At 66.7% G+C, this 57074-nt stretch carries 46 protein-coding genes and 1 pseudogene (2 of these 47 only partly in view); 19 read left to right on the plus strand and 28 right to left on the minus strand.

Going from position 1 to position 57074, the window contains the following annotated elements:
* The 3 genes from FSZ13_RS07155 to FSZ13_RS07165 all read left to right on the plus strand — a co-directional run.
* Positions 1–2659: the 3' portion of a TonB-dependent receptor plug domain-containing protein gene (locus FSZ13_RS07155; RefSeq protein ID WP_145478857.1), read on the plus strand. The gene continues 89 nt to the left of window position 1, outside the view; 2659 of the gene's 2748 nt are visible here — the last part of the coding sequence; its start codon lies beyond the left edge, outside the window; it ends in the stop codon at positions 2657–2659.
* Between the two features lie 378 nt (positions 2660–3037).
* Positions 3038–3508 carry a hypothetical protein gene (locus tag FSZ13_RS07160; RefSeq protein ID WP_145478859.1) on the plus strand — a complete coding sequence of 157 codons (471 nt, stop codon included), beginning with the start codon at positions 3038–3040 and terminating at the stop codon, positions 3506–3508.
* A 433-nt stretch (positions 3509–3941) separates the two neighbouring features.
* The gene (locus FSZ13_RS07165; protein WP_145478860.1) at positions 3942–4841 is read left to right on the plus strand and encodes a DUF5677 domain-containing protein; all 900 of its coding nucleotides are present in this window, start codon (positions 3942–3944) and stop codon (positions 4839–4841) included.
* 431 nt (positions 4842–5272) lie between these two features.
* Here the strand turns inward: FSZ13_RS07165 and FSZ13_RS07170 are convergent, their stop codons facing one another.
* The 5 genes and pseudogenes from FSZ13_RS07170 to ubiK all read right to left on the minus strand — a co-directional run bounded on the left by FSZ13_RS07170 (position 5273) and on the right by ubiK (position 11945).
* Positions 5273–7213: a hypothetical protein gene (locus FSZ13_RS07170; protein ID WP_145478862.1), complete on the minus strand. Its 1941-nt coding sequence runs from the start codon at positions 7211–7213 to the stop codon at positions 5273–5275.
* Between the two features lie 671 nt (positions 7214–7884).
* Positions 7885–8895: a zinc ribbon domain-containing protein gene (locus FSZ13_RS07175; RefSeq protein ID WP_145478864.1), complete on the minus strand. Its 1011-nt coding sequence runs from the start codon at positions 8893–8895 to the stop codon at positions 7885–7887.
* A 742-nt stretch (positions 8896–9637) separates the two neighbouring features.
* Positions 9638–9964 (minus strand): annotated as a pseudogene (locus FSZ13_RS07180) (magnesium chelatase domain-containing protein); the annotation flags it as partial.
* A gap of 89 nt (positions 9965–10053) precedes the next feature.
* Positions 10054–11556 (minus strand): YifB family Mg chelatase-like AAA ATPase, encoded by a 1503-nt coding sequence (locus FSZ13_RS07185; RefSeq protein WP_145478868.1) that lies wholly within the window; start codon positions 11554–11556, stop codon positions 10054–10056.
* 110 nt (positions 11557–11666) lie between these two features.
* Positions 11667–11945, minus strand: a complete 279-nt coding sequence (gene ubiK, locus FSZ13_RS07190; protein ID WP_145478870.1) for a ubiquinone biosynthesis accessory factor UbiK — start codon at positions 11943–11945, stop codon at positions 11667–11669.
* A gap of 76 nt (positions 11946–12021) precedes the next feature.
* Here ubiK and FSZ13_RS07195 point away from each other — a divergent pair, with 76 nt between their 5' ends.
* On the plus strand, positions 12022–12360 hold the full coding sequence (locus FSZ13_RS07195) for a P-II family nitrogen regulator (protein WP_145478873.1): 339 nt from the start codon (positions 12022–12024) through the stop codon (positions 12358–12360).
* A gap of 62 nt (positions 12361–12422) precedes the next feature.
* On the opposite strand, the gene FSZ13_RS07200 is transcribed toward FSZ13_RS07195, so the two are convergent.
* Positions 12423–13070, minus strand: a complete 648-nt coding sequence (locus FSZ13_RS07200; RefSeq protein ID WP_145478875.1) for an RIO1 family regulatory kinase/ATPase — start codon at positions 13068–13070, stop codon at positions 12423–12425.
* Positions 13071–13494: 424 nt separating this feature from the next.
* Here FSZ13_RS07200 and FSZ13_RS07205 point away from each other — a divergent pair, with 424 nt between their 5' ends.
* Entirely contained in the window at positions 13495–14400 is a 906-nt protein-coding gene (locus tag FSZ13_RS07205) for an aspartyl/asparaginyl beta-hydroxylase domain-containing protein (protein ID WP_186308868.1), read from the plus strand.
* Positions 14401–14679: 279 nt separating this feature from the next.
* On the opposite strand, the gene speE is transcribed toward FSZ13_RS07205, so the two are convergent.
* Positions 14680–15534, minus strand: coding sequence for a polyamine aminopropyltransferase (speE, locus tag FSZ13_RS07210; protein WP_145478877.1), 855 nt, complete (start codon positions 15532–15534; stop codon positions 14680–14682).
* 196 nt (positions 15535–15730) lie between these two features.
* On the opposite strand from speE, the gene speA reads away from it, so the two are divergent.
* Positions 15731–17620: an arginine decarboxylase gene (speA, locus tag FSZ13_RS07215; protein WP_145478878.1), complete on the plus strand. Its 1890-nt coding sequence runs from the start codon at positions 15731–15733 to the stop codon at positions 17618–17620.
* A gap of 40 nt (positions 17621–17660) precedes the next feature.
* Complete coding sequence (locus tag FSZ13_RS07220; RefSeq protein WP_145478879.1) at positions 17661–17984, plus strand: DUF6122 family protein; 324 nt, start codon at positions 17661–17663, stop codon at positions 17982–17984.
* Positions 17985–18085: 101 nt separating this feature from the next.
* Here FSZ13_RS07220 and FSZ13_RS07225 read toward each other — a convergent pair whose 3' ends face one another.
* The 3 genes from FSZ13_RS07225 to FSZ13_RS07235 are packed head-to-tail and all read right to left on the minus strand — an operon-like array spanning position 18086 to position 20369.
* The gene (locus tag FSZ13_RS07225) at positions 18086–19411 is read right to left on the minus strand and encodes an ATP-binding protein (RefSeq protein WP_145478880.1); all 1326 of its coding nucleotides are present in this window, start codon (positions 19409–19411) and stop codon (positions 18086–18088) included.
* A complete protein-coding gene (locus FSZ13_RS07230) occupies positions 19408–20070 on the minus strand; it encodes a response regulator transcription factor (protein ID WP_145478881.1) in 663 nt (220 codons plus the stop codon). Before FSZ13_RS07230 ends, FSZ13_RS07225 begins: the two co-directional genes overlap by 4 nt.
* Positions 20070–20369, minus strand: coding sequence for a PepSY domain-containing protein (locus FSZ13_RS07235; RefSeq protein WP_145478882.1), 300 nt, complete (start codon positions 20367–20369; stop codon positions 20070–20072). Before FSZ13_RS07235 ends, FSZ13_RS07230 begins: the two co-directional genes overlap by 1 nt.
* Before the next feature lie 141 nt (positions 20370–20510).
* On the opposite strand from FSZ13_RS07235, the gene FSZ13_RS07240 reads away from it, so the two are divergent.
* A complete protein-coding gene (locus FSZ13_RS07240) occupies positions 20511–20945 on the plus strand; it encodes a PepSY domain-containing protein (protein WP_145478883.1) in 435 nt (144 codons plus the stop codon).
* Between the two features lie 5 nt (positions 20946–20950).
* On the opposite strand, the gene FSZ13_RS07245 is transcribed toward FSZ13_RS07240, so the two are convergent.
* From FSZ13_RS07245 to FSZ13_RS07255, 3 genes are all read right to left on the minus strand, one after another.
* Positions 20951–21451 (minus strand): hypothetical protein, encoded by a 501-nt coding sequence (locus FSZ13_RS07245; RefSeq protein WP_145478884.1) that lies wholly within the window; start codon positions 21449–21451, stop codon positions 20951–20953.
* An 86-nt stretch (positions 21452–21537) separates the two neighbouring features.
* Positions 21538–22752: an NAD(P)/FAD-dependent oxidoreductase gene (locus tag FSZ13_RS07250; RefSeq protein ID WP_145478885.1), complete on the minus strand. Its 1215-nt coding sequence runs from the start codon at positions 22750–22752 to the stop codon at positions 21538–21540.
* A 6-nt stretch (positions 22753–22758) separates the two neighbouring features.
* Complete coding sequence (locus FSZ13_RS07255) at positions 22759–23253, minus strand: lipocalin family protein (protein ID WP_145478886.1); 495 nt, start codon at positions 23251–23253, stop codon at positions 22759–22761.
* 226 nt (positions 23254–23479) lie between these two features.
* Between FSZ13_RS07255 and FSZ13_RS07260 the strand changes: the two genes are divergently transcribed.
* Complete coding sequence (locus FSZ13_RS07260) at positions 23480–25873, plus strand: DUF3772 domain-containing protein (RefSeq protein WP_145479490.1); 2394 nt, start codon at positions 23480–23482, stop codon at positions 25871–25873.
* Between the two features lie 11 nt (positions 25874–25884).
* On the opposite strand, the gene FSZ13_RS07265 is transcribed toward FSZ13_RS07260, so the two are convergent.
* From FSZ13_RS07265 to FSZ13_RS07275, 3 genes are all read right to left on the minus strand, one after another.
* Positions 25885–31848 carry a hypothetical protein gene (locus tag FSZ13_RS07265; protein ID WP_145478887.1) on the minus strand — a complete coding sequence of 1988 codons (5964 nt, stop codon included), beginning with the start codon at positions 31846–31848 and terminating at the stop codon, positions 25885–25887.
* Between the two features lie 112 nt (positions 31849–31960).
* The gene (locus tag FSZ13_RS07270; protein WP_145478888.1) at positions 31961–34063 is read right to left on the minus strand and encodes a phosphoglycerol transferase I; all 2103 of its coding nucleotides are present in this window, start codon (positions 34061–34063) and stop codon (positions 31961–31963) included.
* Between the two features lie 246 nt (positions 34064–34309).
* Positions 34310–35950, minus strand: coding sequence for an ABC1 kinase family protein (locus FSZ13_RS07275; protein ID WP_186308895.1), 1641 nt, complete (start codon positions 35948–35950; stop codon positions 34310–34312).
* Between the two features lie 179 nt (positions 35951–36129).
* Here FSZ13_RS07275 and FSZ13_RS07280 point away from each other — a divergent pair, with 179 nt between their 5' ends.
* Complete coding sequence (locus FSZ13_RS07280) at positions 36130–37071, plus strand: DUF808 domain-containing protein (protein WP_145478890.1); 942 nt, start codon at positions 36130–36132, stop codon at positions 37069–37071.
* 42 nt (positions 37072–37113) lie between these two features.
* Here the strand turns inward: FSZ13_RS07280 and FSZ13_RS07285 are convergent, their stop codons facing one another.
* Complete coding sequence (locus FSZ13_RS07285) at positions 37114–38667, minus strand: GGDEF domain-containing protein (protein ID WP_145478891.1); 1554 nt, start codon at positions 38665–38667, stop codon at positions 37114–37116.
* A 134-nt stretch (positions 38668–38801) separates the two neighbouring features.
* Here FSZ13_RS07285 and FSZ13_RS07290 point away from each other — a divergent pair, with 134 nt between their 5' ends.
* Positions 38802–39434, plus strand: a complete 633-nt coding sequence (locus tag FSZ13_RS07290) for an NAD-dependent dehydratase (RefSeq protein ID WP_145478892.1) — start codon at positions 38802–38804, stop codon at positions 39432–39434.
* 140 nt (positions 39435–39574) lie between these two features.
* Here FSZ13_RS07290 and FSZ13_RS07295 read toward each other — a convergent pair whose 3' ends face one another.
* From FSZ13_RS07295 to pdhA, 4 genes are read right to left on the minus strand one after another with little or no spacing between them, the layout of a single operon-like run.
* On the minus strand, positions 39575–40975 hold the full coding sequence (locus tag FSZ13_RS07295; RefSeq protein WP_145478893.1) for a dihydrolipoamide acetyltransferase family protein: 1401 nt from the start codon (positions 40973–40975) through the stop codon (positions 39575–39577).
* Positions 40972–41325: an SH3 domain-containing protein gene (locus FSZ13_RS07300; RefSeq protein ID WP_145478894.1), complete on the minus strand. Its 354-nt coding sequence runs from the start codon at positions 41323–41325 to the stop codon at positions 40972–40974. Before FSZ13_RS07300 ends, FSZ13_RS07295 begins: the two co-directional genes overlap by 4 nt.
* A 1-nt stretch (position 41326) precedes the next feature.
* Complete coding sequence (locus FSZ13_RS07305) at positions 41327–42394, minus strand: alpha-ketoacid dehydrogenase subunit beta (protein WP_145478895.1); 1068 nt, start codon at positions 42392–42394, stop codon at positions 41327–41329.
* Positions 42387–43469 carry a pyruvate dehydrogenase (acetyl-transferring) E1 component subunit alpha gene (pdhA, locus tag FSZ13_RS07310; protein WP_145478896.1) on the minus strand — a complete coding sequence of 361 codons (1083 nt, stop codon included), beginning with the start codon at positions 43467–43469 and terminating at the stop codon, positions 42387–42389. The genes FSZ13_RS07305 and pdhA overlap by 8 nt, the downstream gene beginning before the upstream one ends.
* A gap of 333 nt (positions 43470–43802) precedes the next feature.
* Here pdhA and FSZ13_RS07315 point away from each other — a divergent pair, with 333 nt between their 5' ends.
* The 4 genes from FSZ13_RS07315 (at position 43803) to FSZ13_RS07330 (ending at position 48368) form a co-directional block, all read left to right on the plus strand.
* Positions 43803–44681, plus strand: coding sequence for a tryptophan 2,3-dioxygenase (locus FSZ13_RS07315; protein WP_145478897.1), 879 nt, complete (start codon positions 43803–43805; stop codon positions 44679–44681).
* Positions 44682–44924: 243 nt separating this feature from the next.
* On the plus strand, positions 44925–46427 hold the full coding sequence (locus FSZ13_RS07320) for a peptide MFS transporter (protein WP_145478898.1): 1503 nt from the start codon (positions 44925–44927) through the stop codon (positions 46425–46427).
* Between the two features lie 8 nt (positions 46428–46435).
* On the plus strand, positions 46436–47041 hold the full coding sequence (locus tag FSZ13_RS07325) for a thioredoxin family protein (protein ID WP_145478899.1): 606 nt from the start codon (positions 46436–46438) through the stop codon (positions 47039–47041).
* A 205-nt stretch (positions 47042–47246) separates the two neighbouring features.
* The gene (locus FSZ13_RS07330) at positions 47247–48368 is read left to right on the plus strand and encodes a hypothetical protein (protein ID WP_145478900.1); all 1122 of its coding nucleotides are present in this window, start codon (positions 47247–47249) and stop codon (positions 48366–48368) included.
* Between the two features lie 191 nt (positions 48369–48559).
* On the opposite strand, the gene FSZ13_RS07335 is transcribed toward FSZ13_RS07330, so the two are convergent.
* Positions 48560–49051: a MarR family winged helix-turn-helix transcriptional regulator gene (locus tag FSZ13_RS07335; protein WP_145478901.1), complete on the minus strand. Its 492-nt coding sequence runs from the start codon at positions 49049–49051 to the stop codon at positions 48560–48562.
* A 128-nt stretch (positions 49052–49179) separates the two neighbouring features.
* Between FSZ13_RS07335 and hppD the strand changes: the two genes are divergently transcribed.
* Complete coding sequence (gene hppD, locus FSZ13_RS07340; protein ID WP_186308869.1) at positions 49180–50295, plus strand: 4-hydroxyphenylpyruvate dioxygenase; 1116 nt, start codon at positions 49180–49182, stop codon at positions 50293–50295.
* A gap of 21 nt (positions 50296–50316) precedes the next feature.
* Positions 50317–51618 carry a homogentisate 1,2-dioxygenase gene (hmgA, locus tag FSZ13_RS07345; RefSeq protein ID WP_145478902.1) on the plus strand — a complete coding sequence of 434 codons (1302 nt, stop codon included), beginning with the start codon at positions 50317–50319 and terminating at the stop codon, positions 51616–51618.
* A gap of 27 nt (positions 51619–51645) precedes the next feature.
* On the opposite strand, the gene FSZ13_RS07350 is transcribed toward hmgA, so the two are convergent.
* Entirely contained in the window at positions 51646–52194 is a 549-nt protein-coding gene (locus FSZ13_RS07350) for a hypothetical protein (RefSeq protein WP_145479492.1), read from the minus strand.
* A 132-nt stretch (positions 52195–52326) separates the two neighbouring features.
* Between FSZ13_RS07350 and FSZ13_RS07355 the strand changes: the two genes are divergently transcribed.
* Positions 52327–52947 (plus strand): hypothetical protein, encoded by a 621-nt coding sequence (locus tag FSZ13_RS07355; RefSeq protein WP_145478903.1) that lies wholly within the window; start codon positions 52327–52329, stop codon positions 52945–52947.
* A 60-nt stretch (positions 52948–53007) separates the two neighbouring features.
* A complete protein-coding gene (locus FSZ13_RS07360) occupies positions 53008–53958 on the plus strand; it encodes a sodium:calcium antiporter (RefSeq protein WP_145478904.1) in 951 nt (316 codons plus the stop codon).
* A gap of 81 nt (positions 53959–54039) precedes the next feature.
* Here the strand turns inward: FSZ13_RS07360 and FSZ13_RS07365 are convergent, their stop codons facing one another.
* The 5 genes in view from FSZ13_RS07365 to FSZ13_RS07385 are tightly spaced (each overlapping or abutting the next) and all read right to left on the minus strand, a layout consistent with a single transcriptional unit that may run on beyond the window.
* Positions 54040–54480: a Na+/H+ antiporter subunit G gene (locus tag FSZ13_RS07365; protein ID WP_145478905.1), complete on the minus strand. Its 441-nt coding sequence runs from the start codon at positions 54478–54480 to the stop codon at positions 54040–54042.
* Entirely contained in the window at positions 54477–54761 is a 285-nt protein-coding gene (locus tag FSZ13_RS07370) for a K+/H+ antiporter subunit F (RefSeq protein ID WP_145478906.1), read from the minus strand. Before FSZ13_RS07370 ends, FSZ13_RS07365 begins: the two co-directional genes overlap by 4 nt.
* Positions 54758–55264, minus strand: coding sequence for a Na+/H+ antiporter subunit E (locus FSZ13_RS07375; protein ID WP_145478907.1), 507 nt, complete (start codon positions 55262–55264; stop codon positions 54758–54760). Before FSZ13_RS07375 ends, FSZ13_RS07370 begins: the two co-directional genes overlap by 4 nt.
* Positions 55261–56796, minus strand: coding sequence for a monovalent cation/H+ antiporter subunit D (locus tag FSZ13_RS07380; RefSeq protein ID WP_145478908.1), 1536 nt, complete (start codon positions 56794–56796; stop codon positions 55261–55263). Before FSZ13_RS07380 ends, FSZ13_RS07375 begins: the two co-directional genes overlap by 4 nt.
* Positions 56793–57074, minus strand: partial view of a Na+/H+ antiporter subunit C gene (locus FSZ13_RS07385; protein WP_145478909.1) — the 3' portion only. The gene runs 105 nt beyond the window's last position; only the last 282 of its 387 coding nucleotides appear in the window; its start codon lies off the right edge, out of view; the stop codon is at positions 56793–56795. Before FSZ13_RS07385 ends, FSZ13_RS07380 begins: the two co-directional genes overlap by 4 nt.

The raw sequence follows: 57074 nt of genomic DNA on the forward strand, positions 1-57074 counted from the left end.
AGGCGCTGCACCGGCCACGCGGCAGCTCGATGCAGTGAACGTCACCGGCTCGCTGATCCCCCGCGCGCAGATCGAAGGCCCCTCGCCGGTGACCACGATCACGGCAGAGCAGATTGAAGCGCAGGGGTTCACTACTGTCTTCGATGCACTGCGTTCGCTGCCGGCGGCCAATGGGTCCGTCCAGGACTCGCAGGGGACCGGCTTCTACACCCCGGGCGCGAAAACCGTCAGCCTGTTCGGGCTGGATCCCAGCTACACGCTCACCCTGCTCAATGGACGGCCGCTCAACAGCTATCCGCTGGCCTACAACGGCAACACCAGCATCGTGGATATCGCCAATATTCCGCTGGGGATGGTGGAGCGCATCGACGTGCTCACCGGTGGTCAGTCTTCGGTGTACGGCTCCTCGGCCGTGGCCGGCGTCATCAACATCGTGTTGAAGGACAAGGTGGAGGGCGCGCACTTCCGTTACCGCGCCGGCGGCTACAGCGACGGCGGCGGCTCAAGCCAACGCTTCATCTTCAGCAACGGCCACAGCTTCGGCAACCTGGACCTCAGCTACGGGCTGGAGTACACCAAGCAGAAGCCGATCTACGCCTCCGACCGAAGCTACATCGACAGCGTCAACGACAGCCCGACCGGGCCACAGGATCCCTCGCGCACCTTCCTGCGCATGCAGATGTCGCCCAATGGCTACATCGACCCCGGCCAGGCCACGTGCGCCCCGCTGTCCTACCTGTTCGGTGGCAGCACCACCTACGCGCACCGCACCGCGGCGGGCACCGGCTATTACTGTGGCAGCCCCGACAATGTTGGCACGGCTACGCTCTACAACCGCAGCGAGGACGTCAACGCCACCACCTTCCTGCGCTACCACCTCAGCGAAACCACCGAGCTGTACTCGGACATCCTTTTCAGCTTCGGCCGCCCGACCTACTCCGGTGGCAGCCCGTTCTGGAACAAGACCTTCTACAACCAGACGACCGGCAACTACGAGCAATGGCAGCGCATTTATGCGCCTGAGGAGGTGGGCATGGACGCGAAGGACCAGCGCGTCTACACCCGCTCGCTGAACATTACCGCCGGCGCGCGCGGTGGTCTGGGCGATACCGGATTCGACTACGACGTGTACGTGAACCGTTCGAGCACCGACGTCACCCGCAAGTCCACCGACTTCCTCGCCGTGAGTGGCATCGACGACTACTACCTCGGTCCGATGCTGGGCAGGGTGAATGGCTATGACGCCTACGCACCCAACCTGGACGCGCTGTACCAGCCGCTGACGCGCGGTCAGTACGACCAGTTCAGCGGCACCAATCGCGCCGAATCCAACGCCTCGCGCACCGGCGTCACCGCGCTGGTCACCAACACCTCATTGTTCACCCTGCCTGCCGGCGACGTCGGCGTTGCGATGATCCTGCAGGGCACCCGCGAGAAGTTCTTCAACCAGTCGGCCGATCCCAATGCCGCCACGCTGTTCCGTGGGCAGACCGCAGGCACCTCGGCAGAGGGACAGCGCGATCTGTACGCCATAGGCGCGGAACTGCAGGTGCCGATCTTCGACACCTTCAGTGCCAACCTGTCCGGTCGCTACGACAAGTATTCCCTGCAGGGCGGTGGCGGCAACGGCAAGGCGACATGGAAGCTGGGCCTGGAGTACCGCCCGATCGACTCGCTCCTGCTGCGTGGCAGCTATGCGACTGCGTTCCGCTCACCCGACATGTTCTACCTGTATTCGCGCGAAAGCAGTGGTTACACCACCAACGTGGATACCTTCCTGTGCCGCCAGGCAGGGTACACCTCCGAAAACTTCGACGAGTGCCCGCAGGCGTCGCTGTCGGTGCTCTCCTCCAGCACCGGCAACCGCGACCTGAAGGACATCACCGCCGAAACCTTCACGTACGGCTTCGTCTGGTCGGCGCTGGACAACGCCCTGAACCTTTCGGTGGACTACAACTCGGTGAAGATCGAGAACGAGGTCAACATTCTCGGCACCGACAGCATCCTCACCACCGAGGCCAACTGCCGGCTGGGTGCTTCGGAGAACGGCGATGTGGCCTTCGACATCAACTCGCCCACCTGCCGGCAGATCCTGGCCCAGGTGCAGCGCCTGCCGGCGAACGATCCGCTGAACCCCAACGGCGTGTCCAAGGTGTTCTCCTATCCGATCAACCTGGCCAAGCAGCGCCAGACCGGTATCCAGGCGTCGGCAGATTACAAGTGGAGCGCCGGGCGCGCGGGCGAATTCGGGGTGAACGCCGGCTACTACCGCTCGCTGAAGCACGAGCTGCAACAGCAGGAAGGCGACCCGGTCTACGACATGCTCTGCTGCGCAAACTCCAATGAGCTGCACTACCGCGCAACCTTCGGGGCGAACTGGAACATCGGCGCGTTCAGCACCAACGTCTATGGCATCCGCAACGCACCGACCTGGAACGCCATCGGCGAGGAGCGCAACATCGGCCCGTGGACGACCTGGAACGCTACGGTCAACTACCGGATCAACAAGGTGGCCAGCGTGCTGCTGACCGCCAACAACCTCACCAACGAACGCCCGCCGGTGGATCGTAGCAATGGCAATTGGCCGTATTACGACCAGGGCGTGTACAACGCCTTCGGACGGTCGATGTTCGTAGAGCTGTCACTGGACTTCCAGTAGCAGAGCGCCGGGGTGGCCATTCGAATGGTCACCCCGGTTGATGCTTCCTGCTACCGAGCCGGCGCGGCGACGGCACCGTGCACCTCGCGCAGTTTGCCGGTCAGCGCCAACTCCCCCAGCAGCTCGCGATTGCCCAGCAGGTGGGCTAGATCCGGTCGCTGCCGGGCAGAATGCCAGCGAAATGCCCAGCTCGAAGCGGCCCCGGATCCTGGTAGCGCATTGCGCACCCCGACAGGCGCCCATCCTGGCGGCAGGTCGTGCGGGCCGGCAGTGCTATGCAGTTGAACCCATCATGGCTAACATGCGCCGATCGACCCGGTGGGCACCGGCATCGAGGTTCCCCCTAGCCTGCTGCTTTGACCTTTCCGCGTGGACACCATGACGAAGAAGCTTCGTTTGTTCCTGGCAGTAGTGGTATGCCTGTTTCTTACCTCCTGCAAGATCGATTATTCCATGGTCCGCGTCGCGCCGCCGAGCGGGCCGATTGCGCACCTTGTCGGCGGGATAAACGCGCCACGCGGCGGAGGCGCTTACGTCATCGCCGTGAATGGGGTCAGCGTTGGAATGCCTACGCTAGGTCGCGAGATGCTGATCCCCGCGGGCAAGACCACGCTGAGCATGGCGTTCTGGTATGGCGTGTGGCGCGCGCGCGGCGAACATACCCAGGAGTTCGAGGAGGATGCCTATTACACGGCCGAGGTGACCCCGAACTACGAGGCTAAGCAGGCGCAGTACACGTTCACGAAGGTGTCCCGGCTTCAGTTTCAGGCGTTCCTTTGCGCGACGCAGCGCCAAGCGCAGGAAAATCTGAAGAACATCAATCCGCAGCAGGCACCTGCCTGCGGTTGATTCGCGTATGGTTTAGCGCCGTCCAGGGTCTCACGGCAGCGGTCGGGACGCCACGTTGCAGCCAGGGACTGTACGGTGAATCTCACCAACGGCAACCGGGAGCATTTGGCGTCATGAGAAGCCGGCTTGGGCGACTAACCTTTTCATCCTTGGTGGGGTACCTTCGGGACATGGAAGTCTACCCATGCCCGTCACCTATCGGCCGTTTAGGTGTTTTCTTTTGCGGGGCATCAAGGGCTTCTGCGTTGAGCAGGTTTCAGCTTCCTACTGGCCAACGGAAGAGCTTAAGGTTGGAATTGCCGAGGAACTTGTCGAGCCCGAAGAGCCTTCGTACTATGAGCCAGCGACGATGTCGTTGGTGCTCGCTAAGCGTGCTATGGACTACTTAAGAGATATTTTTCGAAGACCTGGCTAATTCGGAGTAGTGATCAGCATGGATGATTGGCATGAAATGAGGAGGGATGCTTTAGTAGAGAGCATCAGGGCCTCCGCAGTTAGCATCAATGGGGAAGCTGAAAGACTCCGGAAGATTTATCCCTATGATTTTGACCCCGCGCTAGCCAACATGTGGTGTGCGACGGCAGTAAAGGATGCCTTGGTTCGCGTAACGCTTCTCATCGAACAGAACTTTGAGGCGATCAATACACTGGGCTTAGTCGCTGTTTCGCGATATTTGTTCGAGCTGAGTGTCTGGCTAAAGCTGTTTGAAAAGGACTCGAGATACGGCCTCTTCTACTACGGGCAGCTGATCGATACCCAGCGTCGGTACTACGAAGGCACGCTCGGTCAGATGAAGCGGGAGCACAAAATTCTAAGGGACTGTGAAGCGAAGGAGCGTCGAGAACTCGATGCGCAGCTGCCTGCGCAGAGCACTCCGGAGGACCGTGCGCGCGTAAGACGTGAGATTGCTGAGGCCATTGACAAGGTGGCTGCACGCAACTTTTCGATCTATGCAGGGGAGGCTAGCCTCGACGGATACGGGCCACAGGCTAACCATATCCAGTTCCGCGCTATTCCCGAAGTTATGAATAGTCTAAATGGCCTGGCAGGCGACCAGAGTATCTTTGACCAAAGTGTGCTTCCGCACATCAAAGATCTGTGGTTTGACGCTAAAGGCAAACGGCGTCGCTGGAGGTGGAACGAGATGGCAGAGTTGGTTGGGATGGAAACGGAATATGAATACATCTACGCGTTTTCCAGCAAGCTTCTCCACGCAACGCCATCAAGCATTTCAACTGATCAAATGGATCTGCTGCCGGACGAGTACATTGTCTTCATGAGGTACGTTGAAGCGAAGTTGATGGATCTGGTTGAAGTCTCAAGGAAGTACTGACCCGTTGAGTCAGATGAGGTTGTGCCGCTTGCCTTCAGGTGGGGGAATCCAATGGCCCGTTCGAGCCGGCTTACGGCTGGACTCGACAAGGTTGACGCGGCTCCTGTCAGTGCGATCAGTATCGTATTCGAAGAGGGACCTGCGTCTACTCGCCGGAGCGGGGGGCGTGACCAACCCCGGATAGCAGGGCCATTAGCAAGAAGAGATTTCGACCTTGACCGGTAGGGGAACGCATCGGTCCGTGCAGCGCGGACGACCATCACCGTGCCCGACTCCGAGAGAGGTGCTGGGCCGTTCTGGGGAACGTCACCTGCAGACCCGCAATGGTCCAGTAGAAATCCCGGACGCAATGGCGGGCTTGGTGGCGACATGGCTCCATCGACGAGCCGGGCGGGAATAAGTGCGGTTGCGTGCCTGGCCGGCTCTACAGCTCACTTCACAGCGCTGCCAGCAATTTGCTTGCTACCGGTCACGGACTTGAAGAAGGCTATCAACCAGTCTTTGTCCCATTCCTTCTTGTGCTGTCTCTTCTTGCCGTCGTCCTGGGTAACATCCTCATCCTCATCCTCATCGTCATCCTCATTCTGTGAGACATAGCGGTGGGTGAAGCAGTACGCCTTTATGGACGCGGTGCGAAAATGGTCCTCGAGGTTGCTCCCCCTGGCGCTGAAGATGATGTTCAGCGCCCTGGAGATTTGAGCATCGGGGTCAGATCCATCGTCAATCACCAGTGGGGTCATTGCGCCCTGTCGGGTCTGGATCTCGATCCAGAAGGCCGTTCTTCCATCTGACAGCGTCACACCCACGACCAGCGCGCCTCGCTCCAGCCCTCCGGACCGCCTGCCTTCCTGATGGAGGAACGCCCATCCCTTACGAACTCGCTGGTCGTAGCTGACCGCCCGCTCCAGTCCATCTAGAAAGTTCCAGCAGATGCATGACCCAATCGGCACGCGCTGGGTCGAATCCTGAGGGTAGACCAGGCTGAAGTCAGCAATGGCACCTTCAGCCTTGACCGCCTCCAATACCTCGAGAAGCGCCACGAAGTTGCTCTCGGTCGCGCGGTTCTTCAGTCGGGCGTCGAGCGCGCTCTTGGAGTCCTTGGCACCATCGCGGTCGCCGAACGAGCCGTCCTCGGTACTGGTGTTCGGTCCCGGGGCCCTTGGCTCGGTGTACATCGAACTATGGTCCTTCACCAAGTCAAAGCGTGGAGGGGCATTCATCCACTCGAACGTATCGCTGGGCTCGTCGAACGCCTGATGGATGGTTGAACCATTGTGGCCATCGTTGTCTTGCATGCCATTCGGGCGCTTTTGGCCGCGGTCCGGCGCGCCACCATAGGGGCGAGGTCCGCCCGAGTGCTCGAGATCACCGTCCCGGCCGCCATCGTTGACCAGGATGTCGCCCATCTCTGGAAAGTCACGTGGTAGCGAAAACCCGAGCAATGAGGTGACAAGGAACGTCTTGCGCGGTCGACGGCCCCTATGTGGTGTCAGGTAGTACCCCATTACCTTGCCGCTGTAGGGGCCAAGGTCTGGATCCATGGGGATCTGCGCATTGGAGTACCACGAGTAATCACCACCGAACGCGGCGTCGTTCTGCGCTTTGAGCATCGGTGTATAGAGCGCGTTGGCCGTGGCCTTGCCGTAGGGGTAGAAGTGCAGCAGTGCAACAGATACGGCATCCGCCTTACGCATCCCTCGTTGCATCACTAGATGAAAGCAACGAGGGTCCTGCAGCTCGCGCGTCCAGTTTCCAGCGAACTCCTTGTCCAGGAAGATCACCCTGCCGACAGTTTCATCCCAAATCCCGGCGGTGAACACGGACGCCAGATAGGTAGAGCGGGCATAGAAGGTCCGAAATATCAGGCTTCGCGGAATCAAGAACTCGATCCCACTGGTGGAGTCTTCTGCCATCAACACCCCGCTGCGGAAGCGGACGCTGTGCTCGAGGTGAAGCTGGCTGGTCGGAACCGCCTTGAGAGGGAAGTCCCCGTCCTTGCCGATGACTGTGTCGAGCTGGATATTGCGCCCGTACTTGCCAGAGCCTTCTGCGTTCGACAAGGCATCGCCCAGGGACAGCTCTCGGGTGGGAAGTACACCTACGCGCCTGCCGTCACGGTAGACGTAACCAATGCGAATCGAAGGCAGGGCACCGACCAGGACCCTGGCTACAAAAGGCATCTGCTCCGAATAGCCGAAGAGCTTGGCGATCTGATCCGGCGTTGCCTTGGCCGGATCTTTGATGTCATCGGGTAGGGGTGCCAGATAGCAGCACACCGACGTCGATGTAGAGCCCTTATGGGGCTTGGTGTAGCGATCAATCCAACGGATGAAATACAGCCGCGAATCGCCGGGGTAGTCCTTGAAGTCCATCGTGTGCCAATCGATACGTAGCGACACAACAATAGCGGCACCGATGGCGGTGCCTTTAGTATCGGGCCTCGTGGAATAGGTCTGCCGCCAGCCAGCGTCTCACCAAGCAAGCTGCCGCCTCCTAAAAGGGGGGCGGCTCTCAATCTCTGCTCCGGCGAACTAGCATCGTTAACGCACGGCAGCAACAGGACGTGCCAAACCATGGCTAACGCAATGTGCAGGACGCAGAACATGTCCTACGCCGCGAGATAGATCGTTCAAGCTCCGAAGCTCACTTAACCGATGTACCAGATACATTACCCTGCGGTCCGGCGCTGCTGTCGGTCCTGGACAGCAGGTCATTTATGCGGTCAAGGTCCCCTGGCGCGACCGGATCTGCCTCCAGAAACTTTAGGATGGCCACAATTTCGGCCAACAGATCTTCAAGATCGTGCTCCTCGGAAAGCAAATTCTCCCGCGCCTTCCACTTGATAATGAGCTGTTAACTTCGTTCTTGAGAGAATGGCTGCTAGCCTTGATCTTAACGTTTGCAATAGCGTCAGCGATCCTCTTTCCCAAATCTTACATGCCAGCGCTCCTTTACCTGAGTACGACGAAAAACATCACATAGGCACTGCGGCCAGGCTACGAGCTGCGATGTACCCACGACCCTCGTTTCCCAACCGAACCTGCTACTGAGTCATGCGTTTTGCGTCAAATCCGCTGACGTCAAATTCGGCCATGACCGAGCCTTGCTGATAGACGTTGAACTCCACTCGGAGGCGCTTGGCTTTGCCCAGCTTCGTTGTGAGGGTCTTGTATCCTGGGATGAAGACCATCTCGCTGCTGTTGTCCGATGGCTCGGTTCCAGTGAAAGTCTTGGCGGGCTCGTCGTCAAATCGAACACGCACGGGGCAGGAGCTGAAGCTATTGCACAGGATCTGCCCCTTCTCGATGCTGACCATTACATCGTTGCCCCATCGAGGGTGACGCCTGATCGTGAGCTCTGCCTTCTGGCGGCCTGAGTAGGGGAAGTCAAAGTCGAAGCTGTTGGTGCTGGTTACCCGTGCCGTGCGGACGGGCTTTCCCGACATGTCATCCTGCTGGGTGGAATAGGACCACTGCAGGCCTACCGGGTTAAGCTCGTCGTGAAGTTGAGCCTCCAGCTTCGGCCGCATTGCATCAGCCTCCTTGGCTTGGGCCGAGCCGGGATGATTCTTGAGGATAAGCGTGAGGTTCGCCAATCGTTCGGAAGTTGGCCGGGCCTGGTCCTTTGCGGCAGCCAGAAGTTCGGGCGCAGACATCTCGACCGTTGTTGCCTTCGCAGCACTCTGGTCCGATGCCTGAGCAGCGGCTGCCCCACTCTGGCTGGCAGTGCCGCGGCTTGCCGATGGAGTGGCCGCTTTCTTCTCGGGCCCCATTCCGTAGCCCATGACCAACAGGACGAGAAGGCCGACGAGTCCAAACACAATGAATGTTCCACAGCCCGACTTCTTCGGTGCTGGGCGCGGTGCCGGAATGGAGGTCGCAACGGGCGCTGCTGGTACGGCTCGGTTCAGATCTGAAGACGGGCCCAGCGGTGGTGGAGTTGGGATGCCAGGAGTCGGGTCGACTCCCGCGGACATCGGGAATCCGCAATTCGGACAAGCCGAAGCTTGATCACTGATCTGCTTGCCGCATTCGCGGCAGTTCACCAAAGCCATGGCACCCCCTGTGCACACTTTGCCGTAAACGACGCTGTTCCAGGCCGAGATGTTGCCCTCGGCAGTCCAGACCTAGACGAATCGTAGCAGCGCATAGTTGATGCGGCCATAGGGCATGCAGTACAGGAATTGCTTGGGGCGACCAGATAGGGTGCCTGATGTAGGGGAAACCACTACATTCCTAGAAAGATACAAGGAGGCTCAGTAGCCTAGAATACACTTTGTTGGCAAATGAGGCATGCTTGATTCTGGTGTTGCTGATTGCGGCACGCAGGTGCTGGGGTATGCAGGCATCTGCGGATTGGCCATCATGCGTTGCGCAGCGTCACCTCCTTCATCGGAATGGGAGGTCGACGGAACTCATGGGCAAAGGCGGCCTATATGCGTGAGTTCTCGAAGGATACTTACTGGCGTGCGCCTCCAGCGCATTTCGTCAAGACCGCCGCATTCGAGACGCAGCATGATCGCGAGAATCCATTTCCCTACCTGTACCTCCATCACCTGAATCTTCCCTTCTCCTGACCGGCGTCAATTGGCTCAGGAAAGCGGACCGGTTCAATCTCGAATCGGAATTCACGTTGAGACGACGGCTAGTCCACGGCAGATCAGGTGCCATGGAAACCATCTACAACATCTACCTGTACTTCGACACCGATGATCGTTGTGACCGTGTCGGCTACGCAGCCCATGATCTGGACGGGGATGATGATCTCGGCAAGCAGTTGCTGCAGAAGAACGTGTGGGCCAACACTGCTTCTTCGCCATTGCCTGCGGCCAGCACCAGGGTGCGACCGTGCTGCGCAGCAGCGATCGCGGGTGGCAGCGCGCCGTCCACCCCGCGCAGTTCACCTGTCAGCACCAGCTCGCCCAAGAATTCGTAGTTGCCCAGCAGCTGCCGGTCGATCTGGTCGCCGGCGGCAAGGATGCCCAGCGCGATGGCCAAGTCGAAGCGCCCGCCCTCCTTGGGCAGGTCGGCCGGGGCCAGGTTGATCAGGATGCGCTGCCGCGGGTACTCGAAACGTGCGCACAGCAGCGCGGCACGCACACGGTCGCGCGATTCGCGCACGGCCTCTACGAGGAGCGTGCTCGTGCGTGGCGTCAAGTGTCAACGCCGAAGATCGCAATGGATGGTCGCCGAGCAATGGATCAGCAAGCGATTTACCCCACACCCCCACGATCCACCTGCCGGTAGCCAATCGCCTCGGCCAGGTGCGCTGTCGTAATCCGCTCCTGCGCGGCGAGGTCGGCTACCGTGCGGGCCACGCGCAGGATCCGGTGCATGGATCTCGCCGAAAGCTGCAGCTGCTCCACTGCGGTCTCCAGCAACTGCTGGTCATCCGGGTCCAGGTGGCAATGCACGTCGAGTTCGGTGGGTAACAGCTGTGCGTTGGGTTTTCCACTGCGCGCCAGCTGCACCTCGCGTGCGGCGACCACGCGTGCGCGGACCGTAAGGCTGTCCTCGCCCAACGGCGCACCGCTGCGCAGTTCGGCAGGCTCCAGGCGGGGCACCTGCACATGCAGGTCGATGCGATCCAGCAGCGGGCCGGATACGCGCCTGCGATAGCGCTGGATGGCTTCAGCGCTGCAGCGGCAGCGACCACTTCGGTCGCCTGCCCAGCCGCAGGGGCAGGGATTCATTGCCGCCACCAGCTGGAAGCGCGAGGGGAAGGCATCAGTACGCGCTGCGCGCGCCACCATCACCGTGCCGGATTCCAGGGGTTCCCGCAGCACTTCCAGGGTGTGGCGGCTCCACTCGGGAAGCTCGTCCAGGAACAGCACGCCGTTGTGAGCCAGCGAGATCTCACCCGGGCGCGGGTGCGTGCCGCCGCCGACCAGCGATACCGCGCTGGCCGTGTGGTGCGGGGCGCGATAGGGGCGATGCCGCCAACGGGCGGTGTCGATGCCGGTACCGGTGCACGAGGCAATGGTCGCCGTCTCCAGCGCCTCGGCCTCCGTGGCGTCGGGCAGGATGCCGGGCAGGCGCGAGGCCAGCAGGGTCTTGCCGCAGCCGGGGGTGCCGAGCAGCAACAGGTGGTGTCCGCCGGCGGCCGCCACTTCCAGTGCACGCCGCGCCTGCTGCTGGCCGCGCACGTCGCGCAGGTCCGCAACCGCAAGCGGCGTTACCGGCGCGGGCACGGCATGCGGCAGGGACCGGCTGGCCAGCGACGCGCACACTTCGAGCAGGGTGCGGGCCACGCGTACGTCGGCGTGTTGGGCCAGCGCTGCTTCTTCGCCATTGCCTGCGGCCAGCACCAGGGTGCGACCCTGCTGCGCAGCAGCGATCGCGGCTGGCAGCGCGCCGTCCACGCCGCGCAGTTCACCGGTCAGCGCCAGCTCGCCCAGGAATTCGTAGTTGCCCAGCAGCTGCCGGTCGATCTGGTCGCTGGCGGCAAGGATGCCCAGCGCGATGGCCAGGTCGAAGCGCCCGCCTTCCTTGGGAAGGTCGGCCGGGGCCAGGTTGATCAGGATGCGCTGCTGCGGGTACTCGAAACGTGCGCACAGCAGCGCGGCACGCACCCGGTCGCGCGATTCGCGCACGGCCGCTTCGGGCAGGCCGACCATGGTGGTATGCGGCAGGCCGCCGCTCAGCATCACTTCGATGCGCACAGCGGGGGCGGCAATGCCTACGCGCGCGCGGCTATGCACCAGCGCAAGGCTCATGCAGGTTTCCGGGTTGACTCAACGATCTGCGAGCTTGGCCGGGTACGGGGGCTTTGGCTGTCGGGCAGTGCCGTGCTGCGGAATCAGGAGAAGCCGCTTCGGCACGCGGGTCAGGGCGCGGGGCGTTCCGGCGCGGTGTTCGCGGCGTTGGCCGATGCTTCCAGCGCGGCCACGGTCTTTTCCAGCGCTTCCAGCTTCTCGCGGGTGCGCAGCAGCACGGCGCGCTGCACGTCGAATTCCTCGCGGGTGACCAGGTCCAGTTTGCCCAGGCCGGCCTGCAGGGCACTCTTGAAGGTGGCCTGCAGTTCTTCGCGCGACTGACGCAGGCCCGGCGGCACCATGTCGCTCAGGCGGCGTGCAAGGTCATCGAGCTGGTTGAGGTCGATCATGGGGATCTCTGCGGGTGGGGCTGGCCAGGCACTAGGATAGCGGTATCCTTGCGCCGCAGATCAAGGGAGCCAACAGATGAAGATGGTCATGGCGGTGGTCAAGCCGTTCAAACTCGATGATGTACGCGAAGCGCTGGCCGAACGCGGTGTCACCGGGATCACGGTGACCGAGGTGAAGGGCTTCGGCCGGCAGAAGGGTCACACCGAGCTGTACCGGGGTGCCGAGTACGTAGTGGACTTCCTGCCCAAGGTGAAGATCGAGGTGGCGGTCACCGACGACCAGGTCGAGGAGGTGGTGGAGGCCATCGTCAAGGCCGCCGGGACCGGCAAGATCGGCGACGGCAAGGTGTTCGTGTACGACCTGGGCAGCGTGGTGCGCATCCGCACCGGTGAGCTGGACGCCGACGCGCTGTAAGGGGATCGCCGGGCAGAGCCCGGCACTACGGCCGGTAGTGCCGGGCGCTGCCCGGCAGGCATTCAAGCCTTGAACCAGCGGTAGAAGCGCTTCCAGGCCACCCTCACGCCGGCCACCCAGCGCGGGTCGGCCACCTGGGCCGCTTCGGAAGCGCTGGGTCGGGCACCGGTCAGGCGCTGGCGCATCTTGAGCAGGTTCTTCATGTCGCTGCGGCGCAGCTGGCGCGAGACCGGGTGGACCGGCAGCCAGCGCGGGCTGCGCCAGGCCGAGGTGAAGTCCACCAGCACCGGCACGCCGCCATTGACCATCACGTTGGTGCCATGCAGGTCGTTGTGGGTGATGCCGGCGGCATGCAGGCGGCTGAGGGCCATCTGCAACTGCTCGAACACCTCGATGCCCACCGACTGGGCGGCGCTGAGGGTCTGGCCGGGAATGAACTCCATGCCCAGCGCCAGGCCGCCGATGGTGCCGAGCAGGGCAGGGGCGTGCTTCCAGCCGGCCAGCCGCTGCAGGATGCGCGCTTCGCGGCGCACCAGCAGGCGGGCCACCGGCGACAGCGGGGTGCCGCGGTAACGGGTGTAGTCCTTGACCACTGCGGGCTGCCCGTTGAGGCAGGTGCGGTAGACGTCGGGTTCAAGCAGGCGTTCGCCGCGCTTGAGAAGCTCGGCGGGGGCGGTGTCGTCGACACACAAGGCAACGGTCGTATTCATGACGTTCTGGGGCGACCCGGCGGTCGGCGCAAAGCGTCAGGCGTACCGGTGCTGCTGAATGGGGGAGGATCAAGATTTCGTTAATTTTAGTACTCCTCAGTACACCAAACCAGTAGTTGTCAGAAAAATGTAGTAACCGGACGTGGAACAGATCGTCGCGCAGAGCGGGAAAGCCGCACGCGGCAATTATTCGAAATGCAAATAATTCAATGAGTTAAGCAAATGCTCGCCCTCGCCTGAATGCGACGAGGGTTGACCGCGACCCGGCGCGTCCCGACCATTGGCAGGCTGTAGCAGCCTGCGCGGCAGTCCCGCACCCGTCGGCACGTCTCCGTCGCGCACGCGCTCCCCCCCGATGCGGGCCGGTTCCGGTTCCGCGTTCCCTTTGCCCTGATGGGTTCCGGCGCTGGCCGGTGGAAGCTTGATGATCAAGATTATTGTGGTGGCCATGTTCGTGGCCTGCGTGCTGTACATCCATTACCGCGGCAAGGTGCGTGCACGCTGGTCGCGGCAGCTGCTCGACCATTCGAGCTTCATGGCGCCCATCAACGTGATCATGTACCTGTTCTCCAAGGTGCCGACCACGCCGTTCCTGGACCCGGGCAGGGACTTCCCGCAGCTGGAACCGCTGCGGGCGAACTGGACGATGATCCGCGACGAAGCGCTGGCGCTGCGCGATGCCGAGAAGATCGCCGCGTCGAGCTCGTACAACGATGCCGGTTTCAATTCGTTCTTCCGCCGCGGCTGGAAGCGCTTCTACCTGAAGTGGTATGGCCCGTCGCATCCGTCGGCGCTGGCGCTGTGCCCGCAGACCACCGCGCTGCTGGAATCCATCCCCGACGTACGCGCGGCGATGTTCGCCCAGCTGCCGCCCGGCAGCGAGCTGCGCCCGCACCGCGACCCGTTTGCCGGGTCGCTGCGCCTGCACCTGGGCCTGGCCACGCCGAACGATGACCGCTGTTACATCGAGGTGGACGGCGTGCGCAAAAGCTGGCGCGACGGCGAATGGATGATGTTCGATGAGACCTACATCCACCATGCGCACAATGAAACCGAGCAGGACCGGGTGATCCTGTTCTGCGACATCGCCCGACCGCTGCGGTTCGGGTTGCCGGGCCTGTTCAACCGTGCGGTGGCCGCTACGCTGCTGGCCGGTGGTGCGTCGCCGAATTTCCCCGGCGACCCGACCGGCGGGGTGAACAAGGCGTTCGGTGGGCTGTACAAGGTGCGGCTGAAGGCCAAGGCGCTGCGCGCGAAGAGCGCGTTCGCCTACCACGCGATCAAGTGGGGCCTGGTGCTGCTGGTGATTGCGGGGATCTGGGCGCTGTAATCCGATATCGCGAGGGCCGGCCAACGGCCGGCGCTACCGGAATGAAAAAACCCGCGCTGGCGACAGCGCGGGTTTTTTTGTTGGTGCGCGTGACGACCAACGGTCGTCACCTACCGCGGACCGTGGGCCGGTACGCGAGGCCGGTAGGTACCGACCGTTGGCCGGTACGCGGGGCCGGTAGGTACCGACCGTTGGCCGGTACGCGAGGCCGGTAGGTACCGACCGTTGGTCGGTACGCGGGGCCGGTAGGTACCGACCGTTGGTCGGTACGCGTTCCGCTCAACCCTTCAGGGCGGCCTGCACGAACGGCGGGGTCACCAGCACGCCGGTGTGCAGCGCGGCGGTGTAGTACAGGGTCTCGAAGGGCTTGGCGGCCGAATCGGACTGGCGGAAGTCGAAGCTGCTCTGGCCCTTGCGCGCCAGGGTCACGCTCCACCAGCCGGTCGGGTAGCACGGCTGCGGGAACGGCAGGGTCTTGAACGACTGGAAGCCGGCCTTGCCCATCTCGGTGCGCATTTCGTTGATCAGGTCCAGCTGCATCAGCGGCGATTCGGACTGCTGCACCAGGATGCCGTCTTCCTTCAGTGCCTTGAAGCAGCTTTCGTAGAAGGCCTTGTTGAACAGGCCTTCACCCGGGCCGACCGGGTCGGTGGAGTCCACGATCACCACGTCCACGCTGCCGGCCGGGCAGTTGGCCATGTAGGCCACGCCATCGTCGAACATCAGTTCGGCGCGCGGGTCGTCGTTGGAATCGCACAGCTCCGGGAAGTGCTTCTCGGCCATGCGGGTGACCTGCTCGTCGATGTCGCACTGGGTCACGCTCTCCACGCCCGGGTGCTTGAGCACCTCGCGCAGGGTGCCGCAGTCGCCGCCACCGATGATGACCACGCGCTTGGGCGCGGCGTGGGTGAACAGCACCGGGTGGCTGATCATCTCGTGATAGAAGAAGTTGTCCTTGCTGGTCAGCATGATGGCGCCATCGATGGTCATCAGGTTGCCCCAGTCGGTGGTCGCGAAGATTTCGATCTTCTGGAACGGCGACTGCACTTCATCGAGCTTGCCCTTCAGGCGGTAGCCGATGGCCGAGCCGGTGCGCTCGAAATGCTCGATATACCAGTTGGTGTTGTCAGTCATGGTGTAACGGTCCTGTTCGGAGAAGTTGGAGCCGGGTTGGCGGCACGATGGCCGCGTGGTCTAGCCACGTCCGGACGGGGTCCGCGCCCTGTTCAGGTTCAATTCCCCGGGTCGGGCGCGGGCGCGCATGATAACGGAGCTGTCGCCAGTTAGGCGTTATCATGCACCCCCTTTTTTACCAACCAGGCCCACTGAAATGACCGATTGGTCCCTCGACCAAGCCCGCAAGACCTACTCGATTCCGCATTGGGCGGATGGCTACTTCGACGTGGATCAGGCTGGACACATGGTGGTGAGACCGACTGGCCAGGACGGCCCGGTGGTGTCGTTGCCGCAGATCGTGGACGCCGCGCGCGCGGGCGGGGCCAAGCTGCCGCTGCTGGTACGCTTCCCGGACATCCTTGGCCAGCGCCTGGGCAAGCTGCAGGCCGCGTTCGGCCGGGCCCAGGCCGACTGGGACTACCCGGGCGGCTACACAGCCGTGTACCCGATCAAGGTGAACCAGCACCGTGGCGTGGCCGGCACCCTGGCCAGCCACCACGGCGAGGGCTTCGGCCTGGAAGCGGGCAGCAAGCCGGAACTGATGGCGGTGCTGGCCCTGTCGCGACCGGGCGGGCTGATCGTCTGCAACGGCTACAAGGACCGTGAGTACATCCGCCTGGCGCTGATCGGGCGCAAGCTGGGCCTGCAGACCTTCATCGTGATCGAGAAGCCCTCCGAGCTGAAGCTGGTGCTGGAGGAAGCCAAGGCGCTGGACGTGAAGCCGGGCCTGGGCGTGCGCATGCGCCTGGCCTCGCTGGGCGCGGGCAAGTGGCAGAACAGCGGCGGCGACAAGGCCAAGTTCGGGCTGTCCCCGCGGCAGCTGCTGGACCTGTGGAAGTCGCTGCGCGACACCGAATACGCCGACTGCCTGAGCCTGCTGCATTTCCATATGGGCTCGCAGATCTCCAACGTGCGCGACATCGCCAACGGCATGCGCGAAGCCACCCGCTACTTCGTGGAGCTCTCGCGCCTGGGCGCGAAGATCACCCACGTGGACGTGGGCGGCGGGCTTGGCGTGGACTACGAAGGCACCCGCTCGCGCAGTTTCTGCTCGATCAATTACGGGCTGGATTCGTACGCCGGCAACATCGTGCAGCCGCTGGCCAACGCCTGCGAAGAGCACGGCCTGACCCCGCCGCGCATCGTCACCGAGTGCGGCCGCGCGATGACCGCGCACCACGCGGTACTGATCGCCAACGTCTCGGAAGTGGAAGAGGCGCAGGAGGGCCGCGTGCCCGACCAGCACGACGACGAGCCCGCCGCGATCCGCCACCTGCGCGAGATCCATGCCGACCTGGACCAGCGCCCGGCGGTGGAGCTGTTCCAGGAGGCGCAGCACTTCCATGCCGAAGGCCTGTCCAGCTATGCGCTGGGCCAGATCGACCTGCCGCAGCGGGCGCGCATCGATGATCTGTTCTATGCCATCGCCCATGCGGTGCGTGCACGCCTGAGCTACGACGAGAAGAGCCACCGTCCGGCGCTGGACGAGCTCAACGAGCGCCTGGTGGACAAGTACTTCGTCAACTTCAGCGTGTTCGAGTCGATCCCCGATGCCTGGGCGATCGACCAGGTGTTTCCGATCGTGCCGATCGAGCGCCTGGACGAAGCGCCGCAACGTCGCGGCATCATCGCCGACATGACCTGCGATTCGGACGGCATGGTGAAGACCTACGTCGAGAACGAAAGCCTGGACACCTCGCTGCCGCTGCACGCGGTGCGCCCGGGCGAAAGCTACCGCATCGGCTTCTTCATGGTCGGGGCGTACCAGGAGATCCTCGGCGACATCCACAACCTGTTCGGCGACACCGACGCGGTGGAAGTGCTGGCCGATGCCGATGGCTACGCGATCACCCAGCAGCGTCGTGGCGATACCACCGACGTGATGCTGGACTACGTGGGCTACAGCCTGGCCGACCTGCGTGCCAGCTATGCCGACCGCGTGGCCGCCGCCCAGCTGTCGCCGGAACGCGCGCAGGAGCTGTCCGAGGCGCTGGAAGCCGGCTTGACCGGCTACACCTACCTGTCCGACGAGCCGCTGATCTGATCGGCGGGGTGCACGGTGGCAGGCATGGCGCGGCGGCTCGATGAGCAGCCGCGCCATCTTCCATCTGTTCCTGCATGCCGCGGTGCCGGCACTGCTGGCGTGGATGTTCTGGCGCAAGCGGTTCCTGTCGGCGTGGGCATTGCTGCTGCTCGGCTGGATCATTGACCTGGACCACCTGCTGGCGGATCCGATCTATGCGCCGAACCGCTGCAGCATCGGCTTCCATCCGTTGCATACGGCGCCGGCGATCGCGGTGTACGCGGGGTTGTGTGTACCGAAGAAGACGCGGCTGTTTGGAATCGGGTTGATCATCCACATCGTGCTGGATGCCATCGACTGTTGGTGGATGCACTCAGCCCGGTAGCGCCGACTGTGAGTGGGCTGCCGCGCGAAGCGCGGGATCCGGGCGTTGGTTGTCTGTCGCCAAAGGCAGCCGACTAACAGTCGGCACTACCCGTCGGGCCGTCAACCCGCTGGCAACGTCAACATTGCCTGCAACCCCGGGGCGCCATTGCGCAGCACCAGGCTGCCGCCGTAACTCTCGGCAATGTCCGCCACGATCGCCAGGCCCAGGCCGCTGCCCGGCGCGCGCTGGTCCAGCCGGACGCCACGACCCAGCACGCGTTCGAGATCGGCTTCCGGCAGCCCGCTGCCATCGTCGCTGACCTCGATCCGTAAACCGGATCCCACCTGGATCACCGTGACCTCGACCCGCTGCGCGGCCCACTTGCCTGCGTTGTCCAGCAGGTTGCCCAGCATCTCTTCCAGGTCCTCGCGCGCGCCGGCGAACACGCCCGCCGCGTCCGCATCGCAGGCAAAGACCACGGCGCGCTCGCCATGCACGCGCTGCATCAACCCGCACAGTGCGCCCAGCACCGGGGCCACCGGTGTGCGCTGCTGGTGGTCGGCGGCCATGCCTGCGGCCAGGTAGCGGTCGATGCTGGCCTGCATGCGCGCGGTCTCGCTGCGCAGGGTCCGCCGCCAGTCGGTACCTGCGCCGGCGGCTTCGTTGCTCAGCACGCTGAGCGGTGTCTTCAGCGCGTGCGCCAGGTCGCCGGCACTGCGCCGGGCGCGCTGCACCATGCGCCCGTGATGGTCCAGCAGGGCGTTGAGCTCGGCCGCCAACGGCGCGACCTCGCGCACCAGGCCCTGCTGCGGGAAGCGTACGTCCTCGCCGTTGCGCACCTGTTCGGCAATGCGCCCCAGCTCGGCCAACGGACGCAGGCCGTAATGCACCTGGGTGACCAGTACCGCGAACCACAGCGCGATCAGAACCAGCAGGGCAAGCGCCGTGCGTTGCCGGAAGGCGGTGACCTGGGCGTCGAGCTGGCTGCGGTCGGCGGCCACCACCACCCGCAGCGGTGTGTCCGCGCGCGGCAGGGTGACCTGCTGGGCCAGGGCGCGCAGCGGCTGCTGCAACGGTCCGCTGGTGTCGAACGGCAGCGCCGGTCCGGTGCGCAGCGCGGCGGGTGCCGCCAGCGTTTCGTCCCACAGCGAACGCGACTGTGCCAGCGGTTGTCCGGTGGCATCGAGCAGCTGCCAGTACGCGCCGGAAAACACCCGGCGGTAGCGTTCGTCGCGCAGCTCGTCGCGCACCTGCACGCCACCCTGTGCGTCCACTTCGACCAGCGCCAGAACCGCGATCAGGTCGTTGCCCAGCTGCTGGTCCAGCGCGGTTCGCGCCGAGCGCTCGAACATCGCCCCGAGCCACCACGTGGCCAGCGCCGAGACCAGCACCATGCCCAGGCCACCGGCCAGCAGCAGGCGGCTGCGCAGCGAGCGGCTCTTCATGGGTGCGCCGAGAGGCGGAAGCCCTGGCCGCGGTGGGTGTGGATGAGGGTACTGCCGAGCTTGCGGCGGATGCGCCCGATCAGCACATCCAGCGTGTTGGAATCCGGGTCGAAGCCGGCTTCATACACATGCTCGCCCAGCCGCGAACGGCTGATCACCACGTCCGGATGGTGCATGAAATAGCTCAGGATGCGGTGCTCCTGCGGACTCAGCGGCAGCAGCACGCCATCCAGCTCGAAGCGCCCGGCATTGACGTCCAGGCGCAGCGGGCCGCACTGCAGGCGCGGACTGGCGTGGCCGGCGCTGCGGCGGATCAGCGCGCGCAGGCGCAGCAGCAGCTCTTCGGGCTGGAACGGCTTGGTAAGGAAATCATCGGCGCCGGCGTCGAACCCGGCCAGCTTGTCGTGCCAGCGGCTGCGCGCGGTGAGCACCAGCACCGGGAAGTCACGTCCGGCCTGGCGCCAGCGTTCGATCACGCTCAGTCCGTCCAGTCCCGGCAGGCCCAGGTCGACCACGGCCGCGGCGATGTCTTCCACCTGGCCCTGGTACTCGGCGTCCACGCCCTCGCTGCTGTGCACCACCACGTAACCGGCGTCTTCCAGCAGCAGCTGCAGCTGGCTGGCGAGCAGGGCATCGTCCTCGGCAAGCAGGAGTCGCATCAGTCCTCTTCCATCTTGAGCAGGCGGCCGCTGGTCGCATCATAGTCCAGCTCCATGACCACGCCATTGGGCCCCAGGATCTCGATCTCGTATTTGCCGTCGTCCAGCTCCACTTCCAGCAGCTGGCCGGGATAGCGGCGCAGGGCGTCGCGCACCACCGTTTCCAGCGGCACGTAGCGGCCCTGCTGCACCGCCTGGCGCACCGCCTGCTGCTGGCGCGCGCCGCCATCCAGTACCCGCATCGGGTCCTGGGCGGAGGCGGTCAGCAGCAGGGGCAGCAGCAGCGACAGGGCAGTCATGGCGGCGGGGCTCGGGAGGGGTGGATACGGTATACGGGCGGCGTTTAAACGTCGCCTAACAACCGGGCTCATGCTGTGCTTAAGGGCGCTTGCAACACTGGCGGCGCCGGGATGATCCGGTCACTTTCCAGGAACGCCCCCATGAACAAGCTGATCCTTGCCGCCGCGCTGGCGGCCACCTTCACCGCCGCCCCGGCCTTCGCCAAGTCGCTGAACGCTGCCGACGTGCAGGCCAGGCTCACTGCTGCCGGTTACACCCAGGTCCACGAGCTGGAGCGCGACGACGGCGTGTGGGAAGCCGATGTCACCCGCGCCGATGGCAGGTTCGCCGAGGTGATCATCGACCCGGGCACCGGCGAGATCTTCGACCCGTACAGCGACCGGCCGATGCTGGACGCGGGGCAGATCCTCAGCCGTGCCGGCAAGGCCGGGCTGACGAAGATCGAATCGGTGGAACGCGATGGCGCCACCTGGACGCTGGAAGCGCGCAACGCCCGCAACCAGCGCGTGGACGTGCGCATGAGCGGGCACGACGGCCGGGTGATCTCGATCCAGCGCGAAGACTGGTGGGACTGAGTCGCTTACCAGCCAACCGGCGGCGGACCGTTCCAGTAGCCGGGGCCGTACCCGCCGTAACCCCCACCATACGGTCCATAGAAGCCCGGGCCCTTGCCCTCGCTGATCTGGATGTTGAGGTTCATGTTGCGGGTCTTGCCGTCGTCGTTGGTGTAGTTCTTGTTGAGGTTCAACTCGGCGGCGTTGAAATGGGTATTGCCGAAGCCCTTGGCGTAGCCGATGCCGGTAGTGATGCTGCCATTGACCCGCAGCTTGTCATCGGTGACCCCGGCAATGCGGTTGCCGGCAGCGTCGCGCGGGAGGGCGCGGCGGCCGCTCTTGTCGCCGTAGAAGGTGCCGGGCGGGTCGCCGCGCAGGGTGGGGTAGTTCATATACTGCAGCGGCGCCTGCGGCAGCGACAGGTCCAGGTCGGTGGCCGACTGCGGCCCGGTGGCACCGGCAGCGGATTGCGCCAGCACGACGCCGGGAGCCAGCAGGCACAGCAGCAGGGAAAGCGGGCGGATCATGGTGGGCTCCGGGGCAGGCAAGGCGGCCGACAGCGCTGACGCTAGCAGCCGTTGCTTGAATGATGCCTGTCGTGACGCGGTTTGTATCACCTGTCCAGGCGTTGGAACCCGAACAGGTCCGCCAGCGGATGGCGGCGACGCTCGATACGGGCCCGCAGCAGGGCCGCGCCGACCATCGAGTAGGTGATGCCGTTGCCGCCGTAGGCCATCGCGAACAATACCCGCGGCCCCCATTGTGGGTGCGGGCCGAAGAACGGCAGGCCGTCTGCGGTCTCGGCGAAGGTGCCGCCCCACGAGAACGCCGGTTGCAGCGGCAGGTGGGGGAACAGCTTCCCCACCTGCTTGAGCAGGGTGCCGGTCTTGCCGGCCACGCGACCGTCGCGCCGGGCCGGGATGTCCACCGCATCGTCTTCGCCGCCCACCAGCAGCCGGTGGTCGCCGGTGCTGCGCAGGTACAGGTAGGGGCGCGCCGACTCCCAGGCCATGGTGTCGACCAGCGGTCCCAGCAGGCCGGGATCGATCGGGTCGGTGATGAACGCGTAGCTGCTGCGGTTGCGCGCCACCTTCTGCTTCAGCCAGCGCTGGCCGGCGTAGCCGGTGGCCAGCACCACATGGCGGCTGCGGATGCGCACGCCCTCAGGGGTGGTGGCAGTCACCCCGCGCGCAGTGGGCTCCAGGGTGTGCAGCACGGTGCGGTCATGCACCGCGCAGCCCGCTTTGGCCAGCCGCATCAACAGGCGGTAGGTCAGCTGATAGGGATCCACCCGCGCGGCCAGCGCGCTGAGGATCGCGCCCGGTGCCTGGATGCCGAATTCCTCCTGCACAGCGTCGGCGTCCAGCCAGCGCACATCGAAGCCGTGCCGGTCGCGCAGGGCGTACTCCTCCTGCAGCACCGCCCGGTGGCGGCGCTTGCTGGCGTAGTACAGGCTCTGCATGGGGTGGCAGTCCACGCCGCGGAAACCCGCTGCCACGCTGCGCAGGGCGGGAATCGCCTCGGCGCAGGCGCGGTAGGCCTTCACCGCATCCGCTTCACCGAAGCGCTTGGCCAGGTCGACCAGGTGGGTGTCGATTTCATACTGCAGCAACGCGGTGCTGGCGGCGGTGCTGCCCCAACCGATGTCGCGCTGTTCGACCAGCACCACGTCATGGCCGTGCGCGCACAGCTCGTTGGCGATCAACGCGCCACTGATGCCGCCGCCCACCACCAGCACGTCGCAGCTGCGATCCTCGCGCAACGGCGGGAAGGCGTGCATCAGCCCGTTGCTGATGGCCCAGAAGGGGTACCCGCTTTTGAGGTCCATGCGGGGTCAGGCAGTGGGTCGGCCGGTGTGCGGGGTGTGGATCAGCCGGCTGAGGTCGAAGCCCTGCAGGCGCGCTTGGGCCAGGTAGTGCTCCTGGACGGTGGCGTCGAGCTGCGGCTGGCGTGCCAGCAGCCACAGGTAGTCGCGGTCCGGGCTGCCGACCAGCGCCACGCTGTAGTCCGGCGCCACCTGCATCACCCAGTAATCGCCCTTGGTGAAGGGGAGCCAGCGCAGGCCCTTGGGCAGAAAGCTCACTTCCAGCCGGGCGGGGTCGTTGTCGACCGGGCACGCTTCGCCTTCGGCTTCCTCGATGCTGTCGCCCACGCGGCAGCGGTTGAGGACGGCCACATGGCCGTTGTCTTTCATCTCGTAGTGGGCGCTGACGTCGGTGCAGTCATCCGGTTCATGCTTCATCGGCAGCCGGGCGATCTCGTACCAGGTGCCCAGATAGCGCGGCAGCTGCAGGTCGGTGACGGTTTTCAGGTCGGCGTGGGTGCTCATTGCAGGCCTCGGTAGGAACATGGAATCCACGATGCCGGGGCCGCCGCCACGGCCAAGTGAAGCCGGAACGATCCGCGCGTGACAGCCATCCGGGCGCGCTTACCCGATGTGAACACGGAGCGGTTTATAGTCCGCCAAGGCGCGGTGGTCCGCGTGTTGCCCTGGTACTGCTGGTTTGTCTTCCCGTCCTGGTTTCCCCCTGCTGCGGCCGCTGCTCGGCCTGTTGATGTCCGCCTGGCTGCTGGCCGCCCCTGTCGCATTCGCGCAGGGCGCCGATGACGCGCAGAACCAGCCGCTCGCCCAGCTGGCGCAGGCCGGCAAGGACCTGACCGCGATCCAGCGGTCGCTGGAGGATGCCGACACCCGCGACACGCTCAAGACCCTGTCCGACCGGGCCCTGGGCGTGCAGCGCCGCGCCGATGACGCGGTGGGCGCGCTGCAACCGCAGCTGGACCAGCTGGACATCCGCATTTCCCAGCTGGGCGCGGTTGCCGAAGGCACGGTGGAATCGCGTGAGCTGGCCCAGCAGCGCAAGACCCTGAACCAGGAGCGGGCCGACATCGCGGCGGCCATCGCGCGGGCGCGACTGCTGGCCGTGGACGCCAAGCAGTTGAGTGCCGATATCGAGAAGATGCGCGCCACCCAGCTCAGCGAGGAGCTGGTGCGCAAGGTCAATTCGCCGCTCTCGCCCTCGCTGTGGCGTCAGTTCGCGACCCATGTGCCGGCCGACCTAGACCGGCTGGTGGCACTGTACCGGCAGGGCGAATCCACCGCGCGCAAGGCCATCGCGCAGCACGGCTGGGGTACGCCGCTGTTCGGTGCGGTGGTGGCGCTGCTGATGTTCTTCCCACTGCGCCTGTGGCTGCGCGCGCTGGGCCGGCGCTTTGCGGCCTCCGAACGCGCGCCCGACGGTCGCCTGCGGCGCTCGGGGCTGGCGGTCTGGTTGCTGGCGGTGGGCACGTTGCTGCCCGGTTTCGCCGCGGCGATGCTGGTGGGCTCGCTGCAGGAAATCGGTGCGATCCCGCCGCGGCTTGAAGCGGTGGCGCTCAACTTCCAGGTCGCCACCTTCGTGGCGGCGTTCATGGCGGCGCTGAGCGCGGCGCTGCTGATGCCCAAGCGGCCCTCGTGGCGCCTGATGAACCTCGACGACGACATGGCCTGGCGCCTGCGCAAGTACGCCTGGTACGCGGCCGGACTGACCTGGGTGAGCATCCTGCTGGTGGCGCTAAACAAGCAGGCGCGCACCAGCCAGGTCACCACGGTGGCGGTGGACGGGCTGATCGCCATCACCTACATGGTGCTGATCATCGCCATCCTGGTGTCGCTGGCGCGCATGCACCGCCGCCAGGCCGACGAGGTGCAGGCCAAACTGGATGCACAGGGCGCCGATGCCCCGGCCAAGCCCAAGGCCAGCGGGCGCAGGAGCGGCTGGATCGTACTGGCCCGCGTGGTCGGCAACGTGGTCGTGTCTGCAGCGGTCATCGCCACGCTGCTGGGTTACCTCAATTTCGCGCTGTTCGTCGGCCAGCAGCTGATCTGGGGCGCGGTGGTGCTGCTGGCCGCCTCGCTGCTGCTGAAGTTCGCCGACGATCTGGCGATCTGGCTGCTGTCGCCCAGCGGCCGGATCGGCCAGACCGTGGTGCTCACCACGGGCCTGAGCGCGTCGCGGCTGGAGCAGGGCGGGGTGCTGCTGTCGGCGGTACTGCGCATCGGCGTGATCGTGCTGGCGGTGCTGGCACTGACCGCGCCGTTCGGCAACACCAATGCGTTGTTTGGCGGCCTGGATACCCTGTCCAAGGGCATCACCCTGGGCAAGGTCACGCTCAAGCCCAGCGACGTGGTCTATGCCGTGCTGGCGTTCCTGGTCGTATGGGCGGCGATGCAGGCGTTCCAGCGCTGGTTGACCGACACCTACCTGCCGAAGACCGAACTCGATGCCGGCGCACGCAATTCGATCAGCACCGTCACACGCTACCTGGGCATCATCCTGGCGGTACTGTGGGGGCTGACCGCGATGGGCATCGGCCTGGAGCGCCTGGCGCTGCTGGTCAGCGCGTTGTCGGTGGGCATCGGCTTCGGCCTGCAGGCGATCACCCAGAACTTCGTGTCGGGCCTGATCCTGCTGGCCGAGCGGCCGGTGAAGATCGGCGACTGGATCAAGCTCGGCGACCAGGAAGGCGACATCAAGCGCATCAACGTGCGTTCCACCGAGATCCAGGTGGGCGACAAGTCCACGCTGATCGTGCCCAACTCCGAGCTGATCACCAAGACCATCCGCAACATGACCATGGGCAACGCGCAGGGCCGGATCCAGATACAGTTCAGCGTGCCGCTCAGCACCGACGTCGCCGCGGTACGGCAGATCCTGCTCGATGCCTATGCCGCGCATGTCGGCGTGCTGGCCGACCCGGCGCCGTCGGTGTTCATCGATTCGATCGCCAATGGCCAGGTCGCGATCAACAGCTTTGCCTACACGTCCGGTCCGCGCGCGGTGTACGGAGTGCGCAGCGACCTGTACTTCACCATGCTGCAGAACTTCGCTGCCGCCGATATCGCGCTGTCGGCGCCCACCGACATCCACCTCGTGCGCGACCCGGCACCGGCCCGCGACGAGCCCTGACCCCAGAACGCTCAGGGACGCGCGGCGGGCACGCCCAACGCGCGGTGGTCGGGGAGGGTGAGTACCGGTGGCTGCAGCCGTCCGGTATCGTCATCGGGCTGTTCGTCCGAGGTCTTGGGGCCCTGCTTGATCGGCTTAAGCGCCTTGCCCGGTGACACGTGAGGGGTGCGCGGACTGCCGCCGACCTTGATCAGCATCCCGGCCGCGCCGCCGCTTTCGCCGAGCCGCTCCTGCAGCGCCGGGCCGTACAGGCTCAACGTGGCCGGGTCGACCAGGTGCAGGGTGCGGCTGCCACTGGTGAGCGGCGGAGGCGCGACCATGGCGCCGGGGATGCCGTCGACGGTACGCACCTTGATTTCATACAGCGGCGACGCCAATGCGCCGCCTTCCTTGGCGATGGCCATGCCCTCGCGCATGGCCCAGCGCATGACCGGTGGCTGGGCGGGCGAGGCCTGCCGGCTCATCACCGACCACAGGAAGCGCAGGTTGCCGCGCGCGGTGCGCTGCGCCACGCTGACGCCCACCCGCAGCAGCGACAGGCTGCCGGCAGCCGGATTCAGCGCATCCAGCGTGCCGTGGCCGAGCACGCGCGACAGTTCCGCGAAGCGCGGCAGGGTCAGTTTCAGTCCGGGCCGGGCCAGCACCTTGGCCACCCCGCTGACCACCGGCCCGACCACGATGATCGCTTCCAGGTAGAGCCCGAACGCCGCCATGGCGAACTCGTTGCGGTTCCGGGAGGAGATCCGGCGCAGGTTTTCCACGAAGGGCACGAAGAAGTCCACCGTCTTCAGCCACAACGGCGCGTCTTCCAGGTGGAGCTCGTAGCCGGTGGGGGCCCAGCCTTCGCGACGGAAGCTGTCCGCGTCGAGCCAGAAGAAGCCGTGCTGGATCGGATCGACCAGGGCATGGAACGGCGAGGCCAGGGCGCTGTTGTCGCGCTGCGCGTGCGGCGGTGGCAGCAGTCGTTCCACGATCACCTCCGAGGAGCGGCCCTCGGCCGGTGCCTTGTCGGTGGCATACGCTTCCCAGTCCACCGGCAACGGCGTGCCACGGCGTACCTGCACGGTGGCCATGTTGCCGCTGCGCAGGCGCACTTTGCGGCTCTGCAGTTCGCCGCCCAGCGGCAGCGGCCCGTCCAGCGACAGCGGCACGATCCGGCTCTGCAGCGGAAACAGCTGGAAGTGGCGCGGCTGCCCGGACAGGGTGAGGGTGTAGACCACGCCGAAGCGACCGCGGTAGGGATCGGTGTCGTTGCGGGTCTCCTGCCGCGCCTCCAGGTCGGGTTCGTGCGTGCGCAGGGTGAACACCTCCACTGCGCCCTGCATCAGGGCGTGCCGCTCCTCCTCCGGGCGCTGGTACAGCGCTTCTTCGATCAACACCCCATAGCCGCGCTGCGCGTGGCGGAAATAGGCGTCGAAGCGGCGCTGGTAACGCGCGTTGATGTCGGCCAGCCGCGGCAGCGCCGGCCGCATCAGCGCGTAGGCGTCCTGCAGTGCCGCCTCGTAACGCGGGTTGCCCTGCGCACGGTTGAGCGGCGTGTCCGGGACGAAGGTGCGGCACGGACGCCAGCGGTCGGCGTCGGTGCGCAGCGCGCCGGCAGCGATGACTTCGAAGAACGGGAAACTGCGCCCGAAATGGTTGTCGTCATGGCAGAGCAGGAACTCGGTCGAATTCCACGCATGCTCGGCCAGTACGCCGGGGAAACGTGGAAACACCCGGCGGATCTCCGCTTCCAGCAGCGGCATGCGATACGGCAGCGGAGCCAGCACGTCGGCCACCGCGCGCTCGATCGCGGCCACGCGCTGGTCGAAGGCGAGCAATGCCGCTGCGATCCGTCCGGACGGCTGCAGCGGGGGTGCCGGGCCGCGTTCCAGCTGGCGGAACACGTACCAGTCATGGGTGGGCAGGCGCCGTGCCTGCAACGTCATCTGTTTGACCAGGTCCGGCACGCCGACGCCTTCTGCGAACTCCGAAGACAGGCTGAGCAGCTCACCGAACCGCATCTGCTGCGACAGGCCGCGCCGGATCCGTTCGGCCAGGTGTACGCCGCTGACGAACTGGATCGATGCGATGGTGTTGGCGTACACCAGGTTCGCCGGAACATCGGTCGCCAGCAGCTCGGGCGCATGATCCTGCAGGGCCAGCGCGGTGGCCATGCCGAGCGCCGAAGCGGGAATGCGTCCCATGCTGTGCAGGTAGTCCTGGAAGTCCAGCCGGATCTGCGCGAAGGTGCGCCCCCAGTTCGAGGACTTGTGCAGGCGGTAACCGAGCAGCACCCGGGCATCGCGGTCCGATGGCGGACCCAGGTCGAGCACGATCGCCACCCGGGTCAGGCTGGCCAGCAGCGTGGGCGACGTGGGTGCGTGCGCGCTGCCGGCGTACCAGCCCAGCGCATCCAGCAGGGCGGCCTGCAACCGCAGTGCACGCGGCGTGCGCGCCATGCTGGCGACGAGATGGCTGGTGCGGTGCAGCTGGTTCCAGCCCATGTCGCCGTTTTCGAGCAGCGGGCGCGCCAGGTATTCGAGCAGGGTCTGTGGGTCGGGCGCGCGCTGGGCCAGGAACGCGGCCGTGGTCGTGCGTATCCGCTCCAGGTCAGCCGCATCCAGCGCGTCCCACGCGTGCAGCAGATCGGCGCGCATGCCCAGCCGCAGCTCGCCCAGCAGCCTTTCCACGCACCGCGCAGCACCATCGAAATGGGTTTCCTCCTCCGGCCCACAGCCGCCATGTGCGGTCAGGATGTCCGAGACATTGACGCGGCCGTCCGAGCGCACCGGCCCGCCCAGCTGCGCGGCGACGTCGCGCAGGGTGGCGAGCAGCGGCGCGGCCGCCGCATCCTGCCGCCATGGCGCGGTGGGGTCGAGCGCATGCAGCACGCCGCTGGCATCCTGCGCGACCACGCTGCCGTCCGCATCCACGCTGATCCACAGCGGCGGCGGGTGCAGGGACGGCAGTGATGCCTGCACTGCAGGCAGGGCGAACAGGTCGGCGAACGCCGACAGCGCCGGCTGCAGCGTGGTCGCGGTGGTGGTGCCCAGCGCCGCCCGGTGGCCGCGGGTGGCCGCGGCCGGATCGCGGCCCAGCAGGGGACGCAGTTCCTGCAGTTCGTTGCTGGCCTGGTGCCAACGCGACGGGGCTGCGTTCCGCCGTTGCCAGTCCTCGTGCACCCGCGCGATGGCATGCAGCAGGTGGGCCTGCGTGCACAGCAGCGGGGAAGTGCAGGCCGATGCCGCCGGCCGCGGCAGCGCACCGTGGAACTGCAGCGCATTGGTGAGCGGCACGGTGCTGCCCGGAGAGAACCGACCCAGGCGGTCGGTCATGCGGTACAGCGCTTCCAGGCGGCGGGCCAGGGAAGGTTCCAGCGAGCCCGCCAGGCCATCGACGACGATCACGCTGCGGCCCGAGCCGCGCTCGCGCGCGGTGATGCCGTCGGTGGCGACACGCAGCGACTGGAACGACGCGTTCAGGCGCCGCATCCCGGTCCAGATCGCCGGCTGTTCGAACACCTGCCGCAGCTGGTGTTGCGCATCACGCCAGGCGGTGTGGATCGGCGAGCCCGGCGCCGGCGCGAGGCGCTGTTGCGCAAGTGCGTCGTCCCAGTTGTCGATGCGGGCGTCGAAGCGTTCCCACAGGTGGTGCAGCAGGCGCGGAGCATCCTGCGCGGCCAGCGCCACGGGCGTATCCCACACTGCATCGACGCGCCGGGGCCCGGGGGCAGGCGCTGGCGGTGGGGCCAGCTGCCGGTCGAGGATAGCCAGGCAGGTGTCGAACGGCGCGTCGTCCATCGGTGCCGCCGGCAGCGGTGCGGCATAGTAGGCCAGCATTTCCGGCACCTGCATCCGGCCGTTGGACCGCACCGGTGCATGCAGCATGGTTGCGATGCCGCGCAGCAGGGTGTCGATGGCACGCAATGCAGGCGGTGGCTGGCCGGCGTCGAACAGCGGCACGGTGCGGGTGCCCTGCAGCGCGCGTGCCAGCACCGCGCCGTGCGCGGGGTAGACCAGCTGTGCAGGATCGGCGTGGTGGTGCCAGCACAGCGCGATCACCTCGGCGTGCGCCGATACCTGCAGCAGCAGGCTGCGCGCCAATGCCATGTTGTGGCCCAGGTGCGAGCGCGGATCGGGGCGCCAGCCGCGCCAGTTCGGTTCCAGGCCACGGATGGGCATCGCCTTCAGCTGCAGTACCTGCTGCCGCAGCCGGAGCAGGGTGGCGGTTTCGTTGGTCGCCGGCGCCTCGCCGTCCGCGGGCCGGTGCAGGACCTGCTCCAGCCCCAGGATCAGCCTATCAATGGCGTGGGGCGTCTGCGGCGTCGTCGGCAACGCGTGACCGGCATAGAAGCCCAGCGCACAGTCCAGGCGCGCGGGCACGCTGTTGTCGAAGCAGCCGCCGGCCGCGTCGACGCGGCGCTGCAGGTCGTCCAGCAGCACTCCGGTAGGGGCGGACCAGGCGTCGCCGCCCTCCGCCGGTGGCAGTGGATGCAGCACTACTGCCGTCCCGGAGTTCACCCGCGCCGCGCCCAGGGTCGCGTTGGCCATCCACAGCGTCGACGGCGGCGTGCGCTCGGCGTACAACCGCTGCAGGAAGTCATCCTGGCGGTACAGCCACAGCAGCTGCTCGCGCACGCGCTGCAGCGCCAGCGCCAGCGACGAGCCCTCGGCGGGAACGAACGCGGTGCGCGGCACGCGCGCTTCACCCCCGGCCACGGCGCTGTCGCGCAGCGACCACAGCGCTTCGATCAGCGCAGCGCGGTCCTGCGCGGTCGCTTCTGCGCGGCCGGGATCGGCGTCGGCAGAGCGGGGTGATCTACGCGAAGGTTGTGGCGGGGGTAACGACAGCGGCAGCGCGGAGGCAGCTGCGACCGGCGTTCCGGGCGCGCCGTTTTTCCAGGTCGAGGCGATCCAGGCAGCCCCGGCACCGGCCGCTGCCAGGCCCGCCACGGCGGCCATCGCACGGCGCGGTGCGGTTCCTGCCGACAGGGCCGGCAGGCTGGCGGCCATCGCCACTGCGAACGCCGGCGCGGGACGCAGCAACCGCGTCGATTCCGCGGCAGCTGCAACCGGGAAAGCCGCAACAGCAGGCGTCGATTCGGGCAGGGTGCGCCAGGTCACGGCGGGCGCCGCGAACAACCTCTGGGCTGCAGTGCCGACCAGGTCCAGCTGGTCCAGCACGGCCGGTATCCGCGCCATCCGACGGCCCGTGATGGTGGCAGGCGCGGGAGGCGACGCCTGGCGGAACCACAGCGCCCAGGTCGTGGCCAGCAGCAGCAGGCGCAGCGTCGTGGTCGGCAGCTGCAAGGGCTGGCGCAGCAGGGCATGACCGGCCACGGCCGGCTGCAGCATCGCCTCGAGCGCGGACGGAAGCAGCGTCAGCAGCGGCTCCACCCAGACGCCGCCGCGCAGCGACGGCAGCGGCAGCTGGCAGAGCCAATGCAGCCACGGCAGCAACTGCCGGTCCTGCAGCAGGCGTGGCAGCGCCATGGCCAGCTGCGACCCCGCCAGCAGCTGCGCCCCACGCTCGCCGAGCGCGGCGTTGGCGATCGCGTACAGGGCGATGCCGGCGGCCCGCCGGACGTGCAGGCGTCCCAGCCCACTCACCAGCGCGGCGGCCACCCGCGCGCATTCGTGTCGCCACGCCTGCTCCGCATGACGCAATGCCTGGTCCAGCGCGGCCGGCCGCGAGGCCGGTGCGGTGTCGCGGAGCAGGGTGGCCACGTGCCTGCCCAGTACTTCGGCCGACGCCACGGACAGCTGCTCACACAGCTGCGCTTCGACCCGGGCCAGTTCCGAGGGCAGCAAAGGGCAGCTTCGCAGGAAGCTTGCCAGCGCCGGCTGCAGGGGCGGGTCCTGCCCGCTGCCGAGCGGCCAGGCCGCGTTGTGGACGCGGCACGGCGGCGCGCGCTGCGGGATGCTGCCCGCGCGGCAGCGGGCCGGCAACGGCGCGACCGCCGCGCAGCGGGCCGCCGGCAATGGGCCCGGCATGGTGTGCTCCCCGGTTGTACCTCGGCGGGCGCCGATTTTGCCGGTCCGTCCCGGCCCAGGGTGTGCGTGTCATCGCAAAACGGGGCCTCCGAAGGGCCCCGTTCCAGCAGGATCAGCCGGGATTGCCACGTCGTGACGGAACCAGCGCGAATGTGTCGACCGCAAGCTTCTCGGCATGGTTCAGCCAGGCGCGGATCTCCAGGTCATCCACCTCGTGATCCAGCCCGACCGGCACGCTGATGCGGCCTTCCGCATCGGGCTGGACCCACTGCTGGGCCACCACCACCTTGCGCTTGGACGAGACCGCCTCGATCCAGAAGCCACGGTCCGGCGACTGCTTCGCCACCAGCTGCAGCATGTACTGGCCGGCGCGGGTGCGGCGACCCTTCTGGGTGATCATGTGCGCCTGGCGGATGCTCGGGCGTGGGCCATTGAACGGATCCAGCGGCGCATCCACGGCAAAGCCCTGGCGCAGCTGGTCATCGCGGTACAACTTGATGCCTTTGTCGCGGTTGACCAGCATCGCGCACCAGTCACCGTCGGCCGAGCCATCCTCGAAGGCGGTACAGCGATCGACGTAGGCCAGGGTGTTGGCCGGGTCGGCCAGGTCGAACTGCTTGGAGGTGTTTTCCAGATAGACCGACTTCAGGTCCCACTGCCTGTCGTATTCCAGCAGCACCGGCGGCTGCACATGCTGCAGGCCGATCACCACCTGGTTGTCGTCGTCGATGCGCAGCTGGCGGGTCTTGTCGCCCAGCCACAACGAGCGCGAGAACGCCAGGTAACGCGGGAAGTCCTTGCCGTCGTCGCGGAACGCCGCCGCGCTGGCGCTCTTCGGGCGCTCGGGCTGCAGCAGTGAACGCCCGAAGCCGATCTCGCCGATCTCCGGCTCGATCAGGCTGAGCAGGGTCGCGCCCGAGTCGAGGGTGGAGCCGTTTTCGGCCGCAAGCTGGCGCGGGGCGATGTCCTTGCCCAGGAACAGCAGCAGGTTCTCGCGCTTCTGCCTGGCCAGGATGTGGCTCAGGTCGTTGGGCATGGCCAGGTGGTCGGAGGCGATCACGATCAGCGTGTCGTCGCCGTAAGGACTGGCTTGGATGCGGTCGACCAGCTTGGAGATCAGCCCGTCGGTGCACTTGAGCGCATTGAGCAGGCCGATGTTGCCGTAGTCGCTCTGGTAACGGGTGCGCTTGCAGGCCACCGGCAGGTGCCCTGCCGGGTGGTGGGTATCCATGGTGAGCGTGGTCAGCATGAATGGCTGGCCCGCCTTGGACAGCTTCATGAAGCGGTCATAGGCCTTATCCAGCAGCACGTCGTCGTGCACGCCCCAGGTGGAGAAATGCGAGCGCGCGATCTTCTGCTGCTTGAACCAGGCCAGGTCATCCACTGCATCGAAGCCGTGCGTGGCCAGGAACTGCCCCTTGCCGGCGAACAGGCCGTTGGCGCCGCCCAGGTAATGGTTGGTATAGCCTTGCTGCTTGAGGTAATCGCCCAGGCACACCGCTTCGGGCAGGAAGCTGCCCATGCGGTCCATGCTGTTCTCATCGCCCTGCGCGGTGGTCAGCGGCACGCCGCACATCGACGACACCAGGCCGGCGATGGTCCAGCCGCCGCCCTCGGCCGAGACCAGTCCACGCACGTCCAGCGATTGTCCAGCGAGCCGATTCAGGTTCGGCATGAGCCCGGGGAAGGTGGACTCATCCAGATACGTGCGCTCCAGGCTTTCGCCATAGATCCACACGATGTTGCGCGGCTTGCGCAGCGGCTGCTGCGGCACGCGGTACTCCGGGGCCACCATGCTGTAATCGACCGGGCGCATCTGCTGGTACAGCCGCTGGCCATCGCGGTACAGCGGGCTGACGCCGATCGCCAGCAGCCACACCGCGAGGAAGCCGGCAAACACGCCGCGACCGTGCGCGGTCCGGTGCCAACGCTTGATGCGCGGGGTAAGCAGCGGAAGCAGCGAGAGCAGCGCCAGCGCGATGAAGCCGGCGATGTAGCCCTTGAAGTCCGAGACGCCAGCGCCTTCCATGTCCGCGCGCAGGTGGTACAGCGTGGCCGCATTCAGGCCATCGCCGGAGAGTTTGTTGATCAACCACCATGCACTGAGCGCCAACAGCAGCAGCGACATCAGCCCCGCCTTCCACCATGCCCAGCGACCTGAAGCAAGCAGCAACCAGGTGAGCAGCAACAGCGACAGCAGCAGGATCCAGAGCATGGGCATCATCGGCAGCGGAGACAGGTGGTGATGGACGCCATGACGACGTATTCCCATCCGACCGGCTGTCCAACCACAACCGCATGACAGGCCGATGACCGGATCATGCCTGCGCGAACCTGACTGAAATGTTTGTTGGAAACGCGGTGCGAGCGCCTACAACGCATTGCATTCAAAAGGGTAAAACGCATGTGAAGACGGCACGCCTGCGCGTGCCGTCGTCCTCACCTGACGTTACCGCCGGCGCTAACGATGCCCGCGCTCTTCCCGTGACCGCGCACGGCGATCGAACAGCAACGCACTGAGGATGATCCCCAATCCAAGGAACACACCAATCAGCATCAAGGTGAATGCGATCGCCGGATATCCGAACAGATGCCAGCCGGTGTCGACCTTCATCATCATCGCTGCCGCCAGGATCAGCGCGGCAGTGACGATGCCGGCGGAGACGCGGTTGGCGATCTTCTGCAGGTTCTCCATCAGCCGCGATTCTTCCAGCCCGGTCACCTTCATCTGCAGGCGGTTTTCCGCCAGCAGCGCCAGGATGTCCGACATCTTGCGCGGGCCCTCGCGCAGCAGCTGCTGCACTTCCATCGCCTCGCTGGCCAGGTTGGCCGCCGACAGCGACTTCTTCAGACGCGCACGCATCACGTGCTGCAGCTGGCGTTCGACGATGCGGCGCGTGTCCAGGTCCGGCGACAGCAGACGGCACACCGCTTCCAGGTTCAGCAGGGCCTTGCCGAGCAGGCTCAACTCCGGCGGGGTGCGCAGGCCACTGGCGGTGGCGATGCGGACCAGGTCCAGCACCACGCGGCCTTCGGAGAACGTCCCGCTGGCGGCATAGCGGGCGATGACCTGGCCGGTTTCGCGCAGGTAGCGTTCCTCGTCGAACGCTTCCAGGCGCGTGCTGATGCCGATGATTTCGTCGGCCACTTCCTCGCCACGCCCGTCCACCGCCGCGAACAGCAGCTTGAGCAGGCGCTCGCGCAGCCGCGGTGGCATGTGCGCGACCATGCCGAGGTCGAAGATCGCCAGCCGGCCTTCCGGGGTGACGCGCAGGTTGCCCGGATGCGGATCGGCGTGGATCTCGCCATGCACGAAGATCTGGTCGATGTAGCCACGGATCAGCGCAGCGGCCAGCGGCGCCATCGGCTCTTCGGTGCGGCGCACGTCGGGGATCATGTCCACGCGCACGCCCTGGGCCAGTTCCATGGTCAGCACGCGGTGGCTGCAGTAATCCCAGATCGGCTGCGGTACCCACAGCGGCTTGAACGGGCGCAGGTGCTGGCCGAAGCGCTGCAGGTTCTCGGCTTCGGCGTGGTAGTCCAGCTCCTGCATCAGGGTCTTGGCGAACTCGTTGAGCCAATCGCGCAGGCGCACCCGGCGCCCGACCTGGGTGAGGTGGTCGGCGGCCAGCGCGAAGCTGCGCAGCACCTCCAGGTCCGAGCGCAGCTGCGCGGCGACCTCGGGCTTCTGGACCTTGACCGCCACGTCGCGGCCGTCATGCAGTTGCGCGCGGTGCACCTGCGCGATGGAGGCGCAGCCCAGCGGCACCGGGTCGAAGCTGGAGAACAGCTTGGACACCGGGGCGCCCAGTTCCTGCTCGATGATGCTGTAGATGCGCTCGACCGGGATCGGCGCGACCTTTTCCTGCATGCGTTCCAGCGCGGTGGCGAACTCCACCGGGACCATGTCCGGGCGGGTCGACAGCATCTGCCCCAGCTTCACGAAGGTGGGGCCCAGCGATTCCAGGTCGGTGACGAACTGCTCGGGGTTGCCTTCCGGCGGCAGGTCGTGGACGGCGCGGGAATCCAGGTTCATTCCCGAGAACACCCCCGAATGCCGGTAGCGCAGCAGCAGGCGCAGGATCTGGCTGCGGCGGTTCATGCCTTTGACCAGCGACGGCGAGCCGGGGATGACGGGCGAGGTATTCAAGCAGGGCTCCGGGGCAGGACGGACCCGCAGTGTCGCCGCTGGGCGGTGGTGGGGCGGTGAATCCGGGCGATCTTCCACGAACGTGGCCGGATCGGGCAGAATCGGCGCCTCCCTCCGATTTCTGGATTGCCATGGCCGGTGCCAGCCTGTTTGCGTTGCTCGACGATATTGCGGCCCTGCTCGATGACGTCTCGATCCTGACCAAGGTCGCGGCCAAGAAGACCGCCGGCGTCCTCGGCGACGACCTGGCGCTGAACGCGCAGCAGGTCACCGGGGTGAACGCCAACCGGGAATTGCCGGTGGTATGGGCCGTGGCCAAAGGCTCGCTGGTCAACAAGGCGATCCTGGTGCCGGCGGCGCTGGCGATCAGCGCACTGGAAGCCTGGCTCAAGGGCAAGGGCTATCCGATCCCGATCGTAGTGCCGTTGATGATGATCGGCGGCGCGTTCCTCTGCTACGAGGGCGTGGAAAAACTGGCGCACCGGTTCCTGCATTCGCAGGAAGAGGACGAGCAGCAGAAGGCCGCCCGGCTCAAGGCGCTGGCCGACGACAAGGTCGACATGGTGGCGTGGGAGAAGGACAAGGTGAAGGGCGCGATCCGCACCGATTTCATCCTGTCGGCCGAAATCATCGTGCTGTCGCTGGGCGTGGTGTCGGCCGCGCCGTTCCTCAACCAGGTCACCGCGCTGGTGGTGATCGCCTTGGGCATGACCGTGTTCGTGTACGGGCTGGTGGCCGGCATCGTGAAGCTGGATGACGCGGGCCTGTACCTGTCGAAGAAGGGCGGGGCGCTGGCCGCGTTCGGACGCGGCCTGGTGGCGTCGGCGCCGTGGCTGATGAAGTTCCTGTCGGTGGCCGGCACCCTGGCCATGTTCCTGGTCGGCGGTGGCATCCTGGTGCACAACGTGCCGGCCGTGCATCACGTCGTGCTGGGCATCGCCGGCAAGGTGGCACCGTGGGGCTGGCTGGTGGAAGCGGGCGCGAACCTCGTCGTCGGCGTGATCGCCGGTGCGGTGGTACTGGCCGCGGTGACCGGGTTCCAGAAAATCCGCGGAAAAACGCCGGCGCACTGAGGCGTAGAGCCACGCCCTGCGTGGCTCCCGTTCGTCGAGGCATTACCCCGCCTGGACGCGGTTCTTGCCCACCCGCTTGGCCGCGTACAACGCGGCATCGGCGCGCTTGAGCAGCGCGTCGCCGCTTTCGCCGGGCTGCCATTGGCTCAGGCCGGCGCTGAAGTGCACCGGCACGCGCTTGCCGTCCAGCTGCAGCGGGCGCTGCGCCAGCGAACGCTGCAGGCGTTGCAGGGTGGACATGCTGTCCGCGCCCGGGGTTTCGGGCATCAGCAGCACGAACTCGTCGCCGCCGATGCGGGCAATGGTGTCGCTGCTGCGCAACAGCAGCTGGCACACCGTGACCAGGTGGCGCAGGATCGCGTCGCCGCCGGGGTGTCCATGCGCCTCGTTGGTCTGGTGGAAATCGTCCAGGTCCAGCAGCGCCAGCGCCAGCGGATGGGCGTGCCGCGCGGCGCGCGCCAGCTCGCGCTCCAGCAGTTCGTCAAAGCCGCGCCGGTTGAGCGCGCCGGTCAGTGGATCGGTGCGCACCAGCCCGGACACATCACGCAGTTCCTGTTCCAGTTCGGCGATGCGCGCTTCAGCCTGTTCCACTTCGCGGCGTGCGTTGCCCAGGTGGTCGCGCGCCTGCAGCGCCTGTTCCTGGACGCGCGTGGTGTCCTGCAGGACGTCCTGCAGCAGCTGGTTGAGGTCGGCGATGCTGCGGGCCTCCTTCAGCGCCAGCGCGTAGCTGCTGATCCGGTCGTGGTATTCGCCGGTGCTGACCGCCATGCCATCCAGGTGCTCGATGAACCCGCCCATCAGGCTTTTCATCGCCGCCTTCGATTCGATGATGCCCTGCTTGAGCAGGCCCTGCTTGTAGATCACCTCGCGCAGGTTGGCCCGCGCCTGCTCCACCGAGTCGCGGTCCAACGGGCCGCCGATCAGCTCGCGTACCGCGTGCAGCTGCCCGTGCAGCCAGCTGCTGTCGTCGAGCAGCTCGCCGATGTTGTCCAGCAGCAGGTCGAACAGGCTCAGCAGCAGCTCCTGCTGTTCCTGCCAGCCATCGCTGCGCACGCCGATCTGGTGGGTCAGCTCGCGCAGGCGCAGTTCCAGCGGCTGCAGCGGCTGGCCGGGGTGCCATTGGCGCAGCTCGGCGGCCAACTGCACCGGTTCGTCCTTGAGCTCCGGCATGTTCTGCAGCAGGCTGGCAACGGTCACGCCCAGGGTCACGCGCAGCAGCTCGCGCAGGCGCAGGCTGTCGGGCTGCCCGTCCGGGCTTTCCTGCTCGATGGTACGGATGTACTTGTCGATCAGCTGGCGCATGGCGCGGCCGTAGCTGACCCAGTCGGCGCTGCGCTGCGCCGACTGCAGGCGCAGGCCCATGTCGCCCAGCTCGCCGGGCAGGGTGGACATCCCATGGGCAAAGGCAGCCAGCAGCGGTTCGGGCTGGTCGGCCCCGGCGAACAGGCGCTGCAGCATGGCGCTGCTGCCCCCCTTGGGTCCCGGCGCTTCCGCATCCGCGCCGGCCGCGCTGTCCCTGGCCTGCCGGCGCAACAGCAGCCGACCCACGGCAGTGCCGGGGCTGGGGCTGGGAAGAGCGTCCTGCGGGTCCTTCATGCGGCGGGTCCTGGTGGGTCACCGGCTGCGGGCGCCGGACGGGGGAAGCGTTGGAACAGTATCGGCGCCGGTGTCGCCGGCTTGAACCCGGTGCTGTGCCACGATGGTAGGGAATCGGACCGCAGGAGTATGCGATGAAGGTGATGCTGGTGGGCGCGACCGGGCTGGTCGGCGGGCACGTACTGCAGCAACTGCTCGAGGATCCCCGCTGCGACGGGGTGGTGGCGCCGACCCGGCGGCCGCTGGACGTGGCCGACCCCGCCCTGCACAACCCGGTGGTGGACTTCGAGCGGTTGCCGCTGGAGCCGGACTGGTGGGCGGTGGACGCGGTGATCTGCGCCTTGGGCAGCACGATCCGGCAGGCTGGCAGCCGTGAGGTGTTTGCGCGGATCGACCACGACTATCCGCTGCAGGTGGCCGCGCAGGCGCGGGCACGCGGCGCGCATGCGTTCGTGTTGAACTCGGCGAAGGGCGCCGACGCCGGGTCGCGGATCTTCTACAACCAGGTGAAGGGGCGACTGGAACAGGACCTGCGCGCGCTGGGGTATCCCTCGCTGAGCCTGGTTCGGCCCGGGCTGATCGGCGGCGAGCGCAGCGAGCGACGCACCGGCGAGCACCTGGCCAGCCTGGTGCTGGGCGCGCTGGGGCCGGTGCTGCCCCGCGCATGGCGGATCAATCCCGCCGAGCGCATCGCTGCCGCGATGGTCGAAGCGGCACTGCAACCACGGCCTGGCGTCCACGTGATCGGATCCGCCGAACTGGGGTAGGGTCGGATGCCAATCGACCGCCGATAACCTCTCCTCACCCGGTAACGCATGGAAATGAAACGGAGACTCATCCATGCGCCAAACGATGACGGCCACCCTGGGGTGGCCGTCATCGCATCAGACACATCCAGGCGGATGGATCAGTTCGCCAAGGCCAGGTCGTCCAGCATCGCGCGCAGGAAGCGGGCGGCTTCACCGCCGGTGGCAGCGCGGTGGTCGAACGTGACCGACAGCGGGATCACCTTGTGCGCTTCCACCCCGCCCATCACCGGGGTCATCTGGTGGCGGGCACGGCCGGCACCGACGATGGCGACGCACGGCGGCACCACGACCGGGGTCGCGTAGCGGCCGGCGAACATGCCGAAGTTGGACAGCGAGATGGTGTAGCCGCTCAGCTCGGACGCCGCGATCGAACGCGCTTCCACCTGCTCGCGCAGGCGGTTCACGCCCTCGCGGATGCCGCGCGCGTCCAGCACGTCGGCATTGCGCAGGGCGGGCACGAACAGGCCATCGTCGGTGTCCACCGCGATGCCCACGTCCACGTGCGCGTGCAGGGTGCGGGTCAGCGCGTCGCCATCGAACCAGGCATTGAGCGCCGGCACCTTCTGGCAGCCGACCACGATCGCACGCACCAGGCGGGCGGTGACGTCGTTGCCCGGCACCCAGGCGTGGATGTCGGCATCGTCGTTCAGCGTGGTCGGCACGACCTTGCTGTGCGCATCGGCCATCACCCGCGCCATGTTGCGGCGCACACCCTTGAGCGGTTCCGGCTGGCCCTTGGCGACCACGCCCGGCGGCTGGGTGCGCATCGGCTTGCCAGCGGCCGACAACGGCGCGCGGGCATCGGCGCGGGCCACGGGCGCGGCAGCGGCGACCGGGGCAGCGGCGGCAACCGGAGCCGCCGCTGCGGGCGCGGCACCGACCTTGGCGCTGCCATCGGCGGCGGCCTGCTTGACGTCGGCCATGGTCACCGCGCCATCGGCACCGGTGGCGCGCACGCGGCTCAGGTCCACGCCCAGCTTGCGCGCGGTGGCACGCACTGCCGGCACGGCCTTGACCCCGCCCACCGCCACCGCCTGCTCGGCGTGCACGGCATTGGAGCTCTGCATCGCGCCGACCACGGTTCCGGCGTCATCGCGCTCGGCGCCGGGCGTGGCGATCTCGCCACCCTCATCGGACGCCACCACCTTGTCCGGCTGCGCCGCGGCGGTCTGGCCGGTGCTGGGCGTGGGCGAGGGAGCGGCATGCCCGTGGCTGTGGCCGGTGTCCTGGCCATCGGCGCGCTGCGGCAGGTTCGGGTCCAGTTCGAACTGGGCCAGCACGCTGCCGGTGGGGATGATGTCGCCCGCACCGCCGGCCAGCTTCAGTACCTTGCCGGAGAACGGCGACGGTACTTCCACCACGGCCTTGGCGGTCTCCATGGAGACCAGCGGCTCGTCCAGCTTGATCACGTCGCCTTCCTTGACGAACCACTCGACGATCGTTGCGTCGGGCAGGCCTTCGCCAAGGTCGGGCAGGTGGAAATTCTTGTTCTCACTCATGTGCAGTTCTCTTCCAGCAGTTCGAGATCGCGGGCCGGCAGCCAGCCCGTCGCGCCGTTCGCGCGCTCGGACCACCACCAGCCACCGTGTTCATGATGCAGCTTGACCATTTCACCGCTGTCCACGTCCAGTTCGCGGGCGTCATAGTCGCGCAGGGCCTCTGCGCGACCATCGTCCAGCATCTGCAACCACGCCACCGGTGCCCAGCCTGCACGCCCGTCATCGGTGCGTACCCAGGCGAACGCCGGCCATTCCTCGTCACGAACACCCAGTTCGACGATCTGGCCGGTGCGGAACCGGAGCGGGTTGGGGTACTGGCTGCGGTACGGGCCCAGGAGTCTGGCCCGCATGTCAGCCCGCCGCCACCGCGCGTTTGGCCGCGCTCACGATCCGGTCCACGCTGGGCAGGTACTTCATTTCCAGGCGGAACAACGGAATGTGGGTGTCGTAGCCGGTGACGCGTTCGACCGGCGCCAGCAGGTCGTACAGCGATTCCTCGGCCAGCCGCGCGGCGATCTCGGCACCAAAGCCCGCTGTCTTCGGGGCCTCCTGCACGATCACGCAGCGGCCGGTCTTGGCCACCGATTCGGCAATGGTGGCGAAATCGAGCGGACGCAGCGTGGCCACGTCGATCACTTCGGCACTGATGCCTTCGCCAGCCAGCTTGTCGGCCGCTTCCAGCGCTTCCTTCACCTGCGCGCCCCAGGTCACCAGGGTCACGTCGGTGCCATCGCGCAGCACGAAGCACACATCCAGCGGCAGCGCCTCGCCATCGTTGACCACCACTTCCTTGTACTGGCGGTAGATGCGCTTGGGCTCCATGTAGATCACCGGATCCGGTTCGCGGATCGCGGCCAGCAGCAAGCCGTAGGCGCGCTGCGGCGAAGACGGCAGCACCACGCGCAGGCCCGGCACGTTGGTGAAGATCGCCTCGTTGGCTTCGCTGTGATGTTCCGGCGCGCGGATGCCGCCGCCCCACGGCACGCGCAGCACCATCGGGCAGTGCAGGCGGCCACGGGTGCGGTAACGCAGGCGCGCGGCGTGGCAGACGATGTGGTCCACCATCGGGTACATGAAGCCGTCGAACTGGGCTTCGGCCACCGGCTTCATGCCCTGCGCGGCCAGGCCGATGGTCAGGCCGGCAATCGTGGTTTCATCCAGCGGGGTGTCCAGGATGCGGTCGGCGCCGAAGCGCTGCTGCAGGCCGGCCGTGGCGCGGAACACGCCGCCGTTGACGCCGACGTCCTCGCCGAGGACCAGCACCGACTTGTCGTGTTCCAGCTCCCATGCCAGGGCCTGGGTGATGGCTTCGATGAGGGTGATGGGCGTGGTGGTCATGCTCTCTTCTCCGCGCGCGACGGCGGCGCTGTCGGCGGCGTTGGTCTGCGCGCTGGAGGCGCCGTTCTTGATCTCATCCATGGCGCTGCTCCAGGGCGATCGCCTGCGCGCGCTGGGCCAGCAGGTCCTGCGGCGGATCGGCATACAGGAAGTCGAACATCGCCTCGACCGGCTGCACCGGCGTGTTGAGGTACAGGTTCACTTCTTCATCCACGCGCTTGCCGCATTCCACGGTCCAGGCCTGTTCCTCTTCCTCGCTCCACACGCCCGCGTTGACCAGGTACTTGCGCAGGCGCAGCATCGGCTCCCGCTGCCAGGCGTCCTTCACCTCGGCGTCGTCGCGGTAGCGGCGCGCGTCATCGGCGGTGGTGTGGTCGGACAGGCGGTAGGTCATCAGTTCCAGCACGGTTCCGCCGTCACCGGCCAGCGCGCGGTCGCGCGCCTCCAGCATGGCCGCCATCACCGCGATCAGGTCGTTGCCATCCACCTGCAGGCAATGCAGGCCGCCGGCCAGGCCCTTCTGGGCCAGGGTTTCGGCGCCGGTCTGGGCCGAACGCGGTACCGAGATCGCCCAGCCGTTGTTGACGATGCACAGGATCAGCGGCAGCTTGTAGGCACCGGCCGAGTTCAGCGCGGCGTAGAAGTCGGTCTTGGAGCTGCCACCGTCGCCGCAGACGGCCACGGCGATCTGCTTTTCCTGGTTGAGCTTGAACTTCAGCGCCGCGCCGGCGGCGTGCAGGCACTGGGTGGAAATCGGCACGCAGAACGGGAAGTCCTTGGCCGCATTGCCACCGTAGTCGTTGCCGCGCTCGTCGCCGCCCCAGTACATCAGCACGTCGCGCGGGCGCACGCCGCGCATGAACATCGCGCCGTATTCGCGGTAGGACGGTGCGAACACGTCGTCCTTCTGCATCGCCGCGCCGATCCCGACATGGGCCGCTTCATGCCCCAGGCAGGCCGCGTAAGTGCCCAGCTTGCCGGTGCGCTGCAACGCGATCGACTTGCCGTCGAACACGCGCACGAACAGCATCTGCTTGAACATCGGGAGCAGTGCGCGTGGATCGCGCAGGGCCTCGGGCAGGTCATCGCGGACGAGCGTGCCGTCCGTGTCCAGGTACTGGAGATATTCGATCTTGAACTCAGCGGCAACCGTCATTGCGTACTGCACCTTCGACAGGAAGTTACAAATGATATGAATTGCCATGTTAAGGAAGGCGTATGAAAAAGCCGTCCTGCGGCGCAGCAAGAACTGGCCGGCGGGCCCTCTGGTATACCTCACGAAACGCCCGCAAGGCCAATAACATCAACGTATTCAGTTGCATCAACGGTGCATGAGCGCGGTTCTGCGGGGGCCCGGCCCAGGCTCCCGGGTCGCCACTCCCGCGCTGAACACGCGGCCTCCCCGTGGTCCACACGCTGGCGTAGGGTGCACCCTGCGCAGGCATCCGGCCACTGCGCTACGCTTTCACCCCCTCAAGCGGTCCCCGCCATGTCTGTCGACAAGAACCAACGCGATCTGGAAGCCGGCATCCACACCGACCTGGAAGGCCGCCTCACCTACGGCGGCTACCTGCGGCTGGACCAGCTGCTGTCGGCGCAGCAGCCGCTGTCCAACCCGCCGCACCACGACGAAATGCTCTTCATCATCCAGCACCAGACCTCGGAGCTGTGGCTGAAGCTGCTGGGGCATGAGCTGCGCGCGGCGATCGGTTTCCTGCAGCGCGACCAGGTCTGGCAGTGCCAGAAGGTGCTGGCGCGCAGCAAGCTGGTGCTCCGCCAGCTGACCGAGCAGTGGTCGGTGCTGGAAACGCTGACCCCGTCCGAATACATGGGCTTCCGCGACGTGCTGGGCCCGTCATCCGGTTTCCAGTCGCTGCAGTACCGCTACATCGAGTTCCTGCTGGGCAACAAGAACGCGCAGATGCTGCAGGTGTTCTCGCACGACCCGGAAGGCCAGGCGCAGCTGCAGCAGGTGCTGGACGCGCCGAGCCTGTACGAGGAATTCCTGCGCTACCTGGCGCGGTTCGGCCATGCCATTCCGGCCGGTTACCTCGATCGAGACTGGCAGCAGCCGCACGTGGCCGACGATGCGCTGCACCCGGTGTTCGAACGGATCTACCAGAACACCGACCGCTACTGGCGCGAGTACGCGCTGTGCGAAGACCTGGTGGACCTGGAAACGGCCTTCCAGCTCTGGCGCTTCCGGCACATGCGCACGGTGATGCGGGTGATCGGCTTCAAGCGCGGTACCGGCGGTTCCAGCGGGGTGGGGTTCCTGCGCCAGGCGCTCGAGCTGACCTTCTTCCCGGAGCTGTTCCAGGTGCGCACCACGATCCGCAACGACGACCCGCTGCCGCCGGACGCCTGAGCGGACCCCGGTCCTCCATAAGCCTATTCATGTTTGCCGGCCGCAACCGCCTTACGGTGCGGCAGGCCCCGCCGTTGCTGCGCTGGCGGTCGGGCACGGGTAGTTGCAGATGCAAGTTCAGCGACCATGCGGTGAGCTGCACACATCGGTGTGTATTTGACGTGAACGCCGTTGTTCTGGGATTCTCCCGCGTTGTCTCGCACATCGGACGTGCATGTCTTCCACCGAACCCAGGAATCCCGCATGAGCGTAGACGCCGCCGCGAAATCCGTTCCCGAACCGGCGCTGCCGGAGTTCAAGACCACGCTGGGCCACCCGCGCCCGCTGTGGATGCTGTTCATGACCGAGTTCTGGGAGCGCTTCGCGTTCTACGGGATCCGCTGGGCGCTGGTGCTGTACATCGTGGCCCAGTTCTTCGACGGCGACTCGGCCGGCCAGGCTGCGGCCAGCCGCACCTACGGTGCCTACCTGGCGCTGGTGTATGCCGCGGCGATCTTCGGCGGCTATGTGGCGGACCGGGTGCTGGGCTACCAGCGATCGATCCTGACCGGCGCGGTGATCATGGCCGCCGGCCTGTTCATGGTCGCCATGCCGAACAAGGAAGTGTTCGAATTCGGCCTGGCCACGATCATCATCGGCAACGGCCTGTTCAAGCCGAACATCTCGACCATGGTCGGCAAGCTGTACGGGCTGAAGGATGAGCGCCGCGATTCGGGCTTCACCATCTTCTACATGGGCATCAATGTCGGCGCGATGATCGCCCCGGTGCTCACCCAGTTCCTGGCCGAAAAGGTCTTCGGTACCGAAGCGATGCCGTCCTACAAGATGGTGTTCATCGCCTCGGGCATCGGCATGCTGCTCAGCCTGGCCTGGTTCTACGTCGGCCGCGCCGGCCTGAAGGGCATTGGCGCACCGCCGGCCGGTGCCGAAGGCATGGGCCGCGTGGTGATGGTGTTCATCGGTTCGCTGGTCGCCATTCCGGTCGCCTATTTCCTGCTCTCCACCGGCGCCACCGCGCTGGCCTGGATCCTCGGCGTGCTGTTCGTGGCGCTGGGCGCGCTGCTGCTGGTGGAAGGCATCCGCGAGGGCAAGGTGCAGCGCGACCGCGTGATCGCGATGCTGATCATCTTCGCCTTCAACGTGATGTTCTGGATGTTCTTCGAACAGGCGGGCAGCTCCTTCACCTTCCTGGCCGACAACATCGTCAACCGCAACCTGGGCGGCTGGACCTTCCCGACCGCGTGGTTCCAGTCGGTCAACTCGGTGGCGATCATCACCCTGGCCCCGATCATCGCCTGGATCTGGATCAAGCTGGGTCGTGCCAATCCCTCCATCCCGCGCAAGTTCGGCCTGGGCCTGCTGTTCAACGGCGCGGCGTTCGCGCTGCTGATGCTGGCGCTGTCGAGCATGGTGGTGGACGGCAAGATCCCGTTCTGGACCCTGTTCATGGTCTACGTCATCCAGTCGGTCGGTGAGCTGTGCCTGTCGCCGATCGGCCTGTCGATGGTGACCAAGCTGGCCCCGGTGCGCCTGGTCGGCTTCGGCATGGGCGGCTGGTTCCTGTCCACCGGCATCGGCAACAACCTGTCCGGTATTTTCGCCGGTGCGGTCAGCGGCGAAGGCGGGATGACCGTCGAGTCCGCACTGACCGGTTACACCTTCGGTTTCTGGGCGTTGATGGGCTCTGGCGTGCTGCTGTTCCTGATCGCCCCGCTGATCAACAAGCTGATGCACGGCGTCAAGTGAGGTCTGCAATGCGCACGCACGCGTGGGGGTTCCCGTTGATCATGGCCGGCCTGCTGGCGGCCTGTTCGCCGTCGGCGCCCACCGCCGCGCCTGCGCAGCCGCTGGACACCACCGAACAGACGCCGCCGGTGGCCGATCCCGGACAGCCGGTGGCCTCGGGCAACACCCCGGCCGCGGCGGATGTCGCCGCGGTCGCCGGGCTCAACGCGCAGTTCGACCCGGCCCGCGACCCGGTCGCCGACCTGGCCACGGCCAAGGTCGAGGCCCAGCGGGGCGGGAAGCGCATCGTGCTGGACGTGGGCGGCGAGTGGTGCTCGTGGTGCCACCTGCTGGACGCGTTCGTCGAGGGCGATGCGGAGATCCGCAGCTTCCGTGATGCCAACTACGTGTGGATGAAGGTCAACTACAGCGAAGACAACGAGAACGCGGCGTTCCTGTCGCAGTTCCCGGCGATCAAGGGCTATCCGCACCTGTTCGTGCTCGACGCGGATGGCACGCTGCTGCACTCGCAGTTCACCGGCGAGCTGGAGGCCGACAAGGGCCAGCCGAAGGGCTACAACCGCGAGCGCTTCTATGCCTTCATGAAGGAATGGGCACCGCCGAAGGCGCCCTGACCGGACGGAAAAATGCCGCGGCCTCCGCGGCATTTTTTTTGGAGACCGGCCCCGATCAACGTACCCCGCAGACCACGCCGGTAGAGCGGACTGTCAGTCCGCTGCTCTTCGCGCACGGGTGAATCCACAGCAGCGGATCAACGGTCCGCTCTACAGTTGCCCGGTCTCCTGCCGCTATTTCCAAGGACCTCATGGATCGAAGCGCATGCAGCCTGGAACTTCCGATAGCACCGTGGACGCACCGACCGGCGTGAGCCTGCCGCCAGCGGAGGTGCTGCTGGACGACGCGTCGGCCCATGCTGGCGAAACCGACATCCCGGATGTTGCCGCCACCCTGTACCGCCTGCCGCTGGTGTCGGTGCCGGACAACGTGCTGTTGAGCGCCGCCGTACAGAAGCTGGTGGAGCAGAAGGCCCAGCTGGACCAGCTGGCGCGAACCCCGGCACTGTCCGGCCTGCTGCCAGCGGAGTGGCAGGGCACCGGTTCGCGCGGCGTCGACCTGCAGGCCTTCGTGCTGTCGGTACTGCCCTACCTGCACAACGCGACCAAGGCCGAAACCGCGCCCGCACGCCTGCCGCTCAAGCATGTGCTGGGCGACAGCGGTCGCTGGGACCACCATGACGTGGCCGAACCGAAATCGCTGGCGTTCTTCCTGGCCAGCGACGACCGCGCCAGTGCCGGGGCGAAGGATCCGGCTGAAGCCTATCTGGTCGCCGCGCTGGGTCTTGCCTGGGCGCAGGAGGGGCGCACCCGTCCCGGCTTCCTGCGCCACATGGGCTACCCCAGCATGGCCGCGCGGGTGCACGTGCTGCCGTACCCGGAACCGGGGCAGCTGGCGCTGTACGGCGTGGTTGCCAACGGCCTGGCGCAGACCTGGTGCGTGCTGGACCGGCGCAAGCTGCGCCCGCTGCTGGCGCCGTGGCTGAGCGTGCCGCTGCTCACCGCCTATGGCGTTGCCGCGCCCAGCCCGTGGCCCGCGAGCTATCCGGCGATCGACGAGGTGGCGCGTGCGCTGGCCGTCGCGCGCACCGGCAAGGGCCCGGTGGAAGTAGACCTGGTCAAGGTGGCGGCCAAGGTCGCCGACGATGCGTCAGGGGAAACCTGGATGCCGGTGAGCCTGCTCCAGGTCGGCACCTGGGCCCCGCGCTGGCGCTACTTCCTGGCCACCTTCATCGCCCTGCCGGCGGCGTTGCTGGTGATCGCCGCACTGGCCCTGCCGGGCGCGCTGGAAGCGGCGGCGGTGGCGGCCTCGCTGGGCCTGGCCGCCGGCGCGATCGGCGCGCTCGCAGCGCCATGGGTACACGCGAGGCGCAAGCACCTGAGTTGAGCGCGTGACGACCAACGGTCGTCACCTACCGCGGATCGAACGCCTTTGCAGCAACCCGTGCACACGCTTCGCGGCGGACACCCGCCATTGCCCGGCACGCCCCGATACCGACCGTGGTCGCCATCCCCCGGTAGGTACCGACCGTTGGTCGCCATCCCCCGGTAGGTACCGACCGTTGGTCGGTACGCCCGTCAGCCCTCATCCATCCGCTGCAGGCCGTCCCCGGCCAGGCGCAGGATCAGCTTCTCCAGCATCTGCTCCTCTTCCTCGCTCAGCACCGACATCAGCTTGCGGGTGATCTCGATCACCAGCGGGGCGATGGTCTCGTACACCTCGAACCCGGCCGCCGACAGCGCCAGCACCGAACGGCGGCGGTCGTCACCGTGGGTTTCACGCTTGATGAAGCCACGTTCGAGCAGTCTGGCCACGGCCCGGCTGACCGCCACCTTGTCCATCGCGGTGCGGTCGGAGACCTCGCTGGCCGACGACCCCGGGTACAACGCCAGGATCGTGATCACCCGCCATTCGGGAATCGCCAGGCCGTAACGGTCCCCATACAGCTTGGCGATGTTGCCGCTGACCCGGTTGGACAGGACGCTCAGCCGGTAGGGCAGGAACTGCTCCAGGTCGAGCAGGGCGTGCGAGGCACGGATGCTGTGGCTGCTGGGATCGGCTGGGTTCATGCTGCGGTGCACCTTGATGGTGGTTTCATGTGAAACTATAACCTTGTTTCCGGATTCCGCATTCTCGCGGGTCTGCCTTCCGCCCGCACCTGGTTTTTTCCGGGGGTGGGCCGCTTTGGAGCCATGTCATGAGCAGCCAGCCCGCCACCGCGTCGCACGCCCCCAACCCCGGCATGCAGGTCACCACCTTCGAAAACCCGATGGGCATCGACGGGTTCGAGTTCGTCGAGTTCGCCGCGCCCGCTGGTCGTGGCGCCGAACTGCACGACTACTTCCGCAAGATGGGCTTCACCGCCGTGCTGCGCCACAAGCAGCGCGCCATCACCGTATACCGCCAGGGCGATGTCAATTTCCTGGTCAACGAAGAACCCGACTCGTTCGCCTCCGACTTCGCCGACAAGCATGGCCCGAGCGCCTGCGGCTTCGCCATCCGCTTCAAGAAGCCGGGCGAAGAGGTGCTGCGCATGGCACTGGGCAACGGTGCCGAAGTGGTCGACTTCAAGCCGGACACCAAGGCCGTGCCGGCGCCGGTGATCAAGGGCATCGGCGACTGCATGCTGTACCTGGTGGACCGCTACGGCGCCGCCGGCAGCATGTTCGACGCCGACTATGCGCCGATCGAGGGCGCCGACCCGCGTCCGGTCGGGTTCGGCCTGACCTTCATCGACCACCTCACCCACAACCTGTATTTCGGCAACATGCAGCAGTGGTCGGACTACTACGAGCGCCTGTTCAACTTCCGCGAGATTCGCTATTTCGACATCAAGGGCCTGAAGACCGGCCTGGTGTCCAAGGCGATGACCGCGCCGGACGGCATCGTGCGCATTCCGCTCAACGAGTCATCCGATCCGAAGAGCCAGATCAACGAGTACCTGGACGCCTACAAGGGCGAGGGCATCCAGCACATCGCCTGCTTCACCGAGAACATCTACGAGACGGTCGAAGCGATGCGCGCCCAGGGCGTGGAGTTCTTGGACACGCCGGAGACCTACTTCGAGGTGATCGACACGCGCGTACCGGGCCACGGCGAAGACGTGGCGCGGCTGGCGAAGAACAAGATCCTCATCGACGCCGACCCGGAAACCAAGCAGCGCAAGCTGCTGCAGATCTTCACCACCAACTGCATCGGTCCGATCTTCTTCGAGATCATCCAGCGCAAGGGCAACGAAGGCTTCGGCGAAGGCAACTTCACCGCGCTGTTCGAAAGCATCGAGCGCGACCAGATCAAGCGCGGCGTGCTGTAATCCACGAAACGGGACCCGACCATGTCCACCAGCATCGAATCCCGCGGCTACCAGACCGGCTTCGGCAACGAATTCGCCACCGAAGCGGTGGAGGGCGCGCTGCCGGTCGGCCGCAATTCACCGCAGCGGGTGGCGCAGGGTCTATACGCCGAACAGCTGTCGGGCACGGCCTTCACCGCGCCACGCGGCAGCAACCGGCGCAGCTGGCTGTACCGGATCCGCCCTGCGGTGACGCATGGCGAGTTCCAGCCCTATGCGCAGCCGCACCTGCACGGCGACTTCGCGCAGGGCGCGGTGTCGCCCAACCAGCTGCGCTGGGACCCGCTGCCGTTGCCGACCACGCCGACCGACTTCGTCGATGGCCTGTACACCATGGGCGGCAACGGCTCGCCGGATGCGCATGGCGGAGTGGGCATCCACCTGTATGCGGCCACCGCCGACATGCAGGGCCGCTACTTCTACGACGCCGACGGTGAGCTGCTGATCGTGCCGCAGCTCGGCCGCCTGCGCCTGCTCACCGAATTCGGCGTGATCGAGATCGAGCCGCAGCAGATCGCGGTGATTCCGCGCGGCGTGCGCTTCCGCGTGGAACTGCCGGACGGGCAGGCGCGCGGCTACGTCTGCGAGAACTTCGGTGCGCTGCTGAAACTGCCCGACCTCGGCCCGATCGGTTCCAACGGCCTGGCCAATCCACGCGATTTCGAAACCCCGCACGCTGCGTTCGAGGATGTGGACGGCGCGTTCGAGCTGATCGCCAAATTCCAGGGCCAGCTGTGGCGCGCCGACATCGATCACTCCCCGCTGGACGTGGTGGCCTGGCACGGCAACTATGCGCCGTACCGCTATGACCTGCGCCGCTTCAACACCATCGGCTCGATCAGCCACGACCATCCGGATCCGTCCATCTTCCTGGTCCTGCATTCGCCCAGCGACACCCCGGGCACCAGCAACATGGACTTCGCGATCTTCCCGCCGCGCTGGCTGGTGGCGCAGGACACGTTCCGGCCACCGTGGTTCCACCGCAACATCGCCAGCGAGTTCATGGGCCTGATCCATGGCGCCTACGACGCCAAGGCCGAGGGTTTCGTGCCCGGCGGCGCTTCCCTGCACAACAGCATGAGCGGCCACGGCCCGGATGCGGCGACGTTCGAGAAAGCATCCGCCGCCGACCTGAGCCGCCCGGATGTGATCAAGGACACCATGGCTTTCATGTTCGAAACCCGTGGCGTGATCCGCCCCACCGCGCAGGCGATGGACGCGGCGCATCGCCAGCGTGGCTACCAGCACTGCTGGCAGGGTCTGAAGAACAACTTCCGCGCCTGAGGAATGCCGGCGCATCGCGCCGGCCGGTCAGCCGGGGATGACGCCCGCCTGCTCCAGCTCGGCCAGGCGCGTTTCGGGCAGCACTTCGAACAGGCGCTGACGCACGCGTTCGCAGTACCCGGGGGAGGTCATGCCCGGCAGTGCGTCCAGCGCGCCGCGCAGGGCGGCGACCACCTGCTCATCGTTGCGCGCCTGCTGCAGGGTGCGCAGCAGCACGGCCGCCTGCGGGTGGCGCTGCAGTTCCAGGATGCCGATCAGATAGATGCGCGCGGCGACCATCGAGCGTCGGCGTTCGGTGGCCGGTGCGGGCGTCGTCGTCGGTGCCGCTGCGGACGGCGGGGCCGCCGGGACCACTGCTGCTGGCGGCGCAGGTTCGGCCGGCGCCATGGACACCAGGTAGCCGGCCTGGATCAGCTGGATCACCATGGCCGGCGCCTCCGGCCCGATCATCGCGGTCAGCTGGGCCAGGTCGCGCTGGCCGTCGCACAGGATCAGCAGGCGCCGCTGGCGCATGGCCAGGGGCGCACGGTGGGCCTGCAGGGCGTCGCGGGCGAGGTCGGTCTTGCACGGTTGCATGGGCATGGGGTCGAAGCGGTGCACGCCGAGCCTGAATGCTGCAGGTGTAACGGTGATGACACCCACGCCCTGCATGCATGGGCTGCACACCTGCCACGCTAGCCTGCGGGCCATCTACAGGAGGACGTGCACATGAAACAGCTGGGAGGCGTATTGGCGCTGGGCGTGGCGCTGGCACTGGGTGGCTGCGAACGCACGCCGGAGACCCCGTCCACCGACGCCCAGGCGGCGACGGTCGAACCGGCGGCGGATACCGCCGCCGCGCCTGCGGCCGCTGGCGCCGCCGCCGCGTCCGCCGACACGGCATCTCAGGGGCCGGCCCACCTCGACGGTTACGGTCCGCTGCGCCTCGGCAGCACGCTGGATGAGGTGCGGACCGCGTGGAAGGAACCGTTGCGGGGCGAGGTACCGGATGACTATTGCCATGCCCTGCGGCCCGAGGGCAGCCAGGCCGATGACGTGATCCTGATGATCGAGGGCAAGCGCCTGGTCCGCTATGACGTGCGCAACGACCGCATCGCCGCGCCGGGTGGCGGCAAGGTGGGCATGTCGCTGGGCCAGCTGCAGACGTTGTATCCGGACCGTGGCGACCTCACCCCGCACAAGTACGACGAACGGGGGCACAACCTGCGCGTGCGGCCGGCGGCCGACGGCGGTGCGGTGGTCAACTTCGAGATCGACGGGGACGGCAAGGTCACCGCCTGGCGGGTCGGCAAGACCCCACAGGTCGATTACGTGGAAGGCTGCTCCTGAGGGATTGCCGGGCAGCGCCCGGCACTACAGAATCGAGCCACGACACCTGGGGATCCACCGATGATCGCTGCTACCGCTTGGTTCCTGCTGGGCCTGCTGCTGCTTGCACTGGGTGGCGACTCCATCGTCAAGGCTGCTTCCGGCCTTGCCCAGCGCTTCGGTGCTTCGCCCTTCGTGGCGGGGCTGTTGCTGGTCACCTTCGGCACGTCGCTGCCGGAACTGGTGGTCAACGCGCGTGCGTTCGTGGTCGGCGCGCAGGACCTGGCGCTGGGCAACGCCGTGGGCAGCAACATCGTCAACGTGGGCCTGACCCTGGCCCTGGCCGCGCTGGCGGCCCCGCTGCTGGTGCGGGCGCGGCTGCTGTCGCCGTTGCTGATCCTGCTGGCCGTGGCCAGCCTGGCGGTGATCGTGTTCGGCCTGGACGGGGTGATCGCGCGCTGGGAAGGTGCGGTGCTGCTGCTCGGCTTCCTGGCGTTGCTGGTGTTCGTGCTGCGCGCTGCGGCCCGGGAGTCCGAACCGGTGCGCGAGGCGATTGCCGCTTACGCCATGACCCGAACCGGCCTGCTGCTCAATGTGATCCGGGTGGTGTTCGCGGCGGTGTGCCTGTACTACGGCGCGCGCTGGATCGTCGGTGCCGCGCCGGTGCTGGGCGCGGGCCTGGGCTGGTCGCCGCTGCTGGTAGGCCTGCTGCCGGTCGCCATCGGTACCGCGCTGCCGGAAGTGGCGGCGGCGATCGTCGCCGCGCGTCGCGGCCAGGGCGACATGGTGCTGGGCCACGTGATCGGCTCGAGCCTGTTCAACCTGCTGGTGGTGGTCGGGGGCATGGCCGCGCTGCGTCCGCTGGCCCTGCCGGAGTCGTTCGTTAAGCTCGAGCTGCCGGCCGCCATTGCCTTCGTACTGGTGCTGTACCCGATGCTCAAGGGCGACCTGACCATCAGCCGGCGCGAGGGCGGGATCCTGCTGGTGGCGTTCGTAGCGTGGATCGCGCTGGAGCTGGCGCTGATTTCGTAGAGCCACGCCCTGCGTGGCTGCGCTTCATCCGGAGACCGCGAAGCCACGCAGGGCGTGGCTCTACGAGTGGTTCGCCACGGACTAGAGATTGTGTTCCGGGGGCGCGCTAGGATCCGTGCGCGCGGCGACGCGTTCGTCGTCATGGCGCTCCTCTGTCACATTGCGCGGCAACGGCGGCGGCAGCTGCTCGTCCTTCGCGGTCTCATGCCCCGGCAGGCTCGGTCGCTTTTCCATCATCAGCGACAGCGCGGCCTTGGCCATCATGTGCGCGCTGATCGGCGCGGTGATGAACAGGAACACGGTGATCAGCAGCTCGCGCGGCTGCGGATCTTCGCCGAGGAAGATGTGGTACAGCACCGAACCGAGCAGCACGCAGCCCACGCCCAGCGTGCTGGCCTTGGTCGGCGCGTGCAGGCGCTTGAAGAACGTGTCCAGCTTCACCAGCCCCAGCGCACCGACCAGGATGAAGAAGCAGCCGAACAACAGCAGCAGCGACAGCGCGACCTGGATGAAGGTGATCATTCGACGATGTCCCGGCGCAGCACGAACTTGCTCAGCACCACCGTGCTGCCGAACCCCAGCATGGCGATGACCAGCGCGGCTTCGAAATACACCGCTGAATTCAGGTACATGCCAAACAGCATCAACTCGGCGATGGCCGTGATCGACAGCGTGTCCAGTGCCAGGATCCGGTCCGGCACGGTCGGTCCGCGCAGCAGCCGCCAGGTGGCCAGCAGCATCGCCAGGCCGACCACGTGCATGCACACCACGATGGTGGTCTGGATGAAGGTGAAACCGGTCATGGGAAGATCTCCATCAGCGGGGCCTCGTAACGGGACTTGATCTGCTCGATGAGCGCATCCGGGTCGTCCAGGTGCAGCACGTGTACCAGCAGGTGACGGCGATCGTCGGAGAGCGCGGCCGAGACCGTGCCCGGGGTCAGCGTGATCATGCTGGTGAGCGCGGCGATGCCATGGATGTTGGCGATGTCCAGCGGCAGCCAGATGAAACCGGGGTGGATCCGGCGCTCGGGACCCAGCACCTGGATGGCCACGCGGATGTTCGAGACCAGGATGTCCCACAGAGTGACGCAGATCAGCTTCGGCACCGGCCGCAGCGAGCCGATCTTCGCGAATTCGCGGTCCAGCCGTGCCGCGAACAGTGGCACCACCACGCCCAGCAGCATGCCCAGCAGGATCTGGCCAAGGGTGAAGCTGTCGGACATCAGCACCCAGAAGGCAACCACCGTCACGCTCAGCGACGGCGACGGAACCAGGCGACGGTACAGGGAGCGGCGTGCGTTCATGGCTGGCGGATCTCCGGCGGAGTGGCGCGCTCGGCATCCACGTACTGCGCCGGGTGCAGCAGCTGCTCGGCCATGGCGTCGGTGTACTGCATCAGCGGGTTGGCGAAAACGCTCATGCCAATGCCATAACAGAGCAGCAGCGCGGCGGCGAACAGTTCCACGGTGCGGGTAGGGGCCTTGCGCGGTGGCGGCACGCCTTCTTCCACGACCGGTACGCGCCAGAACAACCGGATCCCGCCGCGGGTGATGCCGACGATGACCATCAGGCTGCTGCCCAGCACCGCCGCCCACACGACGCCGGTATAGGGCGCGGGCATCCCCGCCAGCAGGGCCGCCTTGGCCAGGAAGCCGGACAGCGGCGGCAGTCCGGCCACCGACACCGCGCCGATCAGGAACAGCACCGCCGGGGTTTCCTTGCCCGGCATCGGCGCGATGATTTCCTTGCGATCGCTGGCGCCACCGCGACGGCGGCGGATCAGGTCGGCGATGAGGAACAGCGCGGCGGCCACGAAGGTACTGTGCGGCAGGTAATACAGGCCGGCGGAAAGCACCTCGGGGGTCCGGATCGAGAACGCGATGAACAGCGTGGCCGCCGACACCACCACCAGGTAGGAGATCAGTACGCGCAGCCGCGCCGCAGCGAGCACGCCCAGCCCGCCCAGCAGCAGCGTGGCCACGCCGGCCCACAGCAGCCATTGGCTGCCGTAGCCGGCCATCGCCCCCGCGTCCTCGCCGAACCACAGCGTGCTCACCCGCAGCATCGCGTACAGGCCGACCTTGGTCATGATCGCAAACAGCGCGGCCACCGCCGCCGGCGCGCGCGCGTAGGCTTCGGGCAGCCACAGGTACAGCGGCATCAGCGCAGCCTTGCTGCAGAACACCAGCAGCAGCAGGCCCAGCGTGGCCTTGACCAGGGTCAGGTGGGTGGGCGGCACCTCGGCGATGCGCTGCGACAGCTCGGCCATGTTGAGCGAGCCCAGCGACGCGTACAGCAGCCCCAGCGCGATCAGGAACAGGGTCGAGGCGGTGACGTTGAACACCACGTAGTGCAGGCCGATGCGCATGCGCAGGCCACGACCGCCACTGAGCAGCAGCCCGTAAGAGGCGATCAGCATCACCTCGAAGAACACGAACAGGTTGAAGATGTCGCCGGTCAGGAACGCGCCGTTGAGGCCGACCAGCTGGAACTGGAACAGCGCGTGGAAATGCGGCGCGCGACGGTCCCAGCCCGAGCAGGCATGCAGCAGGCACGGAATGGCCAGCAGCAGGGTGGTCAGCAGCATCCAGCTGGACAGCCGGTCGGCGACCAGCGCGATGCCCAGCCGCGAGGGCCAGTCGCCCAGCAGGTATACCGCGATGGTGCCATCGGCGGTCTGCGCGAACAGCAGCGCCACCGACGCGGCCAACGCGGCCAGCGTGGTCCAGGCCACGGTGCGCTGCACCTTCGGCCCATAGCGGCGGTGTTCGACGAACAGCGAGCACGCGGCACCGAACAGCGGAACCAGGATCGGCAGGATCACCGCATGGTTCATGCGCCGCCCTCCCGGCCGGGCGCGGTGTCGGGCTTTTCGGCCGCTTCATCCTCGTGCGCGTCGACGTGGTCGCTGTGGTTGTCGCTGCGGCTGCGCATGGCCAGCACGATGCTTACCGCGGTCATCGCAAACGCAATGACGATGGCGGTGAGCACCAGCGCCTGTGGCAGCGGGTCGGTGTAGTTGCTCAGGTTGCTGTCCAGGCCTTCCTTCAGCACCGGGGCCTTGCCGGTGACCAGGCGGCCGCCGGAAAAGATCAGCAGGTTGGTGGCATAGGA

It is taken from the genome of Stenotrophomonas rhizophila, assembly GCF_007667275.1.
GTDB classification, from domain to species: Bacteria; Pseudomonadota; Gammaproteobacteria; order Xanthomonadales; family Xanthomonadaceae; genus Stenotrophomonas; species Stenotrophomonas maltophilia_AE.

Coding starts and splice junctions, on each gene's coding strand:
- speE (WP_145478877.1), bottom strand. CDS start 15,534: ATGACTGACAACACCAACTGGTATATCGAGCATTTCGAGCGCACCGGC.
- FSZ13_RS07235 (WP_145478882.1), bottom strand. CDS start 20,369: ATGACTGCCCTGTCGCTGCTGCTGCCCCTGCTGCTGACCGCCTCCGCC.
- FSZ13_RS07220 (WP_145478879.1), top strand. CDS start 17,661: ATGAGCAGCCGCGCCATCTTCCATCTGTTCCTGCATGCCGCGGTGCCG.
- FSZ13_RS07240 (WP_145478883.1), top strand. CDS start 20,511: ATGAACAAGCTGATCCTTGCCGCCGCGCTGGCGGCCACCTTCACCGCC.
- hmgA (WP_145478902.1), top strand. CDS start 50,317: ATGTCCACCAGCATCGAATCCCGCGGCTACCAGACCGGCTTCGGCAAC.
- FSZ13_RS07225 (WP_145478880.1), bottom strand. CDS start 19,411: ATGAAGAGCCGCTCGCTGCGCAGCCGCCTGCTGCTGGCCGGTGGCCTG.
- FSZ13_RS07320 (WP_145478898.1), top strand. CDS start 44,925: ATGAGCGTAGACGCCGCCGCGAAATCCGTTCCCGAACCGGCGCTGCCG.
- FSZ13_RS07175 (WP_145478864.1), bottom strand. CDS start 8,895: ATGGCTTTGGTGAACTGCCGCGAATGCGGCAAGCAGATCAGTGATCAA.
- FSZ13_RS07170 (WP_145478862.1), bottom strand. CDS start 7,213: ATGGACTTCAAGGACTACCCCGGCGATTCGCGGCTGTATTTCATCCGT.
- FSZ13_RS07305 (WP_145478895.1), bottom strand. CDS start 42,394: ATGGATGAGATCAAGAACGGCGCCTCCAGCGCGCAGACCAACGCCGCC.
- FSZ13_RS07315 (WP_145478897.1), top strand. CDS start 43,803: ATGTCTGTCGACAAGAACCAACGCGATCTGGAAGCCGGCATCCACACC.
- FSZ13_RS07195 (WP_145478873.1), top strand. CDS start 12,022: ATGAAGATGGTCATGGCGGTGGTCAAGCCGTTCAAACTCGATGATGTA.
- FSZ13_RS07265 (WP_145478887.1), bottom strand. CDS start 31,848: ATGCCGGGCCCATTGCCGGCGGCCCGCTGCGCGGCGGTCGCGCCGTTG.
- FSZ13_RS07300 (WP_145478894.1), bottom strand. CDS start 41,325: ATGCGGGCCAGACTCCTGGGCCCGTACCGCAGCCAGTACCCCAACCCG.
- FSZ13_RS07250 (WP_145478885.1), bottom strand. CDS start 22,752: ATGGACCTCAAAAGCGGGTACCCCTTCTGGGCCATCAGCAACGGGCTG.
- FSZ13_RS07355 (WP_145478903.1), top strand. CDS start 52,327: ATGAAACAGCTGGGAGGCGTATTGGCGCTGGGCGTGGCGCTGGCACTG.
- FSZ13_RS07350 (WP_145479492.1), bottom strand. CDS start 52,194: ATGCAACCGTGCAAGACCGACCTCGCCCGCGACGCCCTGCAGGCCCAC.
- FSZ13_RS07165 (WP_145478860.1), top strand. CDS start 3,942: ATGGATGATTGGCATGAAATGAGGAGGGATGCTTTAGTAGAGAGCATC.
- FSZ13_RS07200 (WP_145478875.1), bottom strand. CDS start 13,070: ATGAATACGACCGTTGCCTTGTGTGTCGACGACACCGCCCCCGCCGAG.
- FSZ13_RS07185 (WP_145478868.1), bottom strand. CDS start 11,556: ATGAGCCTTGCGCTGGTGCATAGCCGCGCGCGCGTAGGCATTGCCGCC.
- FSZ13_RS07330 (WP_145478900.1), top strand. CDS start 47,247: ATGCAGCCTGGAACTTCCGATAGCACCGTGGACGCACCGACCGGCGTG.
- speA (WP_145478878.1), top strand. CDS start 15,731: ATGACCGATTGGTCCCTCGACCAAGCCCGCAAGACCTACTCGATTCCG.
- FSZ13_RS07160 (WP_145478859.1), top strand. CDS start 3,038: ATGACGAAGAAGCTTCGTTTGTTCCTGGCAGTAGTGGTATGCCTGTTT.
- FSZ13_RS07270 (WP_145478888.1), bottom strand. CDS start 34,063: ATGCTCTGGATCCTGCTGCTGTCGCTGTTGCTGCTCACCTGGTTGCTG.
- ubiK (WP_145478870.1), bottom strand. CDS start 11,945: ATGATCGACCTCAACCAGCTCGATGACCTTGCACGCCGCCTGAGCGAC.
- FSZ13_RS07275 (WP_186308895.1), bottom strand. CDS start 35,950: ATGAACCGCCGCAGCCAGATCCTGCGCCTGCTGCTGCGCTACCGGCAT.
- pdhA (WP_145478896.1), bottom strand. CDS start 43,469: ATGACGGTTGCCGCTGAGTTCAAGATCGAATATCTCCAGTACCTGGAC.
- FSZ13_RS07375 (WP_145478907.1), bottom strand. CDS start 55,264: ATGAACGCACGCCGCTCCCTGTACCGTCGCCTGGTTCCGTCGCCGTCG.
- FSZ13_RS07260 (WP_145479490.1), top strand. CDS start 23,480: ATGTCCGCCTGGCTGCTGGCCGCCCCTGTCGCATTCGCGCAGGGCGCC.
- FSZ13_RS07365 (WP_145478905.1), bottom strand. CDS start 54,480: ATGATCACCTTCATCCAGGTCGCGCTGTCGCTGCTGCTGTTGTTCGGC.
- FSZ13_RS07380 (WP_145478908.1), bottom strand. CDS start 56,796: ATGAACCATGCGGTGATCCTGCCGATCCTGGTTCCGCTGTTCGGTGCC.
- FSZ13_RS07255 (WP_145478886.1), bottom strand. CDS start 23,253: ATGAGCACCCACGCCGACCTGAAAACCGTCACCGACCTGCAGCTGCCG.
- FSZ13_RS07205 (WP_186308868.1), top strand. CDS start 13,495: ATGATCAAGATTATTGTGGTGGCCATGTTCGTGGCCTGCGTGCTGTAC.
- FSZ13_RS07360 (WP_145478904.1), top strand. CDS start 53,008: ATGATCGCTGCTACCGCTTGGTTCCTGCTGGGCCTGCTGCTGCTTGCA.
- FSZ13_RS07290 (WP_145478892.1), top strand. CDS start 38,802: ATGAAGGTGATGCTGGTGGGCGCGACCGGGCTGGTCGGCGGGCACGTA.
- FSZ13_RS07325 (WP_145478899.1), top strand. CDS start 46,436: ATGCGCACGCACGCGTGGGGGTTCCCGTTGATCATGGCCGGCCTGCTG.
- FSZ13_RS07370 (WP_145478906.1), bottom strand. CDS start 54,761: ATGACCGGTTTCACCTTCATCCAGACCACCATCGTGGTGTGCATGCAC.
- FSZ13_RS07335 (WP_145478901.1), bottom strand. CDS start 49,051: ATGAACCCAGCCGATCCCAGCAGCCACAGCATCCGTGCCTCGCACGCC.
- hppD (WP_186308869.1), top strand. CDS start 49,180: ATGAGCAGCCAGCCCGCCACCGCGTCGCACGCCCCCAACCCCGGCATG.
- FSZ13_RS07245 (WP_145478884.1), bottom strand. CDS start 21,451: ATGATCCGCCCGCTTTCCCTGCTGCTGTGCCTGCTGGCTCCCGGCGTC.
- FSZ13_RS07230 (WP_145478881.1), bottom strand. CDS start 20,070: ATGCGACTCCTGCTTGCCGAGGACGATGCCCTGCTCGCCAGCCAGCTG.
- FSZ13_RS07295 (WP_145478893.1), bottom strand. CDS start 40,975: ATGAGTGAGAACAAGAATTTCCACCTGCCCGACCTTGGCGAAGGCCTG.
- FSZ13_RS07280 (WP_145478890.1), top strand. CDS start 36,130: ATGGCCGGTGCCAGCCTGTTTGCGTTGCTCGACGATATTGCGGCCCTG.
- FSZ13_RS07285 (WP_145478891.1), bottom strand. CDS start 38,667: ATGAAGGACCCGCAGGACGCTCTTCCCAGCCCCAGCCCCGGCACTGCC.